Raw genomic sequence first — 57,671 nt, forward strand, 5'->3', positions numbered from 1 at the left:
AGCTCCGTGATAAGAAATTCATGAAGATCGTATCACTTGCACCTGAAGTATTATAAGGAGGTGTGACTATGGCAACAATGAAGATTAAGAAAGATGATATGGTACAGGTTATCGCTGGTAAGGACAAGGGCAAGAGCGGAAAGGTCGTTTCAGTAGATAAGAAGAATGGTACCGTAGTAGTTGAAGGAATCAACAAAGTATTTAAGCATAGCAAGCCAAGCATGGCTAACCAGCAGGGCGGAATCATCGAGATGGAAGCCCCACTTGACATCTCTAATGTAATGTATCTTTACAAGGGCAAGCCAGTTAGAGTTGGTTTTGAAGGAACTGGTAAGGATAAGGTTCGTGTAGCCAAAGTTGATGGCAAGACAGAGAAGATAGATTAATTGGAAGGAGGTCGTCTTAGGTGAGTAGACTTAAAGAAAAGTATGACGCTGAAATTAAGAGCGCCATGGTTGAGAAATTTGGATATAAGAATGTAATGCAGATACCAAAGCTCGATAAGATCGTTATCAATATGGGCGTTGGTGAAGCTAGAGAGAACGCTAAGGTTCTCGACGCTGCTATCAAGGATCTTGAGACAATCACAGGTCAGAAGGCAGTTGTAACAAGAGCAAAGAAGTCAGTAGCTAACTTCAAGCTGAGAGAGGGAATGCCTATCGGATGTAAGGTAACTCTTCGTGGCGAGAAGATGTATGAGTTCCTTGATCGTCTTGTAAATCTTGCACTCCCACGTGTACGTGACTTCAGAGGTATCAATCCAAACGGATTTGATGGAAGAGGTAACTACGCATTCGGTATTAAGGAGCAGCTTATCTTCCCTGAGATCGAGTACGATAAGGTAGATAAGGTTAGAGGTATGGATATAATTTGCGTAACAACAGCACAGACTGACGAGGAAGCTCGTGAGTTACTTACACTGTTCGGCATGCCTTATAGCAAATAATAAAGGAGGAGATTCGAGAAATGGCTAAGACATCAATGAAAGTTAAGCAGCAGCGCAAGCAGAAGTTCTCAACAAGAGAGTACACACGTTGCAGCATTTGTGGACGTCCACACTCAGTTTTAAAGAAGTACGGAATTTGTAGAATCTGCTTCCGTGAGTTAGCATATAAGGGACAGATTCCTGGCGTTAAGAAATCAAGCTGGTAAGAGTAAGAAGGAGGAAATTTATTATGTCAATGAGCGATCCAATTGCAGATATGCTTACAAGAATTCGTAATGCTAATACAGCAAAGCATGATACAGTAGAAATCCCTGCTTCAAAGATGAAGAAAGCTATTGCCGACATACTTTTATCAGAAGGATATGTTAAGGCTGTAGATATCGTTGAGGACGGTAAGTTCGAGACAATCAAGATCACATTGAAGTATGGTGCAGATAAGAACGAGAAGATCATCACAGGTCTTAAGAGAATTTCAAAGCCTGGTCTTCGAGTATACGCAAGCAAGGATGAGCTTCCAAGAGTACTTGGTGGACTTGGAACTGCTATTATCTCCACAAACAAGGGTGTATTAACAGATAAGGAAGCTAGAAAACAGAACGTAGGTGGAGAAGTACTTGCGTTTATTTGGTAAAAGGAGGACGGCAAAATGTCACGTATCGGAAGAATGCCTATCGCTGTACCTGCAGGCGTAACTGTAGATATAGCAGAAAATAATAAAGTGACTGTTAAAGGACCAAAGGGAACTCTTGAGAGAGTTCTCCCTGCGGAAATGGATATAAAGTTAGACGGCGATACAATCACAGTATCAAGACCTAACGACTTAAAGAAGATGAAATCACTTCACGGACTCACAAGAACACTTATCCACAACATGGTAGTAGGTGTTACAGAGGGTTACAAGAAGGAGCTTGAGGTTAACGGTGTAGGTTACAGAGCTCAGAAGCAGGGTAATAAGCTTGTTCTTGCTCTTGGTTATTCACACCCAGTTGAGATGGTTGATCCAGATGGTATCGAAACATCAGTTGATGGAAACAAGATCATAGTAAGCGGAATCAGCAAGGAAAAGGTTGGTCAGTACGCTGCTGAGATCAGAGAGAAGAGAGCACCAGAGCCATACAAGGGCAAGGGTATCAAGTATGTGGATGAGACTATCAGACGTAAAGTTGGTAAGACTGGTAAGAAATAATAAAGGAGTGAGATAAGATGATTAATAAAGAATCAAGAAGCGCAATTCGTGTAAAGAAGCATATGCGTGTTCGTAATCGTTTAGCTGGAACAACAGAGAGACCACGTTTAGCTGTATTCAGAAGTAATAATCATATGTACGCTCAGATTATTGATGATTCAGTTGGTAAGACATTAGTAGCAGCATCTACAACAGAGAAGGCTATTAAGGATGAGCTTGAGAAGACAAATGATGTTGATGCAGCAGCTTACGTTGGTAAGGTTATTGCTGAGAGAGCACTTGAGAAGGGTATCAAGACTGTTATCTATGATAGAGGCGGTTTCGTATACCACGGTAAGGTTCAGGCATTAGCAGATGCAGCGAGAGAAGCTGGTCTGGAATTCTAGTAAGGAGGAAGAACAACGTATGAAGCGTGAAATAATTGATGCAAGTAAGTTAGAGTTAGAAGATAAAGTTGTTGCCATCAAGCGTGTAACAAAGGTTGTTAAGGGTGGACGTAATTCTAGAGTTGCAGCTCTCGTAGTTGTTGGTGATAGAAATGGCCACGTTGGCGTTGGTGTTGGCAAGGCAGTTGAGACTCCAGAAGCTATCCGTAAGGGTAAGGAGGATGCTGCAAAGCATTTAGTTACAGTTCCTGTAAATGAAGTTGGTAGTATCCCTTACGACTGGAATGGACAGTTCGGCAGTGCTTCAGTTCTTCTGAAGACAGCTCCAGAAGGTACTGGTATCATCGCTGGTGGTCCTGCTCGTAGCGTACTTGAGCTTGCAGGATATAAGAACATCCGTACAAAGTCCTTAGGATCAAACAACAAGCAGAACGTAGTTCTTGCAACAATCAAGGGCCTTACAGAGATCAAGAACCCAGAGGATATCGCAAGACTTCGTGGAAAATCTGTTGATGAGATACTTAACTAAGGAGGTATTAGAAGATGGCAGATAAGTTAAAGGTAACTTTGGTAAAGTCCCCTATCGGTGCTGTACCAAAGCATAGAAAGACAGTAGAGGCTCTTGGACTTAAGAAGGTTAATAAGTCAGTAGAGCTCCCAAATAACGCTGCAACACTTGGAATGGTTAAGCAGGTAAGTTATATGGTAAAGGTTGAGGAAGTATAAGAGAAGGAGGATACGCAGATCATGGATTTATCTACATTAAAGCCGGCTGAAGGCTCAAAGCACAGTGCTAATTTCCGTGTAGGCCGTGGACATGGTTCAGGAAATGGCAAGACTGCAGGTAAGGGACATAAGGGTCAGAAGGCACGTTCTGGATCACCTAGACCAGGTTTCGAAGGTGGACAGATGCCATTATATAGACGTCTTCCTAAGAGAGGCTTTAATTGCATCAATCACAAAGAGATCGTTGCAATCAATGTATCAGCTCTTGAGAGATTCGAGGATGGCTCAGACGTAACTGTTGAGACATTAGTAGAGGCAGGTATCATTAAGAATCCTCGTGATGGAGTTAAGATTCTTGGAAATGGAGAGTTAACTAAAAAGCTCAATGTTAAGGCTAATGCTTTTTCAAAGTCAGCAGCTGAGAAAATTGAAGCTCTTGGCGGAAAAGCAGAGGTGATGTAATATGTTCAAAACCTTAATCAATGCATTTAAGGTACAGGATATACGAAGAAGACTTTTATATACGTTCTTCATTCTCGTGGTAGTCAGACTTGGTAGTCTGATTACCGTTCCGGGAATAAGTGCGGATGCAATAAGAGAGTACATGCAGAATGCACTCGGTGATTCACTGAACATCTTCAGTTCATTCACCGGAGGATCGTTCGAGCAGATGTCGATCTTTGCATTGTCGGTAACACCTTACATTACAGCTTCCATCATCATACAGCTTCTCACCATTGCTATACCGGCTTTGGAAGAACTGCAGAAAGACGGAGAAGATGGTAGAAAGAAGATCACCGCTATCACAAGATATATGACAGTAGGTCTTGCTATTCTTGAGAGTGCTGGTCTTGTAGTAGGATTTGGAAACAAGGGAGTCATTGAGAATTATAACTTCTGGACAGTTCTTTGCATCGTAGTCATTCTTACGGCAGGAAGTGCTATAGTAATGTGGCTTGGCGAGAGAGCAACAGAGAAGGGTGTTGGCAATGGTATATCAGTAATCCTTCTGATAAACATCGTTTCAACAATGCCAAATGACTTCAAGAATTTATACACACAGTTCATGAAGGGCAGAGACTTTGTAAGATTTACACTTGTAGGGCTCATTATCCTTGCAGTTGTAGTTATTACAGTAGTATTTGTATGTGCACTTCAGGGCGCAGAGAGAAGAATTCCTGTACAGTATGCCAAGACAGTAAGAGGAAGAAAGACGATGGGAGGACAGTCCTCTCATATTCCACTTAAGGTCAATACTGCAGGTGTTATTCCGGTCATCTTTGCATCATCCATACTGTCTGTTCCACAGATCGTAGTGAATCTGTTCAACATCAAGACATCTGGTGTAGGAGCAAAGATAATCCAGGGTATGAGTCAGGGCTACTGGTTTAACAGATCTTATCCTTGGGCATCGATCGGTTTGATCGTATATATTTTACTTGTGTTCTTCTTCGCATATTTCTACACAGCGATCACATTCAATCCAATGGAGATTGCCAACAATATGAAGAAGAGTGGCGGTTTTGTCCCTGGTATAAGACCTGGACAGTCAACACAGGATTACCTTAATAAGATTTTAAACTACATCATATTTATAGGTGCTGTAGGACTTATCATAGTAGCATGTATACCAATGTTCTTCAGTGGTTTCTTTGGAGCAAATGTTTCATTTGGAGGAACATCACTTATCATCGTTGTAGGTGTTGTTATAGAGACAATTAAGAATATTGAGTCACGTATGCTGGTAAGGAACTATCAGGGATTCCTTTTAGACTAAAATATGACGTGGCAATAAACACGAATGGGAGTGTGCCGTATAGTACACTTCCTATTCGTGTATTATAGAGAGAATAGTATTTGATAAGAATGGGAAACGTTCAAAAAAATGGAGGTTGAATATATGAAGATAATCATGTTAGGCGCACCGGGCGCAGGCAAGGGAACACAGGCAAAGATGATCGCTGCAAAGTACGGCGTACCACATATCTCAACAGGAGATATATTCAGAGCGAACATAAAGAACGGCACAGAGCTTGGTGCAAAGGCAAAGGAGTACATGGATAAGGGACTTCTTGTACCAGATGAGCTCGTTGTCGACTTGGTAATAGATAGATTCAAGGCTGATGACTGTGCAAAGGGATATATCCTTGACGGATTCCCAAGAACTATCCCACAGGCAGAGGCACTTGACAAGGCACTCTCAGCAATCGGCGATTCAGTTGATTACGCTATCAATGTTGAGGTACCTGATGAGAATATCATCGAGAGAATGTCAGGCAGACGTGCATGTGTAGGTTGTGGAGCAACATACCATATCGTATACAACCCAACAAAAGTTGAGGGCAAGTGTGATGCATGTGGAGCTGATCTCATCCTTAGAGACGATGATAAGCCAGAGACAGTAGAGAAGAGACTTAATGTATATCATGAGCAGACACAGCCTCTCATCGATTACTACAAGGCAAAGGGCATCCTGAAAGAGGTTGACGGAACCGTAGATATGAAGGATGTATTCGCTGCTATCACTGATATATTAGGTGAGTAAATATGAAGGGTATTTCCATAAAATCCCAGGAAGAGATTGAGCTTATGAGAGAGGCTGGAAGAATTCTGGCGATAACTCATGAGGAGATGAGAAAAGCATTGAAGCCGGGAATGACCACATATGATATAGATAAGCTCGGTGAAGAGGTTATCAGAAGTTATCACTGTGAACCATCATTTCTGAACTATCAGGGATATCCGGCGTCGGTGTGTGTATCTGTAAATGATGAGGTGGTACATGGAATTCCATCAAAGAACAGAGTGCTTCAGGATGGAGATATAGTAAGTCTTGATGCCGGTGTTATCTATAAGGGTTACCATTCAGACTCAGCCAGAACATATGGAGTTGGCGAGATATCTGATATGGCAAAGTATCTCATAGAGGCAACGAAGCAAAGCTTCTTTGAAGGACTGTCAGCGGCCCGTGCGGGAAATCATGTGCGGGATATAGGAATAGCGGTCGAGTCCTATGCCGATGAGTGTGGACTTGGAGTTGTTGTCGATCTGGTGGGACATGGAGTTGGAAAAAATCTTCATGAAGAGCCGGAGGTCCCAAACTTCGCAACAAGAAGAAGAGGACCGAAGCTGAAAGCAGGAATGACGATAGCGATAGAACCGATGATCACACTTGGCGATTACGAAGTGAAGTGGATGCCGGATGGATGGACGGTCGTCACCGCAGACAAATCACTGGCGGCACATTATGAGAATACAATACTTATAACAGATGGAGAGCCTGAGATACTTTCAAGGGCCGATGGAATTGAGCTGTAGATGTGATATCATATGTCGTCGTTCGTAAGCACGATGACATATTCATTATATCATGGAGAACTCATAAGTTGATTTATATATATAGGAGGATTTTTGAAAATGTCAAAAGCAGATGTAATTGAAGTAGAAGGAACAGTAGTTGAGAAACTTCCAAATGCCATGTTTCAGGTAGAACTTGAGAATGGACACAAGGTTCTTGCTCATATAAGTGGAAAGCTGAGAATGAATTATATAAAGATTCTTCCTGGCGACAAAGTTACAATAGAGTTATCACCATACGATCTTACCAAGGGAAGAATCGTTTGGAGAGATAAATAATAAAAAAATGAATTTCCCTATTGCATTTTATCAATGAAAATGATAGAATGCTAATTCGTAGCGGACTTTTTTTGAAAGGAGAGTTTCTAATGAAGGTTAGAGCATCAGTAAAACCTATCTGCGATAAGTGCAAAGTTATCAAGAGAAAGGGAATCGTTAGAGTTATCTGCGAGAATCCAAAGCACAAGCAGCGTCAGGGTTAATCAAAAAAGGAAAAGAAGTATATGGATGATAGCCCATCCGGAAGTATACTTATTTTCGTGCGTCAGTACATATATCTAATGTACTGTATTATTTAAAAGCGGCTGTGGCATACGTAGATATGCCAATACAATTATAGAAATATACAACTTAGTTGAAGTTTGCGGTGTATGCATTTCACCCCATAGCGTGTGCTATGGGATACATTTGTGGATTCAGCTTAAAAGAAGATTTTACGGAGGTTATTATAATGGCTCGTATTTCAGGTGTTGATTTACCAAGAGAGAAACGTGTTGAAATTGGTCTTACTTATATCTATGGTATCGGACTTCCTTCATCACAGCGTATTCTTAAGGAAGCAAACGTTAATCCTGATACACGTTGCGCAGATCTGACTGACGATGAGGTTAGAAGACTCAGCGAGGTTATCAAGGCAACTCAGGTAGTAGAGGGAGATTTACGTAGAGAGATAGGCTTCAATATTAAGCGTTTACAGGAGATTGCTTGCTATCGTGGTAAGCGTCATAGACAGGGACTTCCTGTTCGTGGACAGAAGACTAAGACTAACGCTAGAACTCGTAAGGGTCCTAAGAAGACTGTTGCTAATAAGAAGAAGTAATATTTATAGAATATATTTGTAAAAAACCATAGGAGGTTTAGGCTAATGGCTAAGCAGGCAACTAAAAAAGTGGCTAAGAAGCGTGTCAGAAAGAGCGTACAGCACGGACAGGCTCATATTCAGTCATCTTTCAATAATACAATTGTTACATTAACAGACGCTGAAGGCAATGCGCTTTCATGGGCAAGCGCTGGTGGATTAGGATTTAAGGGTTCTAAGAAGTCAACTCCATATGCTGCTCAGATGGCTGCAGAGACAGCCGCAAAGGCTGCTGCACCTTACGGACTCAAGACAATCGACGTATTTGTCAAGGGACCAGGTTCAGGAAGAGAGGCTGCAATTCGTGCACTCTCAGCATGTGGTATAGATGTAGTTAGTATCAAGGATGTTACTCCGGTTCCACATAACGGATGTCGTCCACCAAAGAGAAGAAGAGTTTAATTAGAGGAGGTACAAACAAGATGGCAGTAGATAGAACCCCAGTTCTTAAGAGATGCAGATCTTTAGGCATGGAGCCAATGTATCTCGGAATAGACAAGAAGTCAAACAGAAGACCAAACAGATCAAATAGAAAGCAGAGCGAGTATGGACTTCAGCTCCGCGAGAAGCAGAAGGCTAAGTTCATTTATGGTGTACTTGAGAAGCCTTTCCGTAACCTTTATGCAAAGGCTGAGCAGCAGAAGGGATTAACAGGTCCTAACCTCATGACATTACTTGAGCTTAGACTTGACAACATCATCTTCAGATTAGGCTTTGCAAGAACAAGAAGAGAGGCTAGACAGATCGTAGATCACAAGCACGTACTTGTAAATGGCAAGTGTGTAAACATCCCTTCATACTCAGTTAAGCCAGGCGATAAGATCGAGATCAGAGAGAAGAGCAAGTCTCTTCAGAGATACAAGGATATCATGGCTGCAACAGAGGGTGTTCTCGTACCAGGTTGGTTAACAGCAGACAGAGATAACCTCGCAGGTGAAGTTGTAGAGAAGCCAAGCAGAGAGCAGATCGATGTTCCTGTAAATGAGACTCTCATCGTCGAGTTATATTCTAAGTAAGATTTGTTCTTTATTTATACATTTTGTAACTTGGAGTGTAGCATTTTAAAACCCGTAAAGGAGGGGCTTAGATGTTTGAGTTTGAAAAACCAAAAATCGAGATCGTTGAGACTTCAGATGACAACAAATATGGCAAGTTTGTAATCGAGCCTTTAGAGAGAGGTTACGGTATAACACTTGGTAACTCACTTAGAAGAATAATGCTTTCTTCATTACCAGGTACCGCTGTAAGCCACGTTAAGATAAAGGGTGTTTTACACGAGTTCAGCTCAATACCAGGTGTAAAAGAGGATGTTACTGAGATAATAATGAACATCAAGAATGTCGTTATCAAGAATAACTCAGATACATTTGAGCCAAAGCAGGCATACATCGATGTTGTTGGTGAGCGCGTTGTTAAGGCAGGAGATATCAAGGTTGACGGAGATATAGAGATTGTAAATCCTGATCTTGTAATCGCAAACCTTAGTGGTCCGGACGCAAAGCTTGAGATGGAGCTTACAATTGTCAACGGACGTGGATATGTAAGCCTTGACAAGAACAAGGAAGCAGATGCACCAATTGATGTCATCGCTATTGACTCAATCTTCACCCCTGTTGAAAGAGTAAACCTTACAGTTCAGAATACACGTGTTGGTCAGGTTACTGACTATGATAAGTTAACTCTTGATGTATATACAAACGGAGCTCTTGCTCCAGATGAGGCAGTAAGTCTTGCTGCAAATCTTCTGGTAGAGCACTTGAAGCTGTTCGTAGATTTATCAGAGAACGCACGTCTTGTAGATGTTATGGTTGAGAGCACAACAGACGAGAAGGAAAAGGTTCTTGAGATGAATATCGATGAGCTCGAGTTATCAGTTCGTTCATACAACTGTTTGAAGAGAGCTGGCATCAACACAGTTCAGGAACTTATAAACAAGACACCAGAGGATATGATGAAGGTTCGTAACCTTGGTCGTAAGTCACTGGATGAAGTATTAGCTAAGCTTAAGGAGTTAGGCTTATCACTTAATCAGAACGAGGACTAATAGCAGTTCCCGTATACCACTCAAGCTGAATAATAGTAAGCACAGTGAAGACCCGCAAAGGGTATAGGAGGATAATTAAAATGGCAAAGTATAGAAAGCTTGGAAAAGCAAGCGCACAGAGAAACGCATTACTTCGTAACCAGGTAACTCAGTTACTGTATCATGGAAAGATCAAGACAACAGAGGCAAGAGCTAAGGAAGTTGTTAAGATCGCAGAGAAGCTCATCACTTTAGCAGTTGCTGAGAAGGACAACTACGATGAGGTTACAGTTCAGGCTAAGGTTGCTAAGAAGGATAAAGATGGCAAGAGAATCAAGGAAGTTGTAGACGGTAAGAAGGTTACAGTATACGACACAGTTGAGAAGACAGTTAAGAAGGATCAGCCTTCAAGACTTCATGCCAGAAGAGAGATGCTCAAGGTTTTATATCCAGTTGTTGAAGTTCCTACAGATGCTGCTGGTAAGAAGGCCGGTACTAAGAAGATCGACTTAACACAGAAGTTATTCGATGAGTATGGTACAAAGTACGCAGGACGTAAGGGTGGTTACACAAGAATCATCAAGATCGGTCAGCGTAAGGGTGATCAGGCTCTTGAGGTTATTCTCGAGTTAGTATAATCGATTGATATTATACAGATAAATAAACAGGGCTGCAGTACATAGACGTATTAGTTTACGTTCGTGTACGGCGGCCCTGTTTTTTAATAAAATTTAGTGAAATATAGAGATTTCATTGATATAGATTGGAAAGATTATGAGCTTCATAAATGTAAAAGGACTATCTCATAAATTTAATATAAAGGATAAAGACGGCAATAAGATAGGGGAGAACTGGGCAATAAAGGATGTAGATTTTCTTGCCGACAAGGGGGAGATAATCGCGATCCTTGGCAGAAACGGTTCAGGGAAGTCTACGTTTGCAAGACATTTGAATGGACTGCTTGCACCGCATGAGGGTTCGATAGTCATAGGTGGAAAAGACATGGCGGAGATGGGAGAGCTTACATCCATCAGACGACAGGTAGGAATGGTGTTTCAAAATCCCGATAACCAGATAGTTGGCAACACCCTCGCTGAGGATATAGGATTTGGGCTGGAGAATCTTGGCGTCTCCAGTGAAGATATATGGAAGAAGATAGATGAGATGCTGGAGCTCACAGGGCTCACAGCCTATAAGTATGCCAATACGTCAAGAATAAGCGGTGGACAGAAACAGCGGCTTGCAATCGCATCGTCCATGGCAATGACTCCGGATTGTATAGTGCTAGACGAGGCGACATCCATGCTTGACCCGCAGGGAGCAAAGGATATGTTGGAGCTTGTGCAGAGATTGAACAAAGAAAAGAAAATAACCGTAATAATGGTGACTCACAGGATAACTGAGGCACTTATGGCGGATAAAGTATACATATTGGATAATAGCAGGATCGTGGCAGAGGGTACACCTGGAGATGTATTTACAGATGTTGACCGGCTTAAGAGCTATGGACTGGAGATACCGGTTGATATGAAGCGTAGGGCCGGAATACCGATCGATATCTGCTATAAATATAAGAACAGGCATATGGATATAAGCAGCGATATGAACAATGCGCAGAGTAATCATGCTGAGGATGAGAAGACTGCAGATAATTCAGAAAAATGTATAGTTGAGATTCAGAATGTATCATATTCGTATGTGAATGGAAATGAGTCATTTCAGGCGCTTTCTGATATAAACATCAAGATATATGAAGGACAGGTTGTCGCTGTAATAGGGCAGACCGGCTCGGGAAAGAGTACACTGCTTCAAATGATAAATAAGCTGATAGTTCCACAGAGTGGCAAGGTATATCTGTATGATACGGATGTGCAGAGTGTAAGAAATATCAAGGATATCCGCAGGAGGATAGGGTATGTATTTCAGTTCCCTGAGTCCCAGTTGTTTGAGAATACGGTGCTCAAGGATGTAATGTATGGCCCGATAAACTTTGGAATGTCAAAGAGAGAGGCTGAGGATGCTGCCAGAAAGGCGCTTGAGTTGGTGGGAGTACCGGAGAAATATGCGGAGTATTCTCCATTCGAATTGTCCGGTGGTTTGAAAAAGAGGGTGGCAATAGCGGGAATACTGGCATATGAGCCAGACGTATTGATCCTTGATGAGCCTGCATGCGGGCTTGACGGAGAGAGCCGGGAGCAGTTATGGAATCTCGTCAGAAAGCTCAACAGAGAGAAAAATGTGACGATCATACTGGTATCCCACGACATGGAGGATGTGTATGAGATGTCAGAGAGGATTCTTCTTATGGAGCATGGAAGGATAGTGTATGATGGAGGGACAGGTGAGTTTTTTGAGGACAGGAGCTTACTTGAGCGGTACGGTATAGATGTTTCCGGGTGCCCGGAATAGGAGATTTACTATGATACGAGATATTACAATAGGACAATATTACAGTGGCAATTCTGTGATACATAGAATGGATCCGAGAACAAAGCTTGCAATAACATTTCTATATGCCATATCGCTGTTTCTTTGCAAGGACTGGATCATGATACTTGCCGCAACGGCATTCCTCTGTATATATGTGGCGGTGAGCAGGGTGCCGATAACATACATTTGCAGGGGACTGAAGGTCATATGGATGTTTATTCTGTTTACAGCAATATTCAGCGTGTTCAACGGGGACGGACGGGTACTTTGGAGCTGGCACAGACTTCGCATAACAGATAACAGTGTGATGACTACGGTGCTTGTGGTTATACGCCTTGTATACCTCATAATAGGCTCATCTGTCATGACGTACACTACAAGACCGATGAATCTGGCAAATGGACTGGAGAGCAGTCTGGGATTCTTGAAGAAAATAAAGGTTCCGGTGTCTGATATGGCCATGATGCTTATGATCGCATTGCGATTTATCCCGATATTTATGGAGGAGCTGGATAAGATCATGAAGGCACAGCTTTCCAGAGGTGCGGACTTCGAGAGTGGCAATATATTCAAGAGGATAAAGAGTTATGTACCTGTATTTGTACCATTATTTGTATCGGCGATAAGGAGGGCCACAGATCTTGCCCAGGCCATGGATGCCAGATGTTTTGACGGCAGCGAAGGCAGGAGCCGCATGAATCCGTTAAAATACAGTGGAACAGACTATGTAAGTTATGCTATAGTGTTGGTGTATCTGGGATGCATGATAGTATACAGATGTGTGATGTAGGAAATCCTGCAATCTTATTTCGGGATACATGCGCACTTCGGGATCAAAAGTCGTTTGTATATAGATTTGTTTTAAATATTACAGAGTCAATGACGATCGGGCTTGATTAAGAATTGGAGCGTAATTCAGATACATCGATAATATAGAAAAGGATACGGATGTGTCAGATACATCCCTAGTACGAATATGAAGAGAGTAAAATTGATCGTAGCCTACGATGGAACAAATTATTGTGGATGGCAGGTTCAGATAAATGGAATAACGGTTGAGGAAGTCCTGAATAAGACACTCAGCGAGCTTTGTCATGAGGATATAAAGGTTATAGGAGCCAGCAGAACGGATTCCGGTGTACATGCACTGGGAAATGTGGCGGTGTTCGACACTGAATCAGGAATACCTGGAGAGAAGTTTTCATTTGCGCTTAATCAGCGGCTCCCGGAAGACATAAGGATACAGGAGTCATGCCAGGTGGCTGACGATTTTCATCCGAGATATTGTGACACGATCAAGACATATGAATACAAGATATTAAACAGAAGATTTGATATGCCGACGGAGCGTCTTTACTCGACATTCGTCTATTATCCACTTGATATAGATAAGATGAAGCGGGCTGCGGCAGTACTGGTTGGGGAGCATGATTTCAAGAGCTTCTGTTCATCAAGGTCTCAGGTGGAGAATACAGTCCGTACAATAACAGATATAACCATAGATAAAGTTGGTGATATGATACATATAAGGATCAGCGGCAATGGTTTCTTGTACAATATGGTCCGCATCATAGTGGGAACTTTGATGAAGATAGGTCTTGGAATCTGGCCGGAGGACTGTATGGAGTCAATACTTGAGGCTAAGGATAGAACGAAAGCTGGTCCGAAAGCCGAGGCCAAGGGGCTTACTCTTGTGGAGATAAAATATCTGTAGACGTATAATATTTGCCAGGATAAGATAAAATTGCTAATAATATATTGGCAGTTCATAAAACAGCGTGGTTATATTTTGTATATAATAATTTGGAAAAGTGGACTTGAAATAATCTAGAAATAAGAATGAAAAGTGGAAAACATCTAGCAAAACAGTGGAAAATAGATGAAAAACATTGTGTGAAATGCACAAAAAATAATGAAAACAAGAGCCAATCATGTTATAATTACATTGAAATGCTGATACATGACGGATATGTCAGGAATTGTTTCGAAGTGTTCGGAATATTTCAAGGTGTTTCAGTGAAGATAACATGATTGGCTTTTTTTATTTCGATTTTAGGAGGGCAAACGATGGCAAGATTTACATTACCAAGAGATTTATATCACGGAAAAGGTGCTTTGGAGGCACTCAAAACATTCAAGGGTAAGAGAGCTATGGTCTGTGTTGGAGGCGGATCCATGAAAAGATTTGGATTCCTTGACAGGGCAGTTCAGTACCTTGAGGAAGCTGGAATGGAAGTTAAGTTATTTGAGGGAATTGAGCCAGATCCTTCAGTAGAGACGGTTATGAAGGGTGCAGCAGCCATGCTTGAATTTGAGCCAGACTGGATAGTGGCCATCGGCGGTGGTTCACCTATAGATGCAGCAAAGGCTATGTGGATAAAGTATGAGTATCCAGATGCGACATTTGAGGACATGTGCAAGGTGTTTGGAATTCCGGAGCTCAGAAAGAAAGCTCATTTCTGTGCTATTTCTTCAACATCAGGAACTGCAACAGAGGTTACAGCATTCTCGATCATCACAGATTATGAGAAGGGAATCAAGTATCCGATAGCTGATTTTGAGATCACACCGGATGTTGCGATCGTAGATCCTGAGCTGGCAGAGACCATGCCTCAGAAGCTGGTTGCTCACACAGGTATGGATGCCATGACACATGCAATCGAGGCTTATGTATCGACAGCAAACTGTGATTTTACAGATCCACTGGCACTTCATGCGATCAAGATGATCCAGAATGATCTGGTTGGATCATATAACGGAGACATGGAGAAGCGTGACGCAATGCATAATGCGCAGTGCCTGGCAGGTATGGCATTTTCAAATGCACTGCTTGGAATCGTACATTCAATGGCACACAAGACCGGAGCAGCATTTGCCGATTACGGTGCACATATCATCCACGGAGCAGCAAATGCGATGTATCTCCCGAAGGTTATCGCTTTCAATGCAAAGGATGAGACAGCAAAGATTCGTTACGGCGAGATAGCAGACTTCATGGGCCTTGGCGGAGAGACACTCGACGAGAAGGTAGCTCTTCTCATCGCATATCTGCGCAAGATGAATGATGAGCTGAACATACCTCACTGTATCAAGAATTATGGACCTGACAGCTATCCATGTGAGCAGGGCTTTGTTCCGGAGGACGTATTCCTTGAGAGACTTCCTGAGATCGCTGCAAATGCGATACTTGATGCATGTACAGGCTCCAACCCAAGACAGCCAAGCCAGGAGGAGATGGAGAAGCTGCTGAAGTGCTGCTACTATGACACAGAGGTGGATTTCTAAATAAAAGATAGTATTTACAGACAGAAGAATGAATGATAATATGGTATCCGGCGGTGCACATGTATCGCCGGATATTTTTGTTGGAAAAAATAGTTGACAACAAAATGTAATTATAATATACTTGCAAAGTATGCGAAGTTTATAAGTGTGTTTCGAACCAATGCCCCGGTAAGAAATGTGCTGAATATACATTAGTAAAGAAGATTATAAAAGAATAATTTAGGAGGTACCACGATGAAGAGCTTTATGGCAAGCCCATCAACAATAGAGAGAAAGTGGTATGTAGTTGACGCTACAGGACATACTTTAGGTCGTCTTGCATCAGAGATCGCAAGCATTTTAAGAGGAAAGAACAAGCCAACATATACACCACACATTGATACAGGTGATTATGTAATAGTAGTAAACGCTGACAAGATCCAGGTAACTGGTAAGAAGTTAGATCAGAAGGTATACTACAACCACTCAGATTATGTAGGTGGTATGAAAGAGACAACTCTTCGTGAGAAGATGGCTAAGAAGCCAGAGGATGTTATCTACCTTGCAGTTAAGGGAATGCTTCCAAAGGGACCACTTGGCAGAGAGATGATCACAAAGCTTCACGTATACGCTGGTGCAGATCACAAGCATCAGGCACAGAAGCCAGAAGTATTAGAGATTAAGTACTAAGAAGGAGGAGATTAACAGATGGCTAAGACAACAAAGTTCTATGGAACAGGAAGAAGAAAAAGCAGTATCGCCAGAGTTTACATCACTCCAGGTACTGGTAAGATCGTTATAAACAAGAAGGATATGGATGAGTACTTTGGCCTTGATACACTCAAGGTTATCGTAAAGCAGCCACTCGTTGCTACAGGCACAGAGGGTAAGTACGATGTACTCGTTAACGTATGTGGTGGTGGTTTCACAGGTCAGGCTGGAGCTATCAGACATGGTATTTCAAGAGCACTCCTTGAGGTTGATGCTGAGTACAGACCAATCCTTAAGAAGGCTGGATACCTTACAAGAGATCCAAGAATGAAGGAGAGAAAGAAGTACGGTCTCAAGGCCGCTCGTCGTGCTCCACAGTTCTCAAAGAGATAATTATATATCATTTCAGATATATCAAGAACCCGCAGAAGTCCAACGCTTTTGTGGGTTCTTTTTTTCAGAACTTTTGAGATTCAGATTAGGAGGAACAAAAGATATGGTGACATTATTGTCGAAGTTGTGGATCAAATCAGATAATTATAAGGATAGCAAGGTGAGGGAGAAATATGGTGTTCTTTGCGGAGCTGTTGGTATATTTTTGAATGTATTATTGTTTCTGGGAAAATTCTTCGCTGGATTACTTTCGGGTGCTATCTCGATCACGGCGGATGCGTTCAACAATTTATCAGATGCAGGAAGCTCGTTTATATCTATGATAGGCTTTAAGTTATCTGGCAGAAAACCGGACCCGGATCATCCGTTTGGACATGGAAGAATAGAGTATATATCAGGCTTATTTGTAGCAGTCATGATCATATTGATGGCCTACGAGCTTATTAAAGATTCAATCGGAAAGATCCTACATCCGGAACTTCCAAAATTCAGCAGTCTAGTTGCCGTTATACTCGTTGTTTCAATTGGAGTAAAGATATATATGTATTTCTACAACAGGAGTATAGGCAGAAAGATAGAGAGTGCGACCATGATAGCGACGGCGAAAGACAGTTTATCTGATACATTTTCCACAATGGTTGTTCTTGCATCTGCACTTGCTGCTCATTTCTGGAAAATACCTATAGATGGATATTGCGGGTTATTGGTGGGCGTAATGATACTCATAGCTGGCATCACTGCAATGAAGGATACGGTCAGCCCATTGCTTGGTCAGGCACCGGAACCAGAGCTTGTGGATGAGATCGAGAAGATCGTGAGGTGTGATAAAAGGATCCTTGGTATTCATGATCTTGTGGTCCATGATTATGGACCTGGCAGACTTATGGTCAGCTTGCACGCAGAAGTTCCTTATAAGGAAGATATTCTTGAACTGCATGATCTGATCGATCAGATAGAATTCTCTCTCAGAAAAGAACTAAATTGTGAGCCTGTCATTCACATGGACCCGATAGTAGATGACGATGAGGAGACAAATGCTGTGAAAGCGCGGATCACTGAAATTATAGAATCACTTAATAAGGATAGCAGAAAAAATGAAAATGTTCAGTTTCACGACTTTAGAATGGTAAAGGGTTCAACACATTCCAATTTGATTTTTGATGTGGTTTTGCCACATGGATATCAAATGTCAGAAGAACAGATAATATCCTATATCAAGGAAAAAGTTAGTGAGTACAATAAAAATTACTATTGTGTGATACATATTGACAGAGCGTATGTAAAATAATTCCAGATGGTGAGCATCCTGATCACAGAAGAGTAAGACCTTCTGTGGTTATTATTATTACATAATATATTTACATGTTTTTTCATAATCTTAGATTTGACTTTACCATGATAAACTGTTACTATGTTACCGTGTTGTGCCCTAATAGGGCTGTATATCATGCAGATGCCCAGTGTAGTGTGTTTCATGCATCTGCCAAGTATATTTAAGTATATTTCAGGAGGAAAAAAGTATGAAAAAGTTATTATCACTGCTCTTAGTGGCAGCAATGGGACTTTCACTGGTTGGATGTGGCGGATCTGATAACGGATCTAAGAGTGAGTCAAAGAGTGATCTGGAGTATGTAAAGAATAAGGGAACTCTCGTTGTCGGCGTTACAGACTTCGCACCGATGGATTACAAGGATGAGTCAGGCAACTGGATCGGATTTGACGCGGATATGGCATCAGCATTTGCAGAGAGCCTTGGGGTAAAGGCAGAGTTCGTAGAGATAGATTGGGACAACAAGATCATGGAGCTTGACGGCAAGACCATCGACTGTGTATGGAATGGTATGACACTTACAGATGAGGTTACAAGCTCAATGGCATGTTCAGATGCATACTGCAACAATGCTCAGGTAGTTATCGTGCCAAATGATAAGGCAGACAAGTATCAGACAGTAGACAGCATCAAGGAGCTTACATTTGCTGTAGAGGCAGGAAGCGCAGGCGAGGATCAGGCCAAGGCGCTTGGTCTCAACTATACAGCGGTAAAGGCACAGGCAGATGCACTCATGGAAGTTGCAGCTGGAACATCAGATGCAGCAATCATTGATTCGCTTATGGCAGCAGCTATGGTTGGTGAGGGAACAGGTTATGACAAGCTCACATATACCGTAGGTCTCAACAGCGAGGAGTATGGCGTTGGCTTCAGAAAGGACTCAGATCTTGTAGCTGAGCTCAACAAGTTCTTTGCAGACAGTAAGGCTGACGGTTCAATGGAGAAGTGTGCTGAGACATATAAGGTACAGGCTGCACTTGCAAAGTAATAGATAAGATATAATTAGTATTTTTACCATCACTTAGAGAGAAAAATTATTATGGATTTGTTTTTTGAACAGCTCCCGGTCGTACTTGGAGCTCTTAATACAGGATTTATACAGACATTAAAATTGTTCTTCGTGACATTGCTCGGTGCATTTCCACTTGGACTTCTCATAGCACTCGGTTCCATGTCAAAGTTTAAACCGCTCAGCTATCTTATGAAGTTCATTGTATGGATAGTGAGAGGTACACCACTTATGATACAGCTGCTCATCATATATTATTTCCCGGGACTTGTATTCCACAACCCGGTATGGGGCGGCGGCGAAGGCGGAAGATTTGTAGCGGCATCGGTGTCATTCATAGTGAACTATGCCTGCTATTTCTCAGAGATTTACCGTGGAGGTATTCAGGGTATTCCTGTAGGACAGGAGGAGGCCGGACTTGTGCTTGGCATGACTCCAAAGCAGATATTCTTCAAGGTCAAGCTTTTGCAGATGATAAAGAAGATAGTTCCGGCGATGTCCAACGAGATCATAACTCTGGTCAAGGATACGTCCCTTGCCCGTATCATCGCACTTCAGGAGATAATCTGGGCAGGACAGGCATTCATGAAGGGTTCACAGGGAATCTCTGGTGCGATATGGCCACTATTCTTCTGCGCATTCTACTATCTGATATGGAATGGCGTACTCACAGTTTTACTTGGCAAATTAGAGAAGAAACTTGATTTCTTTAGATAGGAGGAGCCGGAAATGGCTATATTAGAGGTTGAACATATAAAAAAGAAGTTTGGCAAGACGGATGTGCTCAAGGATATAAGCTTTTCTCTGGAGCAGGGCGAGGTCCTTTCTATCATAGGATCATCAGGAAGTGGAAAGACAACACTTCTTCGCTGTCTGAACTTTCTGGAGATGCCGGATAACGGAGTAATCCGTGTAAAAGATGAGATCCTGCTTGATACAGACAAGCCGGAAACCCTTAAGGAGTCGGAGGTGCGCAAGAAGAGACTGCATTTTGGACTGGTGTTCCAGTCATTTAATCTTTTCCCGCAGTACACGGCACTTCAGAACGTGATGCTCGCAAGAGAGCTTCTGGCAAAGGAGAGACCGGATTTCAAAGTAAACAAGAAGAATATACTCGACGAGATAAGAGTCCAGGCAGAGGAACTTCTCCGCCAGATGGGACTTGAGGAAAGAATGAACAACTATCCTCACCAGCTTTCAGGCGGACAGTGCCAGCGAGTTGCTATAGCAAGGGCGCTTGCGTTGCAGCCGGACATCCTGTGTTTCGATGAGCCTACATCGGCTCTTGATCCGGAGCTCACAGGAGAGGTACTTAAGGTTCTCAGAAACCTTGCAGACAAAAAGACAACCATGATAATTGTTACCCATGAGATGGCATTTGCAAAGGATGTTGCAAGTCAGGTCATATTCATGGATGATGGATATATACTTGAGCAGGGAAGACCTGACCAGGTATTTGACAATCCGAAGATGGAGAGGACAAAACAGTTCCTTTCATCGTATTCATAAAGAATGTATATGATCCCGGAGTATCGACAGGAGTCGATATTTCGGGATTTTTTTTATGGAGTTGATGACTATATCACAAAGCCGTTTGATCTGGATGAGCTGCTTGTCAGGGTGGAATCCGTTCTTGGACGATGCGATAGAGACTGTAGACGTGGACGTGGCGGCACTCTGACATAGATTCGGACGATGAGATAGATGTGGATATGATATTCGATGCGTTCTGCCGTGGAAAGTCCAGACAGAAGGAGGGCGCAGGGCTGGGACTTTACATAGTAAGGTGCCTTGCAGACAAGCTGGGACATGAGGTGAGCGCGGAGGTTGCCGGCGAGGTATTTACTATAAATATATCTATGTCGACTGACCGAGATTAAAAATAACTTGGTCATGGCAATGTATTATGGCATGTGTATGAAAAATTAATACAGAAATAGCAAAGACACTAAATGTCGCTTGCCCAATGTCAGACGGGCAGGCAGCATTTGGTGTCTTTTTTTTAAGAGGACAGAAGCATGCTTAAAACAATGGGACAATAAATCTGGCAATGCGTTCTACCTCATGTCACATGAAAACATATCAGCAATCCATTCCCATAGCCATGGCTTTGGTGGCCTGTGTCTCTCCCCTGGGATGATGTGGTGGGGCATAGATGGATGAGAGTTTCAGTGGATTATTGCCAATGTTGATGATGTTGTGCCATGTGCCGGCTGGTATACAGACGCATTCTCCTGCACAAAGATTCTGACGGAAGCACAGTTCGTTTGGGCAGCAGCCCATTCTGACTGAACACTGTCCCTGTTCGATCCGGATGATCTGATCGGTATTATCATGGATTTCCAAACCTACGTCTGAGCAGGCAGGTATACACATGACTGTCATCTGCATGAAACAGCCGGTCCACACGGTTTCGCGGTAATTGTGGTTCTGTAACGCTTTATCCCGGAGGTCTATAGTGCAGATGTTGTCACGACAGTCAGGTCTGTTCGGAGAACAATGGTTGTTGCATTTCATAGGATAGTCCTTTCAGATTTAATAGTTCTATTTATAGTATTCAGAAAGGATAGAATATGACAAAAATTATACATTTTTATGTAACCTGGATTGTGAGCTATGTGAAAAAATGCAAAAAGTGATAAAAAAATTGAAAATAGTATTGACATTTTGTACATAAACAACTAATATAAGATATATCAAATGGAAACGGTTCCAAAAACGTTTCCGAAAAAACAAAGTAACCATTAAGCAGCTCGTATAAGAGATGACTGAAGGAAAAATTTTTATTATTTTATGGGAGGAACCAATATGAACAAGAAAGGTATTGCGGCACTTGGACTGTCACTTATGATGGCAGGTACCATGTTGACAGGATGTGGCTCAGGAGATTCAGATGGAGCGGGAAAGAAGGCAGATGCAAAGGGCTCTGTATATTATCTGAACTTCAAGCCGGAGCAGGATGCACAGTGGCAGGAGCTTGCTAAGGTGTACACAGAGAAGACAGGCGTTGATGTTACGGTAGTTACAGCAGCTTCTGGTCAGTATGAGACTACTCTTAAGAGTGAGATGGGTAAGTCAGAATCACCTACCCTGTTCCAGGTAAATGGACCGGTTGGTCTTGCTTCCTGGAAGGACTATTGTTATGATCTTGGATCATCACAGGTGTATAAAGAACTCACATCTGAGGACTTTGCACTTAAGGATGGCGATAAGGTCGCAGGAATCGGATATGTTATAGAGTCATACGGAATCATTTACAACAAAGAGCTTTTAAGCAAAGCTGGATACACAGAGGATGATATCAAATCATTTGCAGACCTCAAGAAGGTGGCAGAGGATATAACAGCTAACTCAGACAAATTAGGATTCTCAGCATTTACATCAGCTGGAATGGACGGATCATCAGATTGGAGATTCAAGACACATCTTGCAAATCTTCCAATCTACTATGAATACAAGGCTGATGGAATCGATACTACAGATGCGATCAAGGGTACATATCTTGATAATTACAGAAATGTATGGGATCTGTACATCAACAACTCAACAACCGATCCAAAGCAGCTCAGCACAAAGACTGGTGATGATGCGGTTGCAGAGTTTGTTTCAGGACAGGCAGTATTTTATCAGAATGGTACATGGGCATACTCAGATGTATCATCACTTGGCGATGACAACCTCGGAATGCTCCCTATCTATATCGGAGTAGATGGTGAGGAGAATCAGGGACTCTGTACAGGAAGTGAGAATTACTGGTGTGTAAATGCTAAGGCTTCAGAGGAAGATATCCAGGCAACTCTTGACTTCATGGAGTGGTGTGCTACAGATGATGTCGCACTTAAGGCAATCTGTGGTTCAGAGGGTGCTATGCCATCAGGAGCTGATGGAATGGGATTTGTAACACCATTCAAGAAGAACATTGAGTCAACAAACCTTCTTGTAAACATTGCAAATGAGTATGTAGCAGAGGGCAAGACACCTGTAAGCTGGAACTTCACAACAATGCCATCAGAGCAGTGGAAGAACGACCTCGGATCAGCACTTACAACATATGCGGCAGATCAGACAGATGCCAACTGGGATCTTGTAAAGAGCGCATTTGTAGATGGATGGGCTAAAGAGGCTGCTGCAGCAAAGTCAAAATAAAACATATTAACAAATAAACAATAGTACACAACCCAAAAATAAAAAACATCACAAAATAAACCCAACTTAAAATATGAATAAAGTCCTGCAAGCTGCAGGACACCAGGAAGGCTAACAGCTTTGCAAAGGCAGCTCATACCCGGAGGTGCCAGACTAGAGATGGATATGTATTCATATGCAAATATGTCTACATATCCATTTTTAGACTCAAAAGATATTGGAAAGAAAATTGATATGCAACAGAGTGGAGGTTATCAAAAAAATTATGGAGAAAACGATAAAAAGATATTGGCCGGTGTTTCTGATACCGACAATGGCTGCGTTTGTTATAGGATTTATCGTGCCATTTGCCGAGGGAATATATCTGTCCTTCTGTAAGTTCACGACCATAAGGGACGCTGAATTTGTAGGATTACAGAATTATATAGACGCATTCAAGGACTCAACATTCCCGGATGCATTTAAGTTTACAACATTATTTGCGATTGTCACACTTGTGCTTATAAATGTTCTTGCATTTCTTGTGGCACTGGCACTTACACAGAAGATCAAAGGAACTAATGTATTCAGAACGATATTCTTTATGCCGAATCTTATAGGTGGTATCGTACTTGGATATGTATGGCAGCTTATATTTGATGCCATATTCTCAAAGTTTGACACAGCCCTGAAACTCAATGAAGTCCTCGGTTTCTGGGGATTGGTTATACTGGTGTGCTGGCAGCAGATAGGATATATGATGATTGTTTATATTGCAGGACTTCAGGCAATACCTGAAGACATTCAGGAAGCGGCCATGATTGATGGCGCAAATAGAACACAGAGACTTTTCAGAGTTACGATCCCGAACATGATGCCATCCATAACTATATGTACATTCCTCACAATAACCAACTCGTTCAAACTGTTTGACCAGAACCTGGCACTCACAGGAGGCGAGCCTCTTCATAAGACAGAGATGCTTGCGCTCAATATATATGAGACGTTTTATGGAAGAGTAGGATATGAGGGAGTAGGTCAGGCCAAGGCAGTCATATTCTTTATACTGGTAGTAGCGATAGGACTCATACAGCTTAGGCTTACAAGATCAAAGGAGGTGCAGCAGTAATGGCAAAGATACAGAAAACGGCAAATACAGCGGATAAAAAACCGGTATACAGAGTGAAAGGAAAACCGACGGCTATGGGAATTCTGGCTACTTTATTCTTTACCATTATTTCCATAATATTTGTTTCACCGATAATAATCGTAATTATAAACTCTCTGAAAGCCAAGACGTTTATCAGTCTGGAGACATTTGAACTGCCAAATGAGCACAGCTACATAGGCCTGGACAATTATAAAACGGCTATAACACAGTATGATTTCATAAAGGCAGTGGGCTGGACAGTTGTGATAACGGTTCTCTCAGTAGCAGCAATTCTACTGTTCTGCTCTATGACAGCCTGGTATATAACCAGAGTCAAGAATATGGTGACAAAGATCATATATCTGCTCTGCGTGTTCTCTATGGTAATACCTTTCCAGATGGTTATGTTTACTTTGGCTGGAACTGCGGATGCACTTCACCTTACTACTCCATGGGGAATCGTGATCGTGTATCTTGGATTTGGAACAGGTCTTGCAGTATTCATGTTCTGCGGATTTATCAAGTCCATTCCTTTGGAGGTCGAGGAGGCTGCGATGATAGATGGATGTACGCCGCTCAATACATTTTTCAGGGTTGTTATCCCTATCATGAAACCTACTTACATATCTGTAGGAATACTTGAGGCTATGTGGATATGGAATGATTTCCTTCTGCCATATCTGGTACTCGACATCAAGAAATACAAGACGATATCTATAGTTGTTCAGTATATGAAGGGCAGCTACGGAAGAGTAGATATGGGAGCGATCATGGCGTGTCTTGTTATGGCGATCATTCCAGTTGTTGTATTCTACCTCTGTGCACAGAAGTACATCATCAAGGGTGTTGCAGCCGGTGCTGTAAAGGGATAGTAAGATAAAATACTATTAAGTGTAAAAAAACAGGCGGTTGTGAGATTCTCAGCCGCCTGAAATTGGTTAAAAGGAGAGATTTCAGATGGAAAGATCAGCAGGAATACTGCTTGCTATATCAAGCCTCCCGTCAAAGTATGGAATTGGAAGTTTCTCGAAAGAGGCATATCGTTTTGTCGACTGGCTCAGAGCTGCACATCAGAGTTATTGGCAGATACTTCCTATGGGACCTACGGGATATGGGGATTCACCGTATCAATCGTTTTCGACATTTGCGGGAAATCCATATTTTATAGATCTTGATACACTTGTGGATCAGGGACTGCTCACAGACCGCGAGTGCAGAGAGAGAGACTGGGGCGACGATGGCAGGTATGTGGATTATAGAACAATATATGAAGGAAGATATCCAATCCTGAGAAAATCATATGAGAGATGGAAAATGACTGACAGCATGGAGTTTTCTTTGTTCATGGACGAGAACAAAGAGTGGATATATGATTATTCACTATTTATGGCTGTAAAGGATTCGCTTGGTGGAATTCCGTGGACAGAGTGGCCACAGGATATAAGAAACAGGCAGCCTGATGCAGTGCAGAAAATGCAGGTTGAGCTTGCGGAGGAGATACATTTTCAGCAGTACATGCAGTATTTGTTCTATACTCAATGGAATGCACTAAAGAGCTATGCCAACAAGAACCATATAAGGATCATAGGAGATATCCCAATCTATGTAGCCATGGACAGCGCAGATGTGTGGGCACACCCGGAGCTTTTCAGGCTGGATGAGGACAGATGTCCATATGAGGTTGCCGGATGTCCGCCTGATGGATTTTCGGAGACCGGACAGCTGTGGGGCAATCCAATATATGACTGGGAGCTGAATAGGCAGACCGGTTACAGCTGGTGGATAGCCAGAATGAGACACAGCTATAAGCTTTATGATGTAGTCCGGATTGACCATTTCAGAGGCTTTGATGAATGTTATGCCATTCCATATGGGGAGGAAACAGCTGTGAATGGCAAGTGGAAAAAGGGTCCTGGGATGGATCTGTTTAGGAATATAGAAAAGGCTCTGGGTAAGAGAGATGTCATTGCCGAGGATCTTGGTTTTGTGACTGATTCGGTCAGAAAGCTTGTGCATGATTCCGGATTTCCGGGAATGAAGGTTGTGGAGTTTGCCTTTGATGTGAGAGACACCGGGGCGGCATCTGATTATCTTCCACATAATTACATACGAAATTGTGTTGTATATACGGGAACCCATGACAATGAGACCCTTATTGGCTGGTGGAGCAGTATAGATCAGAGATCCAGAGACATGGCAAGGGATTATATGGCAGCTCATTATACACCGGACCGTCTGATCAATGTCCCATTTATCACGCTTGCTATGAGAAGTATTGCAGATCTTTGTATTATACCGATGCAGGATTATTTGGGGCTAGACAATAAATCGAGGATGAATAAGCCATCCACAGTTGGCGATAACTGGAGGTGGCGCATGATATCCGACGATACGGATGATGATCTTGCAGAGGAAATAGGCAGACTTACACTGATGACCGGGAGAAGCAAGATGTGAAAAAGTACTCTCTAAAAATATTTACCGGGAAATGATAAGTAGAGTATTTTCTTGACCTCCACATATTGGGATAATATAATTATTGGGAATAAAAGAGAAAAGTGGGATACAGCTTATGACAATAAAGGATATTGCACGTATATCAGGTTATGGTATCGGAACCGTGTCCAGGGTGATCAACAATCAGACCGGAGTCAGCGATGCAGCCAGAGAGAAGATACTCAGGGTTATAGAGGAAAACGGCTTTGAGCCGAACGTCAACGCAAAGCTCCTCAAAATGTCAGCGAAATCGGCGGTGGTTGTCATCATAAAAGGAAACCAGAATATGTTGTTTGCGGATATAGTAGAGCGGATACAGAACCTGCTTGCTGGATATGATGAGGATGTCATAGTGGAGTACATAGACGAGGATGGTGACGAGATCGAGTATGCCATCAAACTCACTCATAGCGTGAATCCGAAGGGAATCATGTTTTTGGGTGCCAATCTTGCACTTTTTGATGAGCGTGTGAAAGAGTTTGAGATCCCGGGAGTCATAATCACGACCGGCGGAGAGATTCTTGCAAATGACAACATATCCTCCATAACGATAGATGACACGGCAGCGACATACGATATGACAAGGTATCTTCTTGAAAAAGGCCACAGACGCATCGGAGTCATAGGAGGGCAGGTGTCCGAGAAACAGATAAGTTTCAATAGATATGAAGGCTGCAAGAGGGCTATAGATGAGTGGCAGCATGATGACCGGGCGGAGTTTACATATATTCCGTGCAGGTATTCTATGAAGGCAGGTTATGAGGCCACGAAGCGTCTCTTGGAGGAACAGCCGGAGGTTACAGCAATCATGGCTCTCAGTGATACGATAGCGATCGGCGTCATGAGAGCGGCTGCTGATCTGGGCAAACATATTCCGGAGGAGCTGTCAGTTACTGGATTTGATGGAATAGAGCTGGCAGGATACTGTGTACCAAGACTTACAACAATAAACCAGAATACAGAGATCATGGCATCGAGAAGTGTTGACATCATGCTCAAGCATATAAATTATGCAGCAGCTGGTGAACATGAGATAGTGCCATATTCCCTGATAGAGGGAGAAAGCGTTAAGAGCATCGGCTAGGATTCAGGGAAAACCTTTTTAATTAAGTTTGAATTCGTCTTATACTGGTATATTATATATCAGTATAGGGCGATTTTTTTATGAGATAAAAGTTCGGTAAGGCTCTGAGATTCGTATAGCGTATTTATCACAGTTTGGAGATGAGAAGATGGATCAGAATATAGAATCGGAAATATTAGAAAAACGCAAACTATGTAAAGTGCTTAAGGTGTTTAAGATTGTTTCTTTTATAGGAATATTTGCGCCATTTGTTGCGTTTATGGTGGTATCTAGAAATGGCTATGAATTAGACTCTGCTTGGCTGCTGATTCCGGCTTTGTTTGTAGGCGGATTTTTCCTGTTCTCATATATGGAGACAAATAAACTTAAAGACCTCAAGGAACTCATGGGACAGTATGTTGTACGGAGTGTCCTTGGAGAGCGCTTGCATGTGATTGAATACATGCCAAATGGATATACAAATGAGGCATTTTTACATAATTGTCCGATTCTTCCTTCATTTAATAATATGGATGGTTCTGACTTTATACATGGAATATACAGGGGAGTAGAATTTACATTCAGTGATCTCACACTCAGAACGGAAACAAAGGGTTCACCGGACGGTGAGTTTCCTGGCGATAATGTTGTTAATTTTAAAGGCCAGCTCATAATGGCTACTTCCCACAAGAATGTTAATGGTTTTGTACAGATCCAGGAGAGAATTAGTCGAAGAATGAAAAATGAAAAGAAAAGTGGCATATTATCAAGAGTATTGGGTTCTGAGAATTCACGTAACAGTTTTATGACGGGCAACGCGTCATTTGATAACAGGTTCGATATATATGCCTCTGACAGCCAGCTTGCTTTGAGGGTATTGACGCCACAGCTTATGCAGGGACTTATGGGACTTGAAGGATTTATGGAGATACAGATCGCTGGCAATATGGTGGCAGTAGCGATAAAGAATGACAGAGATTTATTTGAACTTAGTAACAATGGCAGGGATAATGGTGACATGGAGGAGTATCGTCAGAAATTTAGGGATGAACTTTCCGATATTTTGAAAGTTATTGATGTCTTTGGTATGAATACAGATCTTTTTCAGTAGTTGGTTAAATGATAGAATGTTTATATACAGTGAGAATGTGTTAAATGTAGGAAATAACCGGAAAGATCATAGGATACGATACCCTGACCGGCAGGACAAAATTGCCGGGATATGCACAACCCACAGTGGAATACATCGATCCATACAGCGGTGAGCCGGATTCTTATATGGTAAATCAGGAGATAAACAGAAAGAAACATCCTATCGGTAGCGAGTATAAACTTTTATACTCTAGGGAAAAGAGAACGGCCTATGAGAAGAAGTCAAACAAGGTGTACAGAGAGATGGAGGTTTGCTTTTTCGGACTGGCTGTGCTGATCTTCATTGCGGGGATAGTGAAGTTGGCGATGAAGGTATTGTAATCACCGCCGATACTATGCTAATATAGATATGTTTGCGAAAATGACAAATTTTTATCACTTCAGGAGGAAAACAATGGGTGGATTTTTTGGAGTAGCGGCAAAAGATGACTGTGTGTTTGATCTGTTCTTTGGAATAGACTATCATTCACATCTTGGAACAAGACGCGGAGGCATGACAGTGTATGGAGATAAGGGATTTGACAGATCCATACACAATATCGAGAATGCTCCATTTAGAACAAAGTTCGACAAAGATATGCAGAACATGAAGGGTTATTTTGGAATAGGATGTATATCCGATTATGAGCCACAGCCACTCATAGTGCGTTCACATCACGGAACATATGCCCTGACGACAGTCAGCAAGATCAACAACGTTGACGAGATATCCAAGGAGATATTTGATCAGGGACATTCACATTTCCTTGAGATGAGCGGAGGGGATATCAACAGCACAGAGCTGGTGGCAGCCCTTATCAACCAGAAGGATAATCTGATAGATGGAATAAGATATGCGCTGGAGAAGATAGACGGTTCTCTGTCACTCCTGCTCATGAACCAGAATGGAATATATGCAGCCAGGGATATGCGTGGAAGAACTCCTGTGGTCATAGGCAAGAAAGATGGTGCATTCTGTGCGTCATTTGAGAACTTTGCCTACAAGAACCTTGGCTATCATGACTATAAAGAACTCGGTCCTGGTGAGGTTGTTGTACTCACACCGTCAAACTGCGTGACGCTTGTGCAACCGGGCAAGGACATGAAGATCTGTACCTTCCTGTGGGTATACTATGGTTACCCTGCAAGTTCATACGAGGGTATGAGCGTAGAGCAGATGAGATACAACTGCGGAGCCAGCATGGCAAAGAGAGATAACGTTAAGCCTGATATCGTAGCCGGAGTTCCGGATTCAGGAACAGCGCATGCAGTCGGCTATGCAAATGAGTCTGGAATACCTTTCTCAAGACCATTTATCAAGTACACACCGACATGGCCACGTTCATTTATGCCGACCATACAGAGCCAGCGTAATCTCATAGCCAAGATGAAGCTTCTGGCAGTTGAGGATCTTATAAAGGATAAGAGCCTTCTGCTCATAGACGATTCCATCGTGCGTGGAACACAGCTCAGAGAGACAACCGAGTATCTGTTTGACAGCGGTGCCAAGGAAGTGCACATCAGACCTGCATGTCCACCACTTGTATACGGATGTAAATACCTTAACTTCTCAAGATCATCATCAGAGATGGATCTTATAACAAGAAGAGTTATCGAGAGACTTGAGAATGGAAATGTGACAGATGAGGTACTTCAGGAGTACACAGATCCTGATTCAGAGAAGTATGAGAAGATGGTTGATGAGATCTGCAAGGAGCTGCATTTCACATCACTCAGATTCAACAGACTTGACGATATGCTTGAGGCGTGCGGAGTTGAGAAGTGCAAGCTTTGTACATACTGCTGGGATGGTAAGGAGTAAGCTGCGGATGACGGCGATGCCATATGCAGCAGACAGTATCATATATAAAAATAGCTTATTTGTAATACTAAGAAAAATGGTGACAGGGATATGGCATTAGAAAACTCAAAAGAAACTTCAAATGAAATCACAATAGAAGAGATACAGGAACTGGATAAGGATTCATATCTGATAGTTGACATCAGGGATGAAGTTGAGATATCCCACGGAGCCATCCCGGGTGCGATGGCAGTCCAGACGGACAGGCTGATGCCAGAGAATCTGGCGGAGACAGCCAGTGAGATATTCCCGGTTGAGAAATATATGCCCGGGGACAACTCAAAGGGAAAGAAACTCATCATCTGCTGCACCCACGGAACCAACAGCATTCCGCTGGCGGAGAGACTTACAGAGCTGGGATACGATGCGGTGAGCCTCAAAGGCGGATATATATCATGGCTGCTCTACACCATGGGCAAGCAGGAACAGACTGATATATGTGCCGATGTTGAGAAGAGCCTCCGCAAGAAGTTCCACAAGAAGATATGGTGCAACTTCACAAAGGCCATCAACAGATATGAGCTGGTGAAGGAGGGCGACAGGATAGCCGTATGTATATCGGGCGGCAAGGATTCCTTCCTCATGGCAAAGTGTTTTCAGGAGCTGAAAAGGCACAACAAGTTCCCATTTGAACTCAAGTTCATAGTTATGGATCCGGGTTACAGCCCGGCAAACCGCAAGGTCATAGAGGATAATGCCAGGATGCTGAACATCCCTATCCAGATATTTGAGTCTGATATATTTGATTCAGTGTATAACGTAGAGAAGTCGCCGTGTTATCTCTGTGCAAGAATGAGACGAGGCCATCTGTACAGCTATGCGAAGGAGCTTGGCTGTAACAAGATAGCTCTTGGACACCACTACGATGATGTCATAGAGACCATACTCATGGGTATGCTCTATGGAGCGCAGATGCAGACCATGATGCCGAAGCTCCACAGCACCAATTTTGAGGGAATGGAACTAATCAGACCTCTCTATATGGTGAGAGAGGACGACATCAAGGCGTGGAGAGATTACAACGAGCTTCATTTCATACAGTGCGCATGTAAGTTCACTGACACATGCACAACATGTAACAATGAGGAGACGAAGTCCAAGCGTCAGGAGATCAAGCAGCTTATAGCGACACTCAAGAAGACAAATCCGTTTGTGGAGGGCAACATATTCAAGAGTGTGGAGAATGTCAATATCGATACCCTTATAGAGTACAAGCAGGGAGGCGTGAGACACAGCTTTCTTGATACCTACGATGAGAAGAGCGGTAAGACAGAATAGATAAAAACAGCATTTGAGAGCCGTTATTTACATTTGGCAGATGTAAGTGACGGCTTTTAATGTTATTTTCATAAAAGCATGGCAATATATATCTGTTCAGCGATCGTGCAGCGATATACTGTAGTGGCCAACAGATGAAAATGACAGGGAGGATGGATGTATGCGTGTACTTGTAGTTGAGGATGAGAAGGATCTGAACAGCATAATATGCAGTAAGCTGGTCAAAGAGGGCTATAATGTGGATGCCTGTTATGACGGACAGGCGGCACTTGATTATATGGAAGCGGAGAATTACGACGGGGCGATCATGGATATAATGATCCCGAACAAGGACGGAATAACAGTCCTGCGCGAGATGAGAAATGCGGGGATACAGGTTCCTGTGCTTTTCCTCACGGCCAAGACGGAGACACAGGATATAGTCAGGGGACTGGATGCCGGAGCCAGCGATTATATGACAAAGCCATTTGAGTTCTCGGAGCTTATGGCAAGACTCAGGGTCATGCTGAGAACCCAGAATCCGGTAAATGAGAATGTGATAACCTGTGGTTCACTGGTGGTCGACATGAACAACAGACAGGCGATCAGGGATGGAAAGGTAATTGATCTCACGGTCAGGGAGTATGCTATCCTTGAGTACCTAGCCAGAAACAGAAATGTGGTAGTAACTAGGGAACAGATACGGGTGAACATCTGGAACATAGATGACGATGTCAATTCAAATGTGATAGATGTGTATATCCGTTATCTGAGAAGGAAGATAGACGATAATTATGAGGAGAAGCTGATCCATACTATAAGAGGTGTCGGCTATAAACTGGAATGTTAAAGAGAAAAATATCATTTGTAACATACACTATTATAATTACAGCGCTTATTCTGGTGGTGGGTATATCTTGTCTGCTGGTCATCCAGAACAATCTTATGAAGGATGATATGAACCTGATGGCTTATAAGAAGCTGACACAGGAGGTAGCCCAGATCAGACGATACATAGTGTATGATTCACAGAAGAAGCCACATATAGATGATGGATTTTACGACCGTGAAGACGATCCGGACAGTAATGAGCAGATATATGTGTTCCTTCAGGGAAATGACGGCGAGATCCTTGACGGCGAGGTGCCTGAGGAATATGCGGATAATCCGGATATAAGCATAAGAGATCTTATGCATATAGATGCAGGGAAGGTCAAGTATTTTGCGGTCGTCAGGCAGGGAAGAACAGACAAAGAGCCGCTGAAGAAGACTTCTAAATACAAGATCTGTGTCATGGTATCCGTCAGGGATATAGAGAGCAATTACAGTGAACTGTTATATAAATCATACTGTGTTATTGGAATCGTGCTGATAGCATTTGTGATATATGCATTTGCTTTGAGGAAATTGATAGCAGTTCCAATGGGAAGCCTGAACCGTTCGATAGATAAGAGCGTGGACAATCTTGATTTTACAGAGAATCTGGAGTATGACGGTCCGTTCAAAGAACTTGATATGCTGACCGATGCGAATAACAACCTGTACAGAAAAGTCCATCAGGAGCTTGAGAGACAGGCCGAGTTCAATGCAAATGTATCCCATGAGCTGAGAACGCCTGTAGCAGTCATGCATGCCCAGTGTCAGCTTTCCAGGGAGATCGCGGAGAAGAATGGCGATGAGGAGATGCTTGAGAGCATAGAGGTATTCGAGAGACAGACCTCACGTATGAAGGGGCTCATAGAACAGCTTCTTCAGATGTCGGTCATGGACAATGAAAACGCAGTCATAGCGGTTGAGGATGTAGATCTGCTGGATGCGGTGGAGTCTGTGTGCGATGATGTGGAGTACATCTGTAAGAAGAATCTTAAATTTACCTACGACCTGAAGCCGACGATGGTCAAAGCGAATATGAACCATATAGTTATCGTCGTGAACAATCTGATGTCAAATGCGGTGAAGTACAGCAATGATGGAGGTAATATCCATGTGTCCTGCGGTGTGAAAAATGACAGCTATTTTATCTCGGTCAGGGATGAGGGCCGGGGAATGGATAAGAGCACAAAGGAAAAGATATTTGAGAGTTTTTACAGAGGTGAGCCGGACAGAAGTGCGGAGGGTTTTGGCCTGGGTTTGTCACAGGTAATGCAGATCGCCAGATATTACGGCGGAATCGTGGATGTTGACAGTGAGCCCGGAAAAGGAAGCCTGTTTACATTTAAAATCCCGGTAAATGCAGAATAATGTCTGTGGATTTTAATATATATTAATTTTTTAAATGAAAGATTAATCTTAAATGTGTATAATTTAAAATCAGTGTTTTATTGAAAATAGGAGCTATATTTATGAAAGAACGAAAGAGAATAGTACATTTACTGATCGGCCCATTGTTATTCGGGCTGTTTACGGCACTTTTGCCACACGGAGTATTCACGACATTTGAGTCAAGAGCAGCGATAGGAACCATCATGTGGATGGCGTACTGGTGGGTAACAGGCCCGGTGGACTATGCGGTAACTGCATTCCTCCCGATAGCCTTAAATGCGATATTTCAGATGACTGACATGTCGGTGGTCATTTCCAACTACGCAGACGAGACGATACTGCTTCTTCTGGGAGCTTCCATCATAAGCGTGATGTGGGAGAATACCGGGCTTGACAAGAGGATAGCCATTACATTCCTGAGACTTATCGGCAGCAGTTTGAGGATACAGCTTGTGTTCTGGTTTGTGTTGTCTGCAGTTCTGTCAGCGGTGCTTCCAAATGCAGTGGTATGTGCGACGATCACACCTATAGCGATCGCCATGCTCAAGTATATAGGAATGGACGACATCAAGACAAACAAGACTGCATCAAAGATACTTCTTACGATAGCATATGCAACCGGACTCGGTGGTCTGGCATCGCCGCTCGGAGGTGCGATGAATCTTGTGACGGTCGAATATATACAGCAGATAACAGGCGAGGAGTACATGTACTCTTCGTGGGTCGTGAGATTCCTGCCTATCATGCTCATACTTGTGCTTGTAAATATCCTGTTCATGATCCGTGATGTGAAGAAGACAGAGATGCTTGGCGGTTCAAGGGAATACTTTGTAGCAAAATACAAGGAGCTTCCTCCTATGAGCTACGAGGAGAAGATAGCACTTGTGTTATTTGTTCTTGCCACGGTGCTTGCATTTACCAGACAGCTCTACCAGAGCATACTTCCGGGACTCAAGCCGGCGTATGTATTTATCATATGCGCCATAGTATCATTCCTTCTCACCAACAAGAACGGAGAGCGTATTATGGTGTGGAAGAATGTTCAGGGTAAGATCATCTGGGGACTTATGTATATATTTGCCGGTGGACTTGCCGCCGGAACACTCATCAACAAATCCGGTGCTGCAGAGGCACTTGGTGAGTGTATATCAAAGCTTGATATGAAGGGCGGATTTATCACAGTGTTCGTGATACTTGCCGTTACACTTCTCATGTCGGATGTGACATCCAACACAGCCACGGCTGCGGTAGCCATGCCGCTGGTAATATCCATCACACAGGGCTGCGGACTCAATCCGATACCGTACATATATGTGGCATCTGTGGGAGTCAACCTGTCATACATGCTTCCGACATCCATCAGGGCGATACCGGTTGGATACGGCCTGTCGCCAAAGTATATGTTCAAAGAGGGCTGGAAGATAACTCTGCTGGTTCTGGCGGTCATGTCAGTAGCATGTGCGCTGCTGTTAAAATACTGGCCGGCGTTTAGCAGTGTATAAATAATTTTTACTTGTAGAAGAGGGAGAGGACATGTCAGTAGTAACTTATACATTTATAGTTTTTTTATTGTGTACAATAGTGCTATACTACATAGTTCCAAAGAAGATACAGTGGGTGATACTGCTCCTTGCGAGTCTTGTGTTCTACGGATATGCCGGGATAGAGTACCTGTTTCTGGTCATTGCCACGGCTGTTGTCGTGTATCTGTTCTCACTGAGGCTGCAGAAGAGTCTGGACGAGCAGGAGGAGCTGGCAAAGGATGCGGACAGAAGAACCGCACGAAAGATCAAGGCTGCTGAGAAGGCGAAGAGAAAGAAGTTCCTTGTGTGGGCACTTGTCATAGTTATCGGTGTTCTGGCGGCGTTCAAGGCATTTGGCTTTGTGCTCGACAATATAAAGAGATTCATACCATACGACGGATTGCAGAGCATTCCTGACTGGAATCTCATAGCACCTTTGGGAATATCATTTTACTCATTCATGATGATCTCATATCTCGTGGATCTGTATAACGGACGAATATCAGCGCAGAAGAATTTCTTCAGATACCTGTCATATGTGCTTTATTTCCCACATGTTACCCAGGGACCTATAGCCAGATATGAGGAAGTAGGATATCAGCTCTGGGAGGAGCACAGCTTCAATATGGACACTATCATGAGAGGTGTCTGGCTCATGCTTTGGGGATTTGTGAAGAAGATCGTTATAGCTGACAGGATAGGAGCTTTTACAAAAGAGATATTTGGGCATACATTTGATTATCATGGCGGAATATTCCTGGCAGTGGGAATCGCATATTCCATCCAGATATACTGCGATTTCTCAGGATGTATGGACATAGTAAGGGGCACTTCAGAGTGCTTCGGCATCGTTCTGGGAGAGAACTTCAGAAGACCATACTTTTCACAGACACTTCCTGAGTTCTGGAGAAGATGGCATTTGTCACTGGGTGCATTCTTCAGAGAATATGTATTCTACCCGGTGTCAACATCAAAGCTGTTCCTCAAGCTCAATGTCAAGATAAGAGATCACCTAGGAAATGTGATAGGAAAGGTATTTGCAGCGAGCATACCTATCCTGTGTGTGTGGGTGCTGACCGGTCTCTGGCACGGCGCAAAGTGGAATTATATAGCATGGGGCTTGTATCACGGAGTGCTGATATGCATGTCGACACTTTTTGAGGAACCGCTGGCAAAGCTTACAAAGGCGCTCAGGATAAAGACTGACTGCATAAGCTGGGAGATATTCAGAATGCTCAGAACATTCATCCTCTGTGTCATAGGACGTCTCATATTTATGGGACAGGGAATCCGAAGCTCGATCTGGATGATCCGTTCCATGGTGTTTGATCACTCAAAGGTGTATAATATTGTGGATGAATTTTCGCTTTCAGGAAGAGAGTGGAGAGTTTTGATATTTGGATGCCTTCTCCTTCTTGCTGTGTCCATCGCGCAGGAGATCATGGAGAGAAGAGGCAGCACAGGCGATGTCAGAGAATGGCTTGCAAAGCAGAACATAGTATTTAAATGGCTGGTTATGGCAGCAGGTCTGGCATTCATTGCCATTTGCGGAGTATACGGCTCTGGTGCGGGCGCATCATTTATATATGAACAGTTCTAATGAGAAGGGAGAAAGATATGCCAGCGTGGATAAAATATACAATATCAGTATTTTCGATATGTACAGTGCTTTTTCTTGGCTTGAACAAGGCGGGAGAACTGGCAAGACCACAGGATTTTGACTCTGATGTGTGGACAAACTACTATGCGGAGGAGGATAACACCATCAATACGGTGCTCATCGGCTCCAGTTCGATGTACAGATACTGGATACCGACCCAGGCGTATGAGGAGCAGGGTTACACATCGATGCTCATAGGTACTGCGGCTCAGGATATCAGACTTGCGCCGTATCTCATGGAGGAGGCTGCCAAGACCCAGGATCTGGATCTGTTTGTGGTTGAGGTCAGAAGTATTATCATACGAGGCGATGTCACAAAGATAAAGGATGAGCATTACAATTATCGTATGGAGGTCATGACATCGGGCATGAGACCATCATCGACGAAGTTTGAGATGATACAGAAGTATTACAGAGCGGATGAGAAGTCAAAGTTCGAGCTCATGTTCCCTATTCTGAAGTATCACGATAATCTGCTGACATTTGACAGACAGGTGCTTATAGACAGACTCAATCAGGGAACGGACGAGTTCAAGACAGGTAGGCAGAGGTCGAAGATCACGAAGATCAAGGAGCCTGTGTTCGAGTCTGACGGACAGCTTCATCTGTCGGATGAGACACTCGGATATATCGATGACATAGAGACAAAGGCAGAGGAGCTCGGAGTTAAGGTTCTGCTGGTTGCGACACCTTACTACCCATCAAAGGGTCAGGCATCCAAGCAGCTTCAGCTTGACGAGTACATAGCCTCAAAGGGATATGATTATCTGAACATGAACAATGTTCTTGATGAACTGAATCTGGATTATTCAACAGATTTCTACAACAGCAAGCATGTAAATATTGCGGGTGCCAAGAAGGTTACCACATATCTTGCACAATATATAGAGGACAATTACGGCCTGCAGAGTAAGCTTACAGATGAGCAGAAGCAGAGTTGGACTGATGCCTGTGATGCCTGGGCAGATGAGGAAAGCAGTCTCATGGTAGAATGGGAGAAGTACAAGAAGGAGAACGAATAATGTATAAGCAGACGGTATTACATTATATTCAGGAGTATGCCCAGACGCAGCCGGACACTCTGGCGGTGTGTGAGCTAAGAAAGACAGTCACATACGCAGAGTATTGGAGCAATATAAGAAAGACTGCACACGCTTTGCGGGATATGGGCATATGCAAGGGCGATCATGTAATGATCAGATGCACACAGAACATAGATTATCTGACAGTGTTCACTGCACTGCAGTACATGCAGGTGCTTGTCGTGCCGATAGAGAAATCCACATCCGCAGAGAGGGCAGTTGAGATAGGCCAGAGAGTTGACGCGGCATGTCTCATATCAGACAAGCCTGTGGATGGAATAAAGTGTATAAGCCAGAAGGAAATAATAACCAGGATGAAGGATGAGAGCGAGGCAGAGCTTGAGCTTCCGGGTGAGGAGGACAGATCGATGCTGCTCTTCACAACGGGAACTACTGGATCTTCAAAGGGCGTTGTCATGCACCACAGAGGTGATGTGGGAATAGCCGGCAATGTCATCGAGGGAACAGCCATGAAGAAGGGCAATGTGGAGATAATACCAATGCCTCTCAACCATTCATTTGGAATAAGAAGATACCAGTCAGACATGGTAAATGGCGGCACAGTATGTCTGATGGACGGAATGGTATTTATCGGAACGCTGTGGAAGCTCATAGAGAAATACGGAGTGACATCCATGGCGATATCACCGGCATCACTCGGAATGATATTCCATTTGTCTGATGACAGGATCGCGGATTATGCAGATCAGCTTGATTATATACAGATAGGCTCAGCACCTCTTGCCGAGTCAGACAAGGAGAAGCTGCTCAGATTGCTTCCACATACAAGACTGTATAATTTCTATGGTTCATCTGAAGCCGGATGCGCATGCATACTGGAGTTCAGTGGCAATGGCAACAAGACAGGATGTATAGGAAGACCTACCGTGAACTCGGTCGTAAGATTCTCTGACGACGAGGGTAACGTGGTTGCAAATGGCAGCCCGGAGTCACCGGCACTTCTGTCCTGGGGCGGTTCTATAGTCATGGAAGGCTATTACAATGACCCCGAACTCACTGCTGAGACCATTGTGGATGGATATGTTAGGACAAAGGATCTGGCATATCTGGATGAGGATGGCGACTGCATACTTGTAGGCAGGGCCGATGATGTGATAAACTATGGTGGAAGCAAGATATCTCCTGCAGAGATAGAAGACCTTGCACTTGGATATGAGCATATAGATGATGTGGCTTACACTTCAATCAAAGACCCGATCACTGGAGAGCTTCCGGTCATACTGGTCGTGCAGAAGGATGGCTATGAGGAAGCTGATTTTGAAAGCTTTCTTGCTGACAGACTTGAGAGCTACAAGCTTCCAAGAAAGTATATCTATGTTGAAAGTATACCAAAGACGTTCAAGGGTTCAGTTCTGCGAAAGGAAGTAAGAAAGCTTGCAGAGCAGAACGTATAGATGGTTTGCAGAGAAGATCATACAAAGGAGAATTGAACAATGAAAGAATTTATTGAGATGCTCAAGAAGATCAAGCCAAATGTTGATTTTGAAAATGAGGAGGCACTCGTTGACGACGGAATCCTGGAGTCACTCGATATCATCTCTATCATTTCAGAGATAGCAGATAAGTACGGAGTTGTCATCCCAAGTGATGAGATCATACCTGATAACTTCAACTCAGCAATCGCTCTCTATGAGCTTGTGGAGGATCTGAAGTAGGATCTGAAACATGATCTGAAAGTGGAATCAGATATATCTGGAATAAAAACCTGTGTATATGTTATATACACAGGTTTTTTAAAATGCACAGATGTTCATATAAATAAATTTTTAAAAGAATAGCATTTTACTGTTGACATATAATTAAATACATGTTTAAATGTTCATAGATTCAATGAGAACAATGAAAAGGAGATAACTATTATGAAGAAGTATAAGATTGAAGTTGATTGTGCAAACTGTGCAGCAAAGATGGAGGAGGCTACAAAGAAGGTAGCAGGTGTTAAGGATGCAACAGTGGCATTCATGGCACAGAAGATGAGCGTTGAGTTCGACGACGGAGCTGACGAGGCTGAGGTTATGAAGAATGTACTTAAGGCTTGTAAGAAGGTTGAGCCTGACTGCGAGATCTTTATGTAACCAAAGGCGGTTATGCATGTGCATGATGACTGCCGGATTATGGTATAGCAGGTTGTTTAGTCACGGCTAACTGTGAAAGATCTGTGTTCTATCAGATAGGAGGATGTTATGACAAAGAAACAGAAAAAAGTGCTCAGAAGAATTATAATATCGGCGGTTCTTCTGGTTGCCATGGCTGTCACATTTACGGTGCTTGACAAGACCGGGATGGTGGATCTTGAGAATCCGTCAGTTATGTGGCGATGCATAGAGATCGTGGCTTACCTGATTCCATATCTCGTCATAGGTTACGATATACTTAAAAAGGCATTTCTCGGAATCATACACGGAGAGGTATTTGACGAGAATTTCCTTATGGCTATAGCTACGGTTGGCGCCATGGTGCTCGGTGAGTACAAGGAGGCATCAGCGGTTATGCTGTTCTACCAGATAGGCGAGCTGTTCCAGAGCTACGCCGTAGGCAAGAGCAGGAAGAATATCACAGCACTCATGGATATCCGTCCGGATTATGCCAACATAGAGAAGGATGGCAAGCTGGAACAGGTTGATCCGGATGACGTTCAGATCGGAACAGTCATAGTTGTACAGCCGGGCGAGAAGGTGCCTATCGATGGTAAGGTTGTGGAGGGCTCATCCTCACTCAACACAAGTGCCCTCACAGGTGAGAGCGTACCTAGAGAGGTTCATGTCGGCGATGAGATCATCAGTGGATGTGTCAACCTCACAGGACTTATCAAGATCGAGACATCCAAGGAATTTGGAGAGTCAACTGTATCAAAGATCCTTGATCTCGTTGAGAACTCAAGCATGAAGAAGTCCAGATCAGAGAACTTCATCACAAGATTTGCAAAGTATTATACACCGGCTGTATGTATAGCAGCACTTGCGCTTGCAGTGCTTCCGCCATTGGTAAACATTATCATGGGTAATCCTGCAGCATGGTCCAAGTGGATCATCAGAGCACTGACAACACTTGTTATAAGCTGTCCATGTGCACTGGTAATATCCATTCCACTGAGCTTCTTTGGAGGAATCGGCGGAGCTTCGGCAAAGGGTATTCTGGTCAAGGGTTCCAACTATCTTGAGGCTCTCTCATACACAAAGTATGTCGTGTGCGATAAGACAGGAACACTCACAAAGGGTGTGTTCCAGGTTACAGAGATACATCCTGAGGGAGAAATGAGCGAAGCTGATCTTCTTGAAAAGGCAGCGCTGGTCGAGAGCTATTCCAACCATCCTATCAGCAAGAGCCTGAAGGAGGCATATGGCAAGGAAATCGACAACAACAGGGTCACAGACGCAAAGGAGATCAGCGGACACGGTGTGTCAGCGGTTGTTGATGGTCATGAGGTTGCCGCAGGAAATGTCAAGCTCATGAAGCAGATGAACATACAGGCAGCGGTTCCTACATCGGTTGGAACAGAGATACATGTTGTCGTGGATGGAAAGTATGCAGGATATATTCTCATATCAGATGTTGTCAAGCCAAATGCAAAGGAGGCTATAAGTGGTCTCAAGGCAGCAGGCGTGGAGAAGGTAGTCATGCTCACAGGTGATGCGAAGAAGGTTGCAGATGCAGTCGGAAGCGAGCTTGGCGTGGATGAGGTGAGAAGTGAACTTCTCCCTGGAGACAAGGTGGATGAGGTCGAGAAGCTCATCGCAGCCAAGGGAGAGAAGGAGAAGCTTGCATTTGTCGGAGATGGAATCAATGACGCCCCTGTACTTTCGAGAGCAGATATAGGAATTGCCATGGGAGCCCTTGGTTCCGATGCAGCTATCGAAGCTGCGGATATCGTCCTCATGGATGATGATCCTGCAAAGATAGCGACAGCCATGAAGATATCCAAGAAGACACTCAGGATCGTACACCAGAACATAGTATTTGCACTTGTGATCAAGTTTGCATGCCTTGCACTGGGCGCAGTTGGATTTGTCAACATGTGGTGGGCAATATTCGCAGATGTAGGAGTTATGATCCTTGCGGTATTAAATGCGACAAGAGCACTGAGCTTCAAAGAATAGGAGGAGACCGCATGGGAGAGATACATTTGCCGCATTGTCACTGCGACAATGAGAACAAGATCATAAAATGCATGCCGTCTGTGGAAGATTGCAGCAGCATGGCAGATATATTCAAACAGCTCAGCGATGGCACAAGGCTAAGGATACTCTGGATGCTGTGCCACCTCGAGGAATGTGTCAGCAACATAGCGGCGGCCATGGAGATGAGTGATCCGGCCGTATCGCACCACCTGAAGCAGCTCAAGGGCAGCGGCCTGATCGTGAGCCGCAGAGAGGGCAAGGAGGTATATTACAAGCTGGCAGACACGGAGACAGCCAGACTTGTACACAAGGTGTGTGAGGAGATGTTCCAGATAACATGCCCGCTTGAACAATAGAATAATATGACAGATAAATCCCCGCCGGTACCGAACAGATCAGTGCCGGCGGGGATTTTTTGCGTGGACAAGGAGATGAAGATATTATTATTTTAGGGTTTAGAGTAAAAAGTTGTTGACACATATCTGTACATAGTGTATATATAACATATAAACAGTTGAGAACAGTTTAAGGAGGTGTACATATGAGACTTTCTCAGAACTCAGGAGTGCCTATATATCAGCAGATAGCAGACAGCTTCAAGTCGGACATTCTGGCGGGCAAATATGCCCAGGGCGAATATCTGCCGTCCATCAGGGGGCTGGCACGGGATCTGAAGATAAGTGTTATCACCACCATGAAAGCTTATGAGCTGCTGGAGCAGGAAGGGCTGGTCACGGCTGAACAGGGCAAGGGCTTTTATGTGAATGCACAGGACAGTGAGATGCTGATAGAGCAGCATCTTCGAAAGGTAGAGGCATCTTTGACGGAGGCCATAGCTGCGGCACGTATTGCGGGGTTGTCGGACGATGAACTAAAGAATATGCTTGATGCCTTGCTTATGGTACAGGATTGACAATCTGACAGGCAGGGAACAAAACAGACAGAGAACAAAGCGGACAGAGAACAAAGCAGACAGAGAACAGGGAAAAAGAAAGACGTGAAGAGAGTTTAAGGTTTAATGGAGGATTGGATGATGAATTATGACTGCGCTGTAAAAGGGGAGAATATTTCCAAAAAGTTTAAGACATTTACACTGGATATACCTGATTTGAGGGTGCCAAAGGGATTTGCGACAGCACTCATCGGAGAAAATGGAGCGGGAAAGACGACACTTCTCAATATGCTTTCAGGAATAAGGCTTGATTACAAAGGTGAGCTGACTTTCTTTGACAAGTATTCATCGGAGGAAAAGGAGAGAAGGGCGGATGTAAAGAACAGGATAGGCTATACGGGAACAGGCAGATATTACCTTCCACAGTGGACTGTATCTGATGTGGAGGAGATAAGCAGTCTGCTCTTTGACAATTTTGACAGGGACGAGTTCGAAAGATATTGCCGAGAACTTGCGATATTTCCTGATTCCCCGGACGGTGTTGCTCTGAAGAAAAAGTGTTCAGCACTCTCTGATGGAACCAGAACTAAGCTGATGCTTGCCGGGGTTATGGCGAGGGATACAGACCTGCTGCTGCTCGATGAGCCGGCATCGCCTCTTGATCCTCTTATGCGAGACAAGCTGTGTCAGATGATCGGCGATTATATAAGCGACGGAGCGGGGGAGAAGAGTGTATTGTTCTCAACACACAATATATCCGATATGGAGAGTATCACTGATTATGCGATCATCATGGAACATGGAAATGTGGTCGAGTGCGGATTTGTGGAGGACCTGAAGGAGAAATACATACTGATAAAGGGAGATGCCCAGGATGCGGAGGCGGCATCAAAGATCCTTTATACCATGACTAAGAATCCTTATGGCTTTGAGGGAATCTGTCTTGCAGAGAATCTGGACAAGCTTGCAGGCATGAATGTGAGCAAGGAGATACCATCGCTGTTTCAGATAAGTGTGGCGGTCATGAAGAATAATACAAAAATGGTATTAAAGTAAAAACTGCTTAGAGTGTTTCACGTATTTATAGGAGCGTAATTATGAGGATAATAAAGGATTACAGAGCCATTACGAATGGAAAATACCGGCTAGTGTGTAATGTGTTGATACCGATCATACTGGGGGTGATACTGGCATTGATCGATATAGGAGTGAGAAAATATTATGTAACAGCGGTCATGCTCGGTGTGGGAGCGGCGCTCATGACTGCGATCGAGGTTATGGCTGATTATTGGGGATTCGGTGCAATATGTGTGAAGGGCTGCCTTGGAATGGATTATCTGAAGACGTCAACAAAGGGGAAAGCCATGTTACGGAATGCGCTTACGGCGGATCTGCTTGTCCGACCGGCGAGGATCGCGATATGCATGGTGATAGTGGCCGTACCATATGAAATTATGGTGGGTAACCCGGTAAGACTGCTTTGCCTGTCGATACTGCTCACAGCAAATCTGTCGGTGTGGGCGCTGAACATTACGAGATATGTCCAGAATGTTCAGGTCATGAGTCTGCTGTCCATGCTGTCATCAGGGGCATCGGGAGCTGCGGTTATATATATAACGATATCTTCGGGATTGCAGAAGTTTACATGGCTCATAGTTGCAGCACTGGCGGTATTGCTGCCGGTTGGAATATATGTGACGCGCAGACATATGTACCGCAAGGTTGAGGCGTCTTATCTGGATATGGATTAACAGATTGTTGTTCAAGGCTGGAAACGGCTTAGACTATCCGCCCCGCCTGCCGGCGGGAGGAATGATATATATTAGACAAGGAGGATTAAGGGATGAAAGATTTGATACTTGGTTTTAAACTTCTCAGATATGGATATAAGTTAAAGACAAATGTGATGATGCTTATTTTGTTCACTGCAATAGGGTTTGTGGTCGAACTGTCATCACACGGAACGAATATTCTGGGCGGTTTCTATTTTATGCTGACTGGAATGTTTGCCTACCAGATGATAATATACATGAATGCATCGGACTATGTGCAGTCAAGCGTGATGAAGAGAAAACTGGAGGTGGGAATGCCGGTGATCGTCAGCACAGTTGTGTATCTTGTACTTTTCACAATACTTGTTGCGGAGAAATATATACTTATCAGAATGTATCCGGAGAATACAGAAAACTATCAGGATACATTGTTTATGATCATATTTATATTGTTCGGAGCTATGATATTCTGCGGTGTATGTTACAAATATTTTGTGGCAAGCTTTATTGTGTTTATGTTGGTGATAATAACCTGCATGTCGACAATCAGTTCCTGGCTGTGTCACCATCATATATCAGAGGTTATAAGCCTTGGGCTTGTAAAACTTGCTGTCCTTGGATATGCGGCCATCCTTTTGGGTGGTGTTATAGAGTATTTGATCAGTTCACTTCTCTACAGAAAACAGTTGTCAGAGTATGCAATGAGCGGACTCAGCAAGAGCATGAAGTAAATGAAAATACAACTAAACTTAATAAAATAGACGGAACAGAGCCGGTTGCGGATTGTGCAGGATTGCCGAAGAGAGGGCGGTCACAGCAGAAGATTTGTAACCGGCTCTATTGCTATTATCAGGTGAGTGGAATATAATATTTAAGAATGTGCGCACTGGAAAAATCCGGCAGCTGCGCATAAGAGTAATGTATAAAATACAGAACCATAACGGCAGACATTGATAAGTCAGCATATGAATTTGAAAAGAAAGATATAAGGAAGTTATATGGTACAGAACATATTGTTTGATCTGGATGAGACACTGCTGGACTTCAAGCGCAGCGAGAGCAGAGCGCTCTCCAATATGCTCAGGCATATAGGGGTGGAGCCTACAGAAAAGGTCATATCCAGATACAGCGAGATCAACAAATCGAGATGGAAGCTGCTTGAACAGGGGCTGCTCACAAGGCAGCAGGTGAAGGAAAGCAGATATGAGATACTTTTTGCAGAGCTGGGAGTTGAATACTCTGCTGCAGAGGCGACAGCCTACTATGAGGATCAGCTCAGCCAGAAGGGATTTGTATTCCCTGATACGATAAAGCTGCTTGAAACCTTGCACGGAAGATACAGAATGTACATTGTGTCAAATGGCGGCTCAAATGTACAGAGCGGACGACTTGCGGACAGCGGTATAGGCAAGTATTTTGAGGATATATTCATATCTGAGGATGCCGGAGCAGAGAAACCGTCCAGAGAATTCTTTGATTATTGTTTTGGCAGGAGACCAGAGATAAAGGCAGATGAGACTGTGATCATAGGAGACAGTCTGACATCAGATATACAGGGCGGAATAAATGCTGGGATAAGGACGATATGGTTCAATCCGGATGGGCAGCAGGCGGCGGATATACATCCGGACTATGAGGTGAAAACACTTATGGAGATACCGACGCTGCTTGAAGAGCTGTAAGCAAAATTATTTATCGGGACCGGATACAAATGAGTCTGGATATAAATGAGTCCAGATTGAAATAAACAGGAATAGACAAATATACAGAGGTAGTACATGAAGATAAGAGATTTGATCACACAGGATAAGGCGACACTCTCATTTGAGGTGTTCCCGCCAAAGAAGGATACAGACTTTGCGGATGTTGAGGCAGCGGCGCTTGGTATAGCGGCATTTAAGCCGGATTACATGAGCGTTACATATGGTGCCGGGGGAAGCACCAAGGGACATACGATCCAGCTTGCCCGGGAGATCCAGGAGAAGTACGACGTGCCGACCATAGCACATCTGACATGCGTGTGTGCCAGCAAAGAGGGCATAAAGACTGCGCTTGCTGACATGAAGAATGCCGGTATAGAGAATATACTTGCTCTCCGCGGCGATATACCGAAGAACTATGATGGACAGGTATTTGCAGAGTTCTCACATGCATCAGAGCTGGTGGAGCTCATCAAGGAGACAGGAGATTTCTGCGTGGGCGGAGCATGTTACCCTGAGGTACACCCAGACTCGGCAAATAAGCACGAAGACATAATTGGGCTTAAGAAAAAGGTCGATGCTGGATGTGATTATCTCACGACCCAGATGTTCTTCGACAACAACATATTCTTTAATTTCATGTACAGAATCAGAGAGGCGGGAATATCAGTGCCGATCATACCGGGTATTATGCCTATAACAAGAAGAGTACAGGTCAAGAATGCTGTCAAGCTCTCAGGCTGTAACGTGCCGGAGAGATTCAAGAGCATAGTCGATGCATTTGGCGATACTGAGGCTGCGATGAGGCAGGCGGGAATTGCATATGCCACAGACCAGATCATAGATCTCATGGCAAATGGAGTGAAGCATATACATGTGTATTCCATGAATAAGCCTGAGGTTGCGGCAGGAATACAGAAGAATCTATCGGAAATACTTAAGATATAAAATTTATTGACAGACCTAGAGTCGGGACATCATGAGGGACAGCAATAGGATGGTGTTCAATGAAAGGAGTATCGGGTTATGAAACCGGTTATATCAGTGATTTTTACAGCCGGAAGCGGTGTGGAGACATGCCGGGCAAAGCTGGCTGACCAGACATTTAAGGAGTACGAGATAATAGAAGCGGACAGATTCGCGGGGCTTGAGCGCGCGCATGGAGAATATATACTGTTCGTGGATGGCTCGGAGGTTTATCCGGAGAACATGCTGGAGAAGCTGCATGACGCCGCAGAGCAGAGCGGGGCGGACATGGTGATTTCGAACTGCGAGCTTATAGACAGTGACGGTGGGAAGACCTTCGGAAGAGGTGTACATTTTGAGTGGGTTCACGGCGGAAAGCAGGTGTTTAACTGGAAGGACTGCCGTGGCAGGATCATGAATGTGGTACGACCATTAGTTGGCAATAAACTCTACAGAAAGCAGTTCATAATAGATGCAGGACTGGGCATTGCCGGTTGTGACAGCGAAGCTATATATTCGGCAATTGGAGCTGTAGCGGCGGAGAAGATAGCATATATAAGCAATCTGACATTTTCAAGGAATGTTGTTCCTGAGAGTGAGGCTGAGAAGCTGCCGGATGTTCCGAAGACCGTTGACTGTGTGACGGAGCATGTGAAGGGTATGGCAGACAGGACTGATCTGTGGAATGCTGTTATGTACTTTGCCATACGTCAGTATGTGGACAATTATGAGAAGTATTGCAGAGAACTGGATTCTGCAGAGAGAATAGAGTTTTACGAGAAAGCGCACAGCGTATTTAACAGTGAGATATTTGACGGATTGACAGAGAAGGGACTCAATGATGACAAGTTATTCCGCAAATATTCCATCATAAAGAAACATGATTCATCGGAGCTGAAAAAGCTCAAGACGAGAAGGATAATAGTGTCGCTCACATCCTATCCCGCCAGAATTGCGGGCATAGCACAGATGCTTGAGTCGATATATTCACAGACCAGAAAGGCAGATAAGATCGTTCTGTGGCTGGCGGAGGAGCAGTTCCCTAATAGGGATGACGATCTCCCGGATGATCTCAGAAAGCTGCAGTTTGAGGATAAGCTGGAGGTCAGATGGTGTGATGATTTGAAGCCGCACAAGAAGTATTTCTATGCGCTGCAGGAGTTCACGGACGACGTGGTCGTGACGATAGATGACGATCTGCAATATCCTCCATACATGCTTGAGAATCTGTATATGTCATATTTACAGTATCCAGAGGCGGTATCCGCTGTGAGGACACACTGGATGGTCATTTCGGATAAAGGGCAGCTTATTCCGTACAGGTATTGGATGAAGGAGACGGTTGCCTGTCTGTACAGACCAAAGATGCAGTTATTTGCAACAGGGGGCGCAGGAACTTTATATCCACCAGGAATTTATGATGATAAGTGGTTCGACAAAGACAAGATGGTGGAGATGTGCCTGTGGGCGGATGACATCTGGCTTAAGCTAATAGAGATCATGTCAGGAGTTCCGGTTGTGGCGGCTATGCCATGTGAGGATCTTCGGTACTTACCGGGCTCACAGGAAATAGGCCTTTACCATAAGAATGTGGACGCCGACCAGAATGACGTTCAGTTACAGAAGATAGAGGAATGGCTTAAACCTGAATATGGAGATAATGCACTTGCGAAGAAGATTCTTGAATATGATGGAGAGCCGGTAGAGGATGCACTGATCAGGGTATGTGAATGTCATGAAAAAGAACGCAGAGAATTGAGGGATGAGATTGGTAGAAATTCCAGACAATTAAAGAAACGCATTGAAGAAAATGAGCGTGCCTACAGGGAAAAGTCAGAGATAAATGCCAAGCTTCAAAGAACATACAAGGAAAAGTCGGAGATAAATGCAAAACTACAGCAGACATATAAGGAAAAGGCTGACAGGGGTATCCGGATAAAAGAACTTGAGAAGGAGAAATCTGATCTTCAGGCAAAACTTGGAGAACTTCAGACAGAAAAAGCAGATATTCAGAAGAAATTGGAACAGCTTCAGGCAGAGAATGTTGTTTTGCAAAAGCAGCGTTCAATATGGTATAAAATAAAAAAGTGATAAAAATAAAGAAAGAAGGAAATAAAAATGACACTTGAGAAGTTACAGAAGGATATGATAGCAGCAATGAAGGCAAGGGATAAGGAGAGAAAGGACAGCATCTCATCCCTCGTATCAGCAGTTAAGAAGGTCGGAATCGATAACGGCTGCAGAGACAACATTCCTGAGGATATAGTTGATAGTGTTATCCTCAAGGAGATCAAGTCTGTAAAAGAGCAGATCGATACCTGCCCTGCAGACAGAACAGATCTTCTGGAGCAGTACAAGGCAAGATATGATGTGTTCAACGAGTATGCGCCAAAGCTTCTGTCAGAGGATGAGGTGAGAGATATCCTCACAACAAAATTTGCAGATGTGATAGCAACAAAGAATAAAGGCCAGATCATGAAGGCTGTCATGGCTGAACTCAAGGGCAAGGCAGACGGCAAGGTCATCAATCAGGTTGTGGCAGAGCTTTGCAAGTAGAGGAGAAAGTGTTTTGAAATTTGTAGGAATTGAAAAGAAAGAACAGGGAAAGTTCATCACACGATACGATGTTCAGTACGAGACTGTAGACGGAATAGTTAAGAACTATGAGATGATAAGCAGGAATGGAGAAATCACCGATTTCGAGGGACTTCATGGCAAGGCAGCAGATGCGGTGGTCATCATCGCCACAGACGAGGCAGATGAGAGGATCCTTATAGATAAGGAGTTCAGACTTGCTCCGGGTGAATGGGTATATAATTTCCCTGCCGGACTCATAGATCCGGGGGAGACTCCTGAGGTCAGTGCCAGACGTGAGCTTATGGAGGAAACGGGACTTGAGCTGTACGAGATCAGTGACACAATAGGGACAAGCTACAGTGCTGTAGGATTTTCAAATGAGACAAATATGTGTGTTGTAGGCAAGGCGAGAGGCGAGTTCAAGCCGAGCACTTCAACTCTGGAGGAGATCACTCCAGGATGGTACACAAAGGCAGAGGTAAGAGAACTGCTCAAGACTGAGAAGTTTGCAGCCAGAACACAGGCCTTCTGTTATGTGTGGAGCAGACAGTGATATGAGAATGAAAAAGGAGAAATAATCTATGGAAAAATTACCTGGAAAGGGAATGGTGACGGCATCGTCGCTCATCATGCTCATATGGGGGCTTGTAAATGCCGGATATTATGACATTGCAAAACTTGTGCTTGCAGATGAGCCATCGACAAAGGCTGTCGTATGTGGCGTTGTGGCCGGAATAGCATCGCTTGCAGCCATCATAGGCGGTATATTTGGAATAGCCGGAAGCAACAAGGTTGCAAAGGCGTCAGCCATAGTTGTATGGGCAGCATTTCTGGTGATACTTGCGATAATAAGCGGTATAGTGACACTGGTGTCCGGTGACAGCAAGCTTATAGCCGTTGCCATGATGATCGTTGGAATAGTTGTTCCGGTTGTCATGTTTATGGGGGCCGCTAAGAATAGAGCGTAGAAAATAATCGAATGAGGAGAACATAGAATGGATAAAATAGCAGTACTGATTCCATGTTACAATGAGGAAAAGACAATTTATAAGGTTGTCACAGATTTTAAGGCAGTTTTGCCAGACTCCACAATATATGTGTATGATAATAATTCCAGTGATAAGACATCTGAACTTGCAGAAAAAGCTGGAGCAGTTGTAAGAAAAGAGTACAAGCAGGGCAAAGGAAATGTCATCAGAAGAATGTTCAGGGAGATTGATGCAGAAGTGTATATAATGGTTGATGGTGATGATACATATCCTGCTGAATGTGCACCTGAAATGGTTGACGCTGTGATAAACAAAAATGCTGATATGGTTGTTGGAGACAGATTATCCAGTACATATTTCCAGGAGAATAAAAGACCATTTCATAATTTTGGAAATAGTATAGTAAGGTGGTCTATAAATAATCTTTTTAAGACATCTATAAAAGATATAATGACGGGATACAGAGCATTCAGCTATGAATTTGTTAAGACATATCCGGTTATGTCAAAAGGATTTGAGATTGAAACAGAGATGAGTATCCATGCTGTAGATAGAAATATGCAGGTTGAGAATGTAATTATTGAATATAGAGATAGACCTGATGGAAGTGAATCTAAGTTAAATACATACTCAGATGGTATAAAGGTATTGCTTACGATAGTTAAGTTGTATAAGAACTACAAGCCATTTGGATTTTTTACAGCCATATCACTTGTACTTGCGCTGTGTAGCATATTATTCTTCATCCCGGTACTTTCTGCATATTTTAAAACTGGTGTTGTAGACAGGTTCCCAACTCTGATCGTTTGCGGATTTGTGATGGTGATGGCAATTCTGTTCTTTGCGGTGGGAGTACTTCTCAGCACACTTAGAAGTCAGGATAAGAGAGACTTTGAGTATAAGCTTATTCAAGTTGATCATATGAAGAAAACTTCAAAATGAAAAAGAAAAGGTATGATACCTGAGGGGGGAAAATTGAATTTGGTTGCAAAAAAGAGGTTGGATATTGAACTTATGCGTATAATAGCAGCTTTTTTTGTGCTATATAATCATACAGGGGCGAATGGATTTTCAAAGTTTTTGTCTTATGATCCTCATACGTTCCATTATTGGTTATATTTGTTTTTGTCTATTTCCTGTAAGGTGTCCGTGCCGTTGTTTTTGGTGATAGCAGGTGCACTTATGTTGGGACGAGAACCGGAACCGGTAAAATATTTATGGCGGCATAGGGTCCTGCATATATTCAGTATTCTGCTTGTCTGGTCCGTATTTTATTATCTGTTAGAAGTTGGCGAAGGAAATGAAAAATTTAATATATTTCACTTCTTTACAAAATTATATTCTAACGGGTGGAATTTTTCATACTGGTATTTATATGCTTATCTTTCGATGCTGATAGTACTTCCATTATTGCAGCGATTTGCACAGGGGCTTTCTGATAATGATTATAAGTATGCACTGGTTTTATATATTGCTTTTTGTATGCTGGTTCCATGCTTGCAGTATCGTGTATTTCAGGATAGACATCCATTGAATGTAAATGTTTCTATTGAGTGGCTGGCATCAAACATTGTTGTTTTTCCTCTGGCAGGATATTTCCTTAATTGCAGACTTAAAAACTTTTGGACTAAGAAAAGGTTGTTAGTTTTGTGGGGGATAAACATAGTTGCTATTTTGATCTCTTGTTATATGACATATTACAGAGCTCGAATTACAGGAATTTGTAACGAAAAGGATTCTCAAATGTTTTTTGGTACATTTGTTCTGGTAAACTGCGTGGCAATATTTGCAACATGTCAATATCTGAATTCGAATACAAACATACTGTTTAGATTGAAAAAACCGATAGTCTCGGTTGGCGGATGTACTTTTGGCATTTATCTAATTCATGTATATTTTAAAAACTATACAGACACATTCAAGAATTTGATGAGTTTTCTTCAGGATAAATTACATTCAACACCAGTGTTAGCATCGTTGATTTATTGTGTTGTGCTTTTCATGTGTGGATATGTTGTTACTCTGATCATGAAAAAAATACCACTTTTACGGAAAATAGTTTCGTAGATAGAAAAATCAAATTTTTACAGGAGACAAAATTATGCTCGAGTCAATAAAGAAAAATAAAAAGGGAATCATATTGATGATAATTTCCTCGATATGTGCCTGTATAGGGCAGATGCTCTGGAAAATGTCGGCTGATAAAGGCCTTATATACATGATAGTCGGTTTTGGATTTTATGGCGTTGGAGCTCTTGTGATGATAATTGCATACAGGTATGGTAAATTATCAGTTTTACAACCGATGCTGAGTTTGAATTATGTGTTAAGTATAGTGCTTGCAGCTATAGTACTTGGTGAAAAAGTTGGCTTTGTGAAATGTATAGGTGTTCTTGTTATAATTGCAGGAGTGATAATGATAGCAGGAGGAGATACGGAAGAATGCTGATATATTATATTGTACTTGTGATTATGACATTAAGTGGTGCGGTGGCATCATTATTTTTGAAAAAGGCGTCCGCTTCTGAGAGCATAATAGCTACAATAAAAAATATTAATTTATACATAGGTGGTGCGTTGTATCTTGTATCAGCGCTGTTAAACATATATGTTCTGAGATATCTTGATTATTCAGTCGTTTTGCCTTTGACATCAGTTACATATATCTGGACTATGGTTATATCCTATTTTATTTTGAAAGAGAAAATATCGAAAAAAAAGATAGGTGGAGTTATTTTGATATTGGTTGGAGCCGTGCTCGTCTCGGTGTCATAATAGGTATGGAGGTTATTGATGAGTGAACAGAGATCTAAAAAAAGAATTGCGGTTATTATAATACTGGCTTTTGTCTTGCCGATTCTGGTGCTGCTGGCTGTTATGGCTATATGCGGGGTGATCCCGTTTGGTAGTAAGTCAACTTTGGTGTGGGATTCATTATTGCAACACAAAGATTATTATGGATATTTGTGGGATGTGTTTCATGGTAAGGCAAGCATAGAATATTCTGCGGGGAAATCCCTTGGTGGTAGGATGATTGGTCTGATTGGTTTCTATATTTCTAGTCCGTTAAATATTTTCCTGGTTTTCTTTTCTAAGGCGCATATTCCATATTTTATGGTGTTTATGATAATTTTACGAATTGGATTATGCGGCATAACAGGATATATATATATTCATAACAGATTCCGTATATCGGCAAAGTCTTCTTTGGTTTTATCCACGCTTTATGCACTTATGGAATACAATGTGTATAATTGTAGGAATGTCATGTGGCTTGATGGGGTTATAATTCTTCCGCTGATTGCACTTGGTGTGTGGAAATGTATCAATGAGAAAAGAACAGGTTTGCTGTTTGGATCTGTGTTTATGGCAATTCTGTGTAACTGGTATACCGGATATATGGTATGCCTCATGTCGGGAATATTGTTTATTGTCGAATATCTTAATGCATATGATTACAAAATAAAAGATGCATTGAAAAATGATCTGAGAAGTATAGGCAGATATGTGGCAACGATGATATGCGGAGTATTGGCGAGTATGTGTATATTACTTCCGGCATGTGTATCATTAATAGGTGGAAAAGCAACAAATAATACGGTTGGTCTCAGCAGAATTGTAAACATGGACATAACACAGTTCCTGAGTGGATTTGATGTGAGTGCAAAAGTAAATGCGCAGGATGCCCCATTGATATTCACGGGAACGATAGTTTTAGTTGCGGTAATCGCATTTTTTGTCAATAAAAAAGTAAAAAGATCAGAAAAAATATGTATGTTCTGTCTTCTGGCCTTGCTATGTGGAAGTTATTGCCTTAGAGATATGGAACTTGTATGGACCGTATTTGTCAGGAGTACATCATATTTTTTCAGGTTTAGTTTTGTTTTCTCTTTTGTAATGATAATGATTGCAGCACGGGAAATTCAGTTATATGAGCGCGGCGAAGTCGAGAATAAGGAAATAGCCGGAGCCATGATGACTGTAGCAGCAGGTTTAGCGTTTTTATATTACATAAAAAAGATAAATTCCCCGTTGCGTCTTGTGGTATTGTATTTATTTATACTTTGCATTGGAGCATTGGTGATAAGGTGTATTAGGAACAGTAGATTGTTGATAAATACTGTTTGCTGGATCGCAATAGGATTAACGGTTTTGGAGTCGGTGTATAATGTATACCTTGCTTTTTCGGAATATAATAATGATGTAAATGCATTTACGGAGTATTCTCTGGATGCAGAAAATGTTGTGGATCAATTGAATGCTGATTCTGGAGATACTTTTTACAGATACGAAAACAATTATAATTATCTGTATGGCCTGGGAAGAGAGATAGCAACTGGAGAATCATTACTGTATGGATATAACAGTATAGAGCATTATAGTTCGGCATATGACTTTAATGTTGACAGGTTCCTTGCAAATATGGGATATTCGGACATCCCTGGCGAAAAATATTTCTTGTGTGAAACATACTGGAATAGTCCGATGTTGCTTGCTGATTCATTGCTGTCTATAAAGTATGTCCAGCTTAAGGATGCGGCAACAGGTTATGAGGATACAGGAATAAAGACTAAAAATGCAGAGGTTTACAAAAATGAATATGCATTGCCGCTTGGATATCCTGTTAGTGAGGATATGGGAAATCTGTCATTCGGAAGTGATCCGTTTAAGAATCAGGAAAATCTGATATCTGCAATGACGGGTAAGAATACCAGAGTATATAATGATGTTCAGACTGAATATGTTCGTAAAGACAAAAAAAATAATGAGGTGTGGAAACTTAGTGTAGCGAACGATGGTCCTGTGTATGTATTTGTTGATGGAAGTGATATACACAACAGTTTATATGACCACAATTGCAGGATATATGCGAATGGCGAATTTGTTCAGAATGCATGTCATAGATTTGAAATTAACAGTATGTACCTTGGAGATTATAAGGCTGGTGATGAAATAGAGCTGAAGATAAAGAGAGATACCAATAAGGATAAGAGACATACGATTTATGCAGCGCAGTTGGATATGGCAGAATTTGATAATGCCGTTCAGCAGCTGAAATCAGGGTATACAAGCAATCTGAATATATCAGGAAATAAAATATCAGGAGAAGTGGCGCTGGACAGTGATTCAGAGATATTCCTTTCAATACCATACGAAAAGACATGGTCGTTGACAGTTGATGGAAAGCGTGCTGATATAGAAGAGCTTGCGGATACATTTATGGGGATTAAACTGAGTAAAGGACAGCATACCATAAAAATGGTATATCATACGCCGGGGCTGAGATCTGGTGCGGTCGCATCTGTAGTTGGTTTTGTTCTCTATGCATGTATGGAAGTTATAAGGAAGAGAAAGTATAAAAAGAAGAAAGAAATTGCATAAAATAATTGAACAATGAATAACAACTACAAATTTTTCCAGAACCGGGATTGCGAATTCTTCCCGTGCCATAAGGTAAAAGATGAAGATAAATTTAACTGCCTGTTCTGTTACTGCCCACTTTATTTTGATGAGAGCTGCATAGGCAGTCCTGAGTATATAGTGAATGGAAGGGGACAGAAGATAAAGGATTGCAGCTCATGTCTGGTGGTTCACAGACCGGAGATGTACGACAAAGTCATTGCTCATTTGCAGAGGCAGGAAGAGATACTGCATGTAGATTTGAGAAAGCTGAGACAGCAAATAAAGGACAGGTTGGTACAGATCACGCATATAAATGACATGGAGCCTGACATGCGTGTGGAACATCAGCGGGAGGCAGAAATAGTGCTTGACCGGATCATGACGAAAAAAGCTTCGGAAACCTCAGTGGACTGCCAGGTGTCAGTATTGCTGCAGCCATTTGCGGTGGAGTGCGTTCATGAGGGCTATTTTGAATTTGGCAGGAAGAGGATAAAATGCAATGTCCTTGAACAGCTTGATCTGAGCAGCGTTGAAAATGGATATCTGTATGCATTCCATGCGCCGGAGATTGACATAGAAAGTGCGGGTTCGGTTCTTGAACAGTATTACATGGAGGCATTTCAGGTGGCATGCATGGATGTCATAAGAGGGTGGATACAGGGATATCTTGAGAGAAAGAACAGTGTATATGAGAAGAAGTATTGCAGTCCGTCATTCGGTCCGG

Annotated in this window: 68 protein-coding genes (2 of these 68 only partly in view); 67 read left to right on the forward strand and 1 reads right to left on the reverse strand. The window is 42.9% G+C overall.

Annotated features, from left to right (window positions below):
- The 32 genes from rplN to OCV54_RS06595 form a co-directional block, all read left to right on the forward strand.
- Positions 1-56, forward strand: partial view of a 50S ribosomal protein L14 gene (gene rplN / locus OCV54_RS06440; RefSeq protein ID WP_022216648.1) — the final stretch only. Its footprint begins 313 nt before the window's first position; only the last 56 of its 369 coding nucleotides appear in the window; its start codon lies beyond the left edge, outside the window; the stop codon is at positions 54-56.
- Positions 57-68: 12 nt separating this feature from the next.
- A complete protein-coding gene (gene rplX, locus OCV54_RS06445) occupies positions 69-386 on the forward strand; it encodes a 50S ribosomal protein L24 (RefSeq protein WP_004850132.1) in 318 nt (105 codons plus the stop codon).
- Between the two features lie 20 nt (positions 387-406).
- Complete coding sequence (gene rplE, locus OCV54_RS06450; RefSeq protein WP_004850134.1) at positions 407-946, forward strand: 50S ribosomal protein L5; 540 nt, start codon at positions 407-409, stop codon at positions 944-946.
- Positions 947-966: 20 nt separating this feature from the next.
- Positions 967-1,152, forward strand: a complete 186-nt coding sequence (locus OCV54_RS06455; protein ID WP_004850137.1) for a type Z 30S ribosomal protein S14 — start codon at positions 967-969, stop codon at positions 1,150-1,152.
- A gap of 23 nt (positions 1,153-1,175) precedes the next feature.
- Positions 1,176-1,577: a 30S ribosomal protein S8 gene (gene rpsH / locus OCV54_RS06460; RefSeq protein WP_022216649.1), complete on the forward strand. Its 402-nt coding sequence runs from the start codon at positions 1,176-1,178 to the stop codon at positions 1,575-1,577.
- Positions 1,578-1,592: 15 nt separating this feature from the next.
- Positions 1,593-2,132, forward strand: coding sequence for a 50S ribosomal protein L6 (rplF, locus tag OCV54_RS06465; protein WP_022216650.1), 540 nt, complete (start codon positions 1,593-1,595; stop codon positions 2,130-2,132).
- Between the two features lie 17 nt (positions 2,133-2,149).
- Entirely contained in the window at positions 2,150-2,518 is a 369-nt protein-coding gene (gene rplR, locus OCV54_RS06470; protein ID WP_022216651.1) for a 50S ribosomal protein L18, read from the forward strand.
- A 19-nt stretch (positions 2,519-2,537) separates the two neighbouring features.
- A complete protein-coding gene (gene rpsE / locus OCV54_RS06475) occupies positions 2,538-3,047 on the forward strand; it encodes a 30S ribosomal protein S5 (protein ID WP_015533792.1) in 510 nt (169 codons plus the stop codon).
- A 14-nt stretch (positions 3,048-3,061) separates the two neighbouring features.
- Complete coding sequence (rpmD, locus tag OCV54_RS06480) at positions 3,062-3,244, forward strand: 50S ribosomal protein L30 (RefSeq protein ID WP_004850147.1); 183 nt, start codon at positions 3,062-3,064, stop codon at positions 3,242-3,244.
- 21 nt (positions 3,245-3,265) lie between these two features.
- Entirely contained in the window at positions 3,266-3,706 is a 441-nt protein-coding gene (rplO, locus tag OCV54_RS06485; protein WP_004850150.1) for a 50S ribosomal protein L15, read from the forward strand.
- A 1-nt stretch (position 3,707) separates the two neighbouring features.
- Positions 3,708-5,021, forward strand: a complete 1,314-nt coding sequence (secY, locus tag OCV54_RS06490) for a preprotein translocase subunit SecY (protein WP_022216652.1) — start codon at positions 3,708-3,710, stop codon at positions 5,019-5,021.
- A gap of 123 nt (positions 5,022-5,144) precedes the next feature.
- Entirely contained in the window at positions 5,145-5,789 is a 645-nt protein-coding gene (locus OCV54_RS06495; protein ID WP_022216653.1) for an adenylate kinase, read from the forward strand.
- Positions 5,790-5,791: 2 nt separating this feature from the next.
- Positions 5,792-6,562 carry a type I methionyl aminopeptidase gene (gene map, locus OCV54_RS06500; RefSeq protein WP_015533796.1) on the forward strand — a complete coding sequence of 257 codons (771 nt, stop codon included), beginning with the start codon at positions 5,792-5,794 and terminating at the stop codon, positions 6,560-6,562.
- 99 nt (positions 6,563-6,661) lie between these two features.
- Positions 6,662-6,880: a translation initiation factor IF-1 gene (gene infA / locus OCV54_RS06505; RefSeq protein ID WP_004850160.1), complete on the forward strand. Its 219-nt coding sequence runs from the start codon at positions 6,662-6,664 to the stop codon at positions 6,878-6,880.
- Positions 6,881-6,969: 89 nt separating this feature from the next.
- Positions 6,970-7,083, forward strand: coding sequence for a 50S ribosomal protein L36 (gene rpmJ / locus OCV54_RS06510; protein WP_015533797.1), 114 nt, complete (start codon positions 6,970-6,972; stop codon positions 7,081-7,083).
- Between the two features lie 248 nt (positions 7,084-7,331).
- Positions 7,332-7,700, forward strand: a complete 369-nt coding sequence (rpsM, locus tag OCV54_RS06515; protein ID WP_015533798.1) for a 30S ribosomal protein S13 — start codon at positions 7,332-7,334, stop codon at positions 7,698-7,700.
- 45 nt (positions 7,701-7,745) lie between these two features.
- The gene (gene rpsK, locus OCV54_RS06520; RefSeq protein ID WP_004850165.1) at positions 7,746-8,141 is read left to right on the forward strand and encodes a 30S ribosomal protein S11; all 396 of its coding nucleotides are present in this window, start codon (positions 7,746-7,748) and stop codon (positions 8,139-8,141) included.
- Positions 8,142-8,161: 20 nt separating this feature from the next.
- Positions 8,162-8,755 (forward strand): 30S ribosomal protein S4, encoded by a 594-nt coding sequence (gene rpsD / locus OCV54_RS06525; protein WP_015533799.1) that lies wholly within the window; start codon positions 8,162-8,164, stop codon positions 8,753-8,755.
- Positions 8,756-8,826: 71 nt separating this feature from the next.
- Positions 8,827-9,783 (forward strand): DNA-directed RNA polymerase subunit alpha, encoded by a 957-nt coding sequence (locus tag OCV54_RS06530; RefSeq protein ID WP_015533800.1) that lies wholly within the window; start codon positions 8,827-8,829, stop codon positions 9,781-9,783.
- 80 nt (positions 9,784-9,863) lie between these two features.
- Positions 9,864-10,400, forward strand: a complete 537-nt coding sequence (locus tag OCV54_RS06535) for a bL17 family ribosomal protein (RefSeq protein WP_015533801.1) — start codon at positions 9,864-9,866, stop codon at positions 10,398-10,400.
- A gap of 136 nt (positions 10,401-10,536) precedes the next feature.
- Positions 10,537-12,171, forward strand: a complete 1,635-nt coding sequence (locus OCV54_RS06540; protein ID WP_055223148.1) for an ABC transporter ATP-binding protein — start codon at positions 10,537-10,539, stop codon at positions 12,169-12,171.
- A 10-nt stretch (positions 12,172-12,181) separates the two neighbouring features.
- Entirely contained in the window at positions 12,182-12,982 is an 801-nt protein-coding gene (locus tag OCV54_RS06545; RefSeq protein ID WP_015533803.1) for an energy-coupling factor transporter transmembrane component T family protein, read from the forward strand.
- Between the two features lie 186 nt (positions 12,983-13,168).
- The gene (gene truA / locus OCV54_RS06550; protein ID WP_055223150.1) at positions 13,169-13,906 is read left to right on the forward strand and encodes a tRNA pseudouridine(38-40) synthase TruA; all 738 of its coding nucleotides are present in this window, start codon (positions 13,169-13,171) and stop codon (positions 13,904-13,906) included.
- Positions 13,907-14,259: 353 nt separating this feature from the next.
- A complete protein-coding gene (locus OCV54_RS06555) occupies positions 14,260-15,477 on the forward strand; it encodes an iron-containing alcohol dehydrogenase (protein WP_022216655.1) in 1,218 nt (405 codons plus the stop codon).
- 234 nt (positions 15,478-15,711) lie between these two features.
- Positions 15,712-16,146 (forward strand): 50S ribosomal protein L13, encoded by a 435-nt coding sequence (gene rplM, locus OCV54_RS06560; RefSeq protein WP_004850178.1) that lies wholly within the window; start codon positions 15,712-15,714, stop codon positions 16,144-16,146.
- Between the two features lie 18 nt (positions 16,147-16,164).
- Positions 16,165-16,560, forward strand: a complete 396-nt coding sequence (rpsI, locus tag OCV54_RS06565) for a 30S ribosomal protein S9 (protein WP_004850181.1) — start codon at positions 16,165-16,167, stop codon at positions 16,558-16,560.
- A gap of 103 nt (positions 16,561-16,663) precedes the next feature.
- Positions 16,664-17,848: a cation diffusion facilitator family transporter gene (locus OCV54_RS06570; protein ID WP_055223152.1), complete on the forward strand. Its 1,185-nt coding sequence runs from the start codon at positions 16,664-16,666 to the stop codon at positions 17,846-17,848.
- Between the two features lie 232 nt (positions 17,849-18,080).
- Entirely contained in the window at positions 18,081-18,878 is a 798-nt protein-coding gene (locus OCV54_RS06575; RefSeq protein ID WP_055223155.1) for a transporter substrate-binding domain-containing protein, read from the forward strand.
- Positions 18,879-18,929: 51 nt separating this feature from the next.
- Positions 18,930-19,616 carry an amino acid ABC transporter permease gene (locus OCV54_RS06580; RefSeq protein WP_004850185.1) on the forward strand — a complete coding sequence of 229 codons (687 nt, stop codon included), beginning with the start codon at positions 18,930-18,932 and terminating at the stop codon, positions 19,614-19,616.
- Between the two features lie 12 nt (positions 19,617-19,628).
- Positions 19,629-20,408, forward strand: coding sequence for an amino acid ABC transporter ATP-binding protein (locus tag OCV54_RS06585; RefSeq protein ID WP_055223157.1), 780 nt, complete (start codon positions 19,629-19,631; stop codon positions 20,406-20,408).
- A gap of 3 nt (positions 20,409-20,411) precedes the next feature.
- On the forward strand, positions 20,412-20,585 hold the full coding sequence (locus OCV54_RS06590) for a hypothetical protein (RefSeq protein ID WP_242849718.1): 174 nt from the start codon (positions 20,412-20,414) through the stop codon (positions 20,583-20,585).
- Positions 20,586-20,611: 26 nt separating this feature from the next.
- Complete coding sequence (locus OCV54_RS06595) at positions 20,612-20,779, forward strand: ATP-binding protein (protein ID WP_022216657.1); 168 nt, start codon at positions 20,612-20,614, stop codon at positions 20,777-20,779.
- Between the two features lie 202 nt (positions 20,780-20,981).
- Here OCV54_RS06595 and OCV54_RS06600 read toward each other — a convergent pair whose 3' ends face one another.
- The gene (locus OCV54_RS06600) at positions 20,982-21,416 is read right to left on the reverse strand and encodes a cupin domain-containing protein (RefSeq protein WP_022216658.1); all 435 of its coding nucleotides are present in this window, start codon (positions 21,414-21,416) and stop codon (positions 20,982-20,984) included.
- A 291-nt stretch (positions 21,417-21,707) separates the two neighbouring features.
- On the opposite strand from OCV54_RS06600, the gene OCV54_RS06605 reads away from it, so the two are divergent.
- The 35 genes from OCV54_RS06605 to OCV54_RS06775 all read left to right on the forward strand — a co-directional run.
- A complete protein-coding gene (locus tag OCV54_RS06605; protein ID WP_055223160.1) occupies positions 21,708-23,045 on the forward strand; it encodes an ABC transporter substrate-binding protein in 1,338 nt (445 codons plus the stop codon).
- Between the two features lie 265 nt (positions 23,046-23,310).
- Positions 23,311-24,153, forward strand: coding sequence for a carbohydrate ABC transporter permease (locus tag OCV54_RS06610; RefSeq protein ID WP_055223162.1), 843 nt, complete (start codon positions 23,311-23,313; stop codon positions 24,151-24,153).
- A complete protein-coding gene (locus tag OCV54_RS06615; RefSeq protein WP_082423632.1) occupies positions 24,153-25,046 on the forward strand; it encodes a carbohydrate ABC transporter permease in 894 nt (297 codons plus the stop codon). Before OCV54_RS06610 ends, OCV54_RS06615 begins: the two co-directional genes overlap by 1 nt.
- Before the next feature lie 85 nt (positions 25,047-25,131).
- Positions 25,132-26,631 carry a 4-alpha-glucanotransferase gene (gene malQ, locus OCV54_RS06620; protein WP_055223164.1) on the forward strand — a complete coding sequence of 500 codons (1,500 nt, stop codon included), beginning with the start codon at positions 25,132-25,134 and terminating at the stop codon, positions 26,629-26,631.
- A 115-nt stretch (positions 26,632-26,746) separates the two neighbouring features.
- Positions 26,747-27,754: a LacI family DNA-binding transcriptional regulator gene (locus tag OCV54_RS06625; protein WP_022216662.1), complete on the forward strand. Its 1,008-nt coding sequence runs from the start codon at positions 26,747-26,749 to the stop codon at positions 27,752-27,754.
- A gap of 148 nt (positions 27,755-27,902) precedes the next feature.
- Positions 27,903-28,844: a DUF3137 domain-containing protein gene (locus OCV54_RS06630; RefSeq protein ID WP_055223166.1), complete on the forward strand. Its 942-nt coding sequence runs from the start codon at positions 27,903-27,905 to the stop codon at positions 28,842-28,844.
- 125 nt (positions 28,845-28,969) lie between these two features.
- On the forward strand, positions 28,970-29,206 hold the full coding sequence (locus tag OCV54_RS06635) for a hypothetical protein (RefSeq protein WP_156327904.1): 237 nt from the start codon (positions 28,970-28,972) through the stop codon (positions 29,204-29,206).
- 73 nt (positions 29,207-29,279) lie between these two features.
- Positions 29,280-30,686 carry an amidophosphoribosyltransferase gene (locus tag OCV54_RS06640; RefSeq protein WP_055223168.1) on the forward strand — a complete coding sequence of 469 codons (1,407 nt, stop codon included), beginning with the start codon at positions 29,280-29,282 and terminating at the stop codon, positions 30,684-30,686.
- 90 nt (positions 30,687-30,776) lie between these two features.
- Positions 30,777-32,003: a PP-loop family protein gene (locus tag OCV54_RS06645; protein WP_055146486.1), complete on the forward strand. Its 1,227-nt coding sequence runs from the start codon at positions 30,777-30,779 to the stop codon at positions 32,001-32,003.
- A 160-nt stretch (positions 32,004-32,163) separates the two neighbouring features.
- Entirely contained in the window at positions 32,164-32,832 is a 669-nt protein-coding gene (locus tag OCV54_RS06650; protein WP_015533818.1) for a response regulator transcription factor, read from the forward strand.
- On the forward strand, positions 32,826-34,223 hold the full coding sequence (locus OCV54_RS06655) for a sensor histidine kinase (protein ID WP_055223170.1): 1,398 nt from the start codon (positions 32,826-32,828) through the stop codon (positions 34,221-34,223). The genes OCV54_RS06650 and OCV54_RS06655 overlap by 7 nt, the downstream gene beginning before the upstream one ends.
- Before the next feature lie 101 nt (positions 34,224-34,324).
- Positions 34,325-35,746 carry an SLC13 family permease gene (locus OCV54_RS06660; RefSeq protein WP_055146480.1) on the forward strand — a complete coding sequence of 474 codons (1,422 nt, stop codon included), beginning with the start codon at positions 34,325-34,327 and terminating at the stop codon, positions 35,744-35,746.
- 31 nt (positions 35,747-35,777) lie between these two features.
- Complete coding sequence (locus tag OCV54_RS06665; RefSeq protein WP_022216668.1) at positions 35,778-37,367, forward strand: MBOAT family O-acyltransferase; 1,590 nt, start codon at positions 35,778-35,780, stop codon at positions 37,365-37,367.
- Entirely contained in the window at positions 37,367-38,449 is a 1,083-nt protein-coding gene (locus tag OCV54_RS06670) for a hypothetical protein (protein ID WP_242849717.1), read from the forward strand. The genes OCV54_RS06665 and OCV54_RS06670 overlap by 1 nt, the downstream gene beginning before the upstream one ends.
- Positions 38,449-39,924 (forward strand): class I adenylate-forming enzyme family protein, encoded by a 1,476-nt coding sequence (locus OCV54_RS06675; RefSeq protein WP_055223174.1) that lies wholly within the window; start codon positions 38,449-38,451, stop codon positions 39,922-39,924. Before OCV54_RS06670 ends, OCV54_RS06675 begins: the two co-directional genes overlap by 1 nt.
- Positions 39,925-39,963: 39 nt before the next feature.
- Positions 39,964-40,185: an acyl carrier protein gene (locus OCV54_RS06680; RefSeq protein WP_015533823.1), complete on the forward strand. Its 222-nt coding sequence runs from the start codon at positions 39,964-39,966 to the stop codon at positions 40,183-40,185.
- Between the two features lie 201 nt (positions 40,186-40,386).
- Positions 40,387-40,605, forward strand: a complete 219-nt coding sequence (locus OCV54_RS06685; protein ID WP_055146474.1) for a cation transporter — start codon at positions 40,387-40,389, stop codon at positions 40,603-40,605.
- 108 nt (positions 40,606-40,713) lie between these two features.
- Positions 40,714-42,627, forward strand: coding sequence for a heavy metal translocating P-type ATPase (locus tag OCV54_RS06690; RefSeq protein ID WP_055223176.1), 1,914 nt, complete (start codon positions 40,714-40,716; stop codon positions 42,625-42,627).
- An 11-nt stretch (positions 42,628-42,638) separates the two neighbouring features.
- Entirely contained in the window at positions 42,639-43,004 is a 366-nt protein-coding gene (locus tag OCV54_RS06695; RefSeq protein WP_022216672.1) for an ArsR/SmtB family transcription factor, read from the forward strand.
- A 185-nt stretch (positions 43,005-43,189) separates the two neighbouring features.
- Positions 43,190-43,561: a GntR family transcriptional regulator gene (locus OCV54_RS06700; RefSeq protein ID WP_022058324.1), complete on the forward strand. Its 372-nt coding sequence runs from the start codon at positions 43,190-43,192 to the stop codon at positions 43,559-43,561.
- Positions 43,562-43,678: 117 nt separating this feature from the next.
- Positions 43,679-44,596: an ATP-binding cassette domain-containing protein gene (locus OCV54_RS06705; protein WP_238051478.1), complete on the forward strand. Its 918-nt coding sequence runs from the start codon at positions 43,679-43,681 to the stop codon at positions 44,594-44,596.
- A 41-nt stretch (positions 44,597-44,637) separates the two neighbouring features.
- Positions 44,638-45,291, forward strand: coding sequence for a hypothetical protein (locus OCV54_RS06710; RefSeq protein ID WP_055223178.1), 654 nt, complete (start codon positions 44,638-44,640; stop codon positions 45,289-45,291).
- A gap of 92 nt (positions 45,292-45,383) precedes the next feature.
- A complete protein-coding gene (locus tag OCV54_RS06715; protein ID WP_055223180.1) occupies positions 45,384-46,043 on the forward strand; it encodes a hypothetical protein in 660 nt (219 codons plus the stop codon).
- 267 nt (positions 46,044-46,310) lie between these two features.
- Positions 46,311-46,994, forward strand: coding sequence for a YjjG family noncanonical pyrimidine nucleotidase (locus OCV54_RS06720; RefSeq protein ID WP_015533831.1), 684 nt, complete (start codon positions 46,311-46,313; stop codon positions 46,992-46,994).
- 96 nt (positions 46,995-47,090) lie between these two features.
- Positions 47,091-47,960 carry a methylenetetrahydrofolate reductase [NAD(P)H] gene (gene metF / locus OCV54_RS06725; RefSeq protein ID WP_022216676.1) on the forward strand — a complete coding sequence of 290 codons (870 nt, stop codon included), beginning with the start codon at positions 47,091-47,093 and terminating at the stop codon, positions 47,958-47,960.
- A gap of 78 nt (positions 47,961-48,038) precedes the next feature.
- The gene (locus OCV54_RS06730; protein WP_055223182.1) at positions 48,039-50,069 is read left to right on the forward strand and encodes a glycosyltransferase; all 2,031 of its coding nucleotides are present in this window, start codon (positions 48,039-48,041) and stop codon (positions 50,067-50,069) included.
- 27 nt (positions 50,070-50,096) lie between these two features.
- Positions 50,097-50,534 carry a GatB/YqeY domain-containing protein gene (locus tag OCV54_RS06735; protein ID WP_015533834.1) on the forward strand — a complete coding sequence of 146 codons (438 nt, stop codon included), beginning with the start codon at positions 50,097-50,099 and terminating at the stop codon, positions 50,532-50,534.
- A gap of 13 nt (positions 50,535-50,547) precedes the next feature.
- Positions 50,548-51,108 carry an NUDIX hydrolase gene (locus OCV54_RS06740; protein ID WP_055146459.1) on the forward strand — a complete coding sequence of 187 codons (561 nt, stop codon included), beginning with the start codon at positions 50,548-50,550 and terminating at the stop codon, positions 51,106-51,108.
- A 28-nt stretch (positions 51,109-51,136) separates the two neighbouring features.
- Positions 51,137-51,523, forward strand: a complete 387-nt coding sequence (locus OCV54_RS06745; protein ID WP_055223184.1) for a hypothetical protein — start codon at positions 51,137-51,139, stop codon at positions 51,521-51,523.
- Between the two features lie 27 nt (positions 51,524-51,550).
- Positions 51,551-52,486: a glycosyltransferase family 2 protein gene (locus tag OCV54_RS06750; RefSeq protein ID WP_022216680.1), complete on the forward strand. Its 936-nt coding sequence runs from the start codon at positions 51,551-51,553 to the stop codon at positions 52,484-52,486.
- Positions 52,487-52,498: 12 nt separating this feature from the next.
- Positions 52,499-53,611 (forward strand): acyltransferase, encoded by a 1,113-nt coding sequence (locus OCV54_RS06755; protein WP_055223186.1) that lies wholly within the window; start codon positions 52,499-52,501, stop codon positions 53,609-53,611.
- A gap of 34 nt (positions 53,612-53,645) precedes the next feature.
- Entirely contained in the window at positions 53,646-53,993 is a 348-nt protein-coding gene (locus OCV54_RS06760; protein ID WP_055146450.1) for an EamA family transporter, read from the forward strand.
- A 23-nt stretch (positions 53,994-54,016) separates the two neighbouring features.
- A complete protein-coding gene (locus OCV54_RS14900; RefSeq protein WP_055146737.1) occupies positions 54,017-54,319 on the forward strand; it encodes an EamA family transporter in 303 nt (100 codons plus the stop codon).
- 18 nt (positions 54,320-54,337) lie between these two features.
- The gene (locus tag OCV54_RS06770; RefSeq protein ID WP_082431286.1) at positions 54,338-56,926 is read left to right on the forward strand and encodes a YfhO family protein; all 2,589 of its coding nucleotides are present in this window, start codon (positions 54,338-54,340) and stop codon (positions 56,924-56,926) included.
- A gap of 12 nt (positions 56,927-56,938) precedes the next feature.
- Positions 56,939-57,671: the 5' portion of a cysteine-rich small domain-containing protein gene (locus OCV54_RS06775; protein WP_070099090.1), read on the forward strand. Its footprint extends 215 nt past the window's final position; 733 of the gene's 948 nt are visible here — the first part of the coding sequence; the start codon lies at positions 56,939-56,941; the stop codon falls past the right edge of the window.

This window comes from Coprococcus aceti, assembly GCF_025567285.1.
GTDB classification, from domain to species: Bacteria; Bacillota; Clostridia; order Lachnospirales; family Lachnospiraceae; genus Coprococcus; species Coprococcus aceti.

Coding starts and splice junctions, on each gene's coding strand:
- OCV54_RS06590 (WP_242849718.1), top strand. CDS start 20,412: ATGTATATGATCCCGGAGTATCGACAGGAGTCGATATTTCGGGATTTT.
- OCV54_RS06655 (WP_055223170.1), top strand. CDS start 32,826: ATGTTAAAGAGAAAAATATCATTTGTAACATACACTATTATAATTACA.
- infA (WP_004850160.1), top strand. CDS start 6,662: ATGTCAAAAGCAGATGTAATTGAAGTAGAAGGAACAGTAGTTGAGAAA.
- OCV54_RS06645 (WP_055146486.1), top strand. CDS start 30,777: ATGGCATTAGAAAACTCAAAAGAAACTTCAAATGAAATCACAATAGAA.
- rpsD (WP_015533799.1), top strand. CDS start 8,162: ATGGCAGTAGATAGAACCCCAGTTCTTAAGAGATGCAGATCTTTAGGC.
- OCV54_RS06600 (WP_022216658.1), bottom strand. CDS start 21,416: ATGAAATGCAACAACCATTGTTCTCCGAACAGACCTGACTGTCGTGAC.
- rpsK (WP_004850165.1), top strand. CDS start 7,746: ATGGCTAAGCAGGCAACTAAAAAAGTGGCTAAGAAGCGTGTCAGAAAG.
- OCV54_RS06575 (WP_055223155.1), top strand. CDS start 18,081: ATGAAAAAGTTATTATCACTGCTCTTAGTGGCAGCAATGGGACTTTCA.
- rplO (WP_004850150.1), top strand. CDS start 3,266: ATGGATTTATCTACATTAAAGCCGGCTGAAGGCTCAAAGCACAGTGCT.
- OCV54_RS06690 (WP_055223176.1), top strand. CDS start 40,714: ATGACAAAGAAACAGAAAAAAGTGCTCAGAAGAATTATAATATCGGCG.
- OCV54_RS06745 (WP_055223184.1), top strand. CDS start 51,137: ATGGAAAAATTACCTGGAAAGGGAATGGTGACGGCATCGTCGCTCATC.
- OCV54_RS06720 (WP_015533831.1), top strand. CDS start 46,311: ATGGTACAGAACATATTGTTTGATCTGGATGAGACACTGCTGGACTTC.
- OCV54_RS06665 (WP_022216668.1), top strand. CDS start 35,778: ATGTCAGTAGTAACTTATACATTTATAGTTTTTTTATTGTGTACAATA.
- rpsH (WP_022216649.1), top strand. CDS start 1,176: ATGTCAATGAGCGATCCAATTGCAGATATGCTTACAAGAATTCGTAAT.
- OCV54_RS06700 (WP_022058324.1), top strand. CDS start 43,190: ATGAGACTTTCTCAGAACTCAGGAGTGCCTATATATCAGCAGATAGCA.
- OCV54_RS06760 (WP_055146450.1), top strand. CDS start 53,646: ATGCTCGAGTCAATAAAGAAAAATAAAAAGGGAATCATATTGATGATA.
- OCV54_RS06650 (WP_015533818.1), top strand. CDS start 32,164: ATGCGTGTACTTGTAGTTGAGGATGAGAAGGATCTGAACAGCATAATA.
- OCV54_RS06695 (WP_022216672.1), top strand. CDS start 42,639: ATGGGAGAGATACATTTGCCGCATTGTCACTGCGACAATGAGAACAAG.
- truA (WP_055223150.1), top strand. CDS start 13,169: ATGAAGAGAGTAAAATTGATCGTAGCCTACGATGGAACAAATTATTGT.
- OCV54_RS06675 (WP_055223174.1), top strand. CDS start 38,449: ATGTATAAGCAGACGGTATTACATTATATTCAGGAGTATGCCCAGACG.
- rplX (WP_004850132.1), top strand. CDS start 69: ATGGCAACAATGAAGATTAAGAAAGATGATATGGTACAGGTTATCGCT.
- OCV54_RS14900 (WP_055146737.1), top strand. CDS start 54,017: ATGACATTAAGTGGTGCGGTGGCATCATTATTTTTGAAAAAGGCGTCC.
- OCV54_RS06570 (WP_055223152.1), top strand. CDS start 16,664: ATGGTGACATTATTGTCGAAGTTGTGGATCAAATCAGATAATTATAAG.
- OCV54_RS06535 (WP_015533801.1), top strand. CDS start 9,864: ATGGCAAAGTATAGAAAGCTTGGAAAAGCAAGCGCACAGAGAAACGCA.
- rpmD (WP_004850147.1), top strand. CDS start 3,062: ATGGCAGATAAGTTAAAGGTAACTTTGGTAAAGTCCCCTATCGGTGCT.
- OCV54_RS06580 (WP_004850185.1), top strand. CDS start 18,930: ATGGATTTGTTTTTTGAACAGCTCCCGGTCGTACTTGGAGCTCTTAAT.
- OCV54_RS06670 (WP_242849717.1), top strand. CDS start 37,367: ATGAGAAGGGAGAAAGATATGCCAGCGTGGATAAAATATACAATATCA.
- OCV54_RS06545 (WP_015533803.1), top strand. CDS start 12,182: ATGATACGAGATATTACAATAGGACAATATTACAGTGGCAATTCTGTG.
- OCV54_RS06660 (WP_055146480.1), top strand. CDS start 34,325: ATGAAAGAACGAAAGAGAATAGTACATTTACTGATCGGCCCATTGTTA.
- OCV54_RS06730 (WP_055223182.1), top strand. CDS start 48,039: ATGAAACCGGTTATATCAGTGATTTTTACAGCCGGAAGCGGTGTGGAG.
- OCV54_RS06615 (WP_082423632.1), top strand. CDS start 24,153: ATGGCAAAGATACAGAAAACGGCAAATACAGCGGATAAAAAACCGGTA.
- OCV54_RS06640 (WP_055223168.1), top strand. CDS start 29,280: ATGGGTGGATTTTTTGGAGTAGCGGCAAAAGATGACTGTGTGTTTGAT.
- rplM (WP_004850178.1), top strand. CDS start 15,712: ATGAAGAGCTTTATGGCAAGCCCATCAACAATAGAGAGAAAGTGGTAT.
- OCV54_RS06495 (WP_022216653.1), top strand. CDS start 5,145: ATGAAGATAATCATGTTAGGCGCACCGGGCGCAGGCAAGGGAACACAG.
- OCV54_RS06715 (WP_055223180.1), top strand. CDS start 45,384: ATGAAAGATTTGATACTTGGTTTTAAACTTCTCAGATATGGATATAAG.
- rpmJ (WP_015533797.1), top strand. CDS start 6,970: ATGAAGGTTAGAGCATCAGTAAAACCTATCTGCGATAAGTGCAAAGTT.
- OCV54_RS06755 (WP_055223186.1), top strand. CDS start 52,499: ATGATACCTGAGGGGGGAAAATTGAATTTGGTTGCAAAAAAGAGGTTG.
- malQ (WP_055223164.1), top strand. CDS start 25,132: ATGGAAAGATCAGCAGGAATACTGCTTGCTATATCAAGCCTCCCGTCA.
- OCV54_RS06530 (WP_015533800.1), top strand. CDS start 8,827: ATGTTTGAGTTTGAAAAACCAAAAATCGAGATCGTTGAGACTTCAGAT.
- OCV54_RS06555 (WP_022216655.1), top strand. CDS start 14,260: ATGGCAAGATTTACATTACCAAGAGATTTATATCACGGAAAAGGTGCT.
- rplR (WP_022216651.1), top strand. CDS start 2,150: ATGATTAATAAAGAATCAAGAAGCGCAATTCGTGTAAAGAAGCATATG.
- OCV54_RS06585 (WP_055223157.1), top strand. CDS start 19,629: ATGGCTATATTAGAGGTTGAACATATAAAAAAGAAGTTTGGCAAGACG.
- OCV54_RS06540 (WP_055223148.1), top strand. CDS start 10,537: ATGAGCTTCATAAATGTAAAAGGACTATCTCATAAATTTAATATAAAG.
- OCV54_RS06595 (WP_022216657.1), top strand. CDS start 20,612: ATGATATTCGATGCGTTCTGCCGTGGAAAGTCCAGACAGAAGGAGGGC.
- rplF (WP_022216650.1), top strand. CDS start 1,593: ATGTCACGTATCGGAAGAATGCCTATCGCTGTACCTGCAGGCGTAACT.
- OCV54_RS06705 (WP_238051478.1), top strand. CDS start 43,679: ATGATGAATTATGACTGCGCTGTAAAAGGGGAGAATATTTCCAAAAAG.
- rpsE (WP_015533792.1), top strand. CDS start 2,538: ATGAAGCGTGAAATAATTGATGCAAGTAAGTTAGAGTTAGAAGATAAA.
- OCV54_RS06455 (WP_004850137.1), top strand. CDS start 967: ATGGCTAAGACATCAATGAAAGTTAAGCAGCAGCGCAAGCAGAAGTTC.
- OCV54_RS06625 (WP_022216662.1), top strand. CDS start 26,747: ATGACAATAAAGGATATTGCACGTATATCAGGTTATGGTATCGGAACC.
- OCV54_RS06680 (WP_015533823.1), top strand. CDS start 39,964: ATGAAAGAATTTATTGAGATGCTCAAGAAGATCAAGCCAAATGTTGAT.
- rpsM (WP_015533798.1), top strand. CDS start 7,332: ATGGCTCGTATTTCAGGTGTTGATTTACCAAGAGAGAAACGTGTTGAA.
- rpsI (WP_004850181.1), top strand. CDS start 16,165: ATGGCTAAGACAACAAAGTTCTATGGAACAGGAAGAAGAAAAAGCAGT.
- map (WP_015533796.1), top strand. CDS start 5,792: ATGAAGGGTATTTCCATAAAATCCCAGGAAGAGATTGAGCTTATGAGA.
- secY (WP_022216652.1), top strand. CDS start 3,708: ATGTTCAAAACCTTAATCAATGCATTTAAGGTACAGGATATACGAAGA.
- OCV54_RS06610 (WP_055223162.1), top strand. CDS start 23,311: ATGGAGAAAACGATAAAAAGATATTGGCCGGTGTTTCTGATACCGACA.
- OCV54_RS06735 (WP_015533834.1), top strand. CDS start 50,097: ATGACACTTGAGAAGTTACAGAAGGATATGATAGCAGCAATGAAGGCA.
- OCV54_RS06630 (WP_055223166.1), top strand. CDS start 27,903: ATGGATCAGAATATAGAATCGGAAATATTAGAAAAACGCAAACTATGT.
- metF (WP_022216676.1), top strand. CDS start 47,091: ATGAAGATAAGAGATTTGATCACACAGGATAAGGCGACACTCTCATTT.
- OCV54_RS06770 (WP_082431286.1), top strand. CDS start 54,338: ATGAGTGAACAGAGATCTAAAAAAAGAATTGCGGTTATTATAATACTG.
- OCV54_RS06750 (WP_022216680.1), top strand. CDS start 51,551: ATGGATAAAATAGCAGTACTGATTCCATGTTACAATGAGGAAAAGACA.
- OCV54_RS06605 (WP_055223160.1), top strand. CDS start 21,708: ATGAACAAGAAAGGTATTGCGGCACTTGGACTGTCACTTATGATGGCA.
- OCV54_RS06710 (WP_055223178.1), top strand. CDS start 44,638: ATGAGGATAATAAAGGATTACAGAGCCATTACGAATGGAAAATACCGG.